The sequence below is a fragment of the uncultured Lentibacter sp. genome, from assembly GCF_937123735.1.
Classification (GTDB): Bacteria; Pseudomonadota; Alphaproteobacteria; order Rhodobacterales; family Rhodobacteraceae; genus Lentibacter.
The window spans coordinates 1-51,112 of sequence record NZ_CAKZKL010000038.1 but is presented as its reverse complement, the minus strand read 5'-3'; the positions used below and the strand labels follow the sequence as shown (position 1 = coordinate 51,112).

The window sequence follows — 51,112 nt, the reverse complement described above, 5'->3', positions numbered from 1 at the left end:
TTTCAAGAGGGTGAGCAGAGAGTCGTTCATGTGACGCGCGCAGCCCCCTCTGACAGGGCTTCCAGTTTGGCATAGGCAATCGCAGGATCGACCGCGCCAAAGCCGGCAAAGGTTCCAAAGCCGCAGTCAGAGCCGGCAATAACCCGCTCCTGACCGACGATATCGACAAAGCGGCGGATGCGCTCGGCCACAAGTTCGGGGTGTTCGACAAAGTTTGTGGTGGTATCGACCACACCGGGGACAAGCACCTTATCGTCAGGGATATCGGCCTTGCGGTCGCGGAAGACCGCCCATTCGTGGCCATGGCGCGGGTTGGAGGTTTCAAACAGCACATAGCGCGCATCGGTGCTCATGAGCGTGTCAAACATCTTGCTCATGGGGATGTCGCAGCAGTGCGGGCCTTCGTAGTTGCCCCAGCAGATGTGCACGCGCACCTTCTCGGCAGGCACATTTTGCAACGCATGATTCAGGGCCTCGACATGGCTAGCGGCAACCTTGATGAACTCTTCATCCGTCAGCTCGGTGAAAAGCATATGGCGGCTGAGCGCCAGATCGGGGCAGTCGAGCTGCAAGTCGAGGCCAGCGGCGACGATGGTTTCGTATTCATCCTTCATCGCATCGGCCAGCGCGGCGAGATAGGCCTCGCGGGATTTATAGTGATCGTTCTGCAAAAAGAGCGAGATCACACCCGGCGAGGCGGCATTCATGAAGCCGCCTGCGATACCGTGATGGGCCATTGCGCCTTTGAGATTGGCGATGTCCTTTTCCAGCTCGCCTTGCCCCTTTGACTTTACCTCGCCCACACACATGGGGCGCGCGTATTGTGGCGTGCCGCCATCGTTGGCGAGGCGCTCAAGGAAGCTTGGAAACATCTTCAAATCCGCAGGCGCGTTGCGCGGGCTGTCGCCGTCAAAGCCTGTGTAGCGGTCTTTGACATAGGTGGCGTAGCTGATTTTGGAGGTTTCGCCATCAGATACAATATCGACGCCTGCGGCCTTTTGCTTGGCCACGGTTTCGCGCACTGCGGCGGTCATGGCGGCGTCAAAGGCGGCTTGGTCATAGGCCTCGCCACGCTCACGCGCAAAGATGAAATCCACCACCTCCTGCGTGCGGGGCAGAGAGCCGACATGGGTTGTCTTGATCGTCATGGCCTGTCCTTTCAGTCTTTGCGCGCTGCTGTGGCGTTTAGCCCTGCCAGGTCTTGCCGGCGGGGTCGTCAGTGGCGACGATGTGATAAAGCGCGGCGTCGCCTGTCATAGAGGGCACGGCAGAGTGTGCGAGATTTTCGGGCACGGACATGGTATCGCCCGGAGCGAGAGTTGCCTGGCCGCCGTCCCACTCCACGCGCCAGTGGCCCGTGACGGGCATGAGCACCGAGGGGCGCGTGTGAGAATGCTTGGCCGCTGTGGCGCTGCCACGGGTGATGAAATCAACCTCAAAGCCGGGTCTATCGCGCAAAAGGCCCTTTTCGCCAATGACTTTGCAGGGCTGACGGTCGGCCAGCGCGACCATGTCCCAGTAGCGCGCCACATGGTTGGGCAACACCTCGGCCGTGGTCGGCTCGGGGCGTTTGGCCAGCTCTTCGGGCGACATCACGGGCATGGGTTTGACCCCTTCGGGCAGCTTTTGCTGGCGTTTGGTGTCATAGAGCTTGCCGTTTTCGCCAAGGATGAGGCCGTGGTCGGCTGCGTTCTCAATTACCTGCGGTGCCCACATGACACCGCCGCCAGCATCATCACCGCCAAGAATGGCCATGATCATACCGTAATCGTCACCGATGTTTTCAAAGCCACGGAAGATACCTGTGGGGATGTTGAAGATATCGCCCTTTTCAAGCGTCACTTCACCCGCATCTCCCCAGCGCCCCCAGAAGAAGCGCCACTTTCCAGACAACACAAAGAAAGCCTCTGCGGTGTGATGATCGTGGAGCGAGTTTGTCACCCGCGGCGGCTGGCCTGCGGCACCGATGTTGAAGCCGTGCGGGATGCTGATGTGGACATGTTGGTCGGGGCTTTCAGACACGCCGCCACCGATGATTGTGAAGTTTTCTTTCTGATCAGAGCCCGGCGTGTGGGCGTCGATGAAGGCGGTTTTGCAAGGCTGCAAGTCGCCATAGCGAACGATGCGGGCTTCCATCTCTTGGGGTGTCATTGTGGTGTCCTACTCTTTCAAAATGTCTCGTTTGGTCTGTCTGCACAAGGCTGCGCTAGGAGCCGGGCGGATGCAGATTGAGCCGGCGCGCGCGCAGGCTCGCCAGATAGCCGTGACGGCGTTTGAGAGATTTTGATTTGAGTGGCATCAGAGAGCGCCTGTTTTGAGCAGGATCTGTTTCCAGACCGAGGTTTCATCATAAAGCGTGTATTCGCGGCGCAGGCCCCAAGGGCCAAACTCTGCGTGGCTTGCGCCCATGATGTAGACCTCAGCGCCTGTCGGCTCGCCGTAGATGCCCCAGCCGTCGTGCTTGCCGTGCAGGCTCCAGCGGATGGCGGCGCGGGGCGGCATCATGGCATCATCCCGGCCGATCTGGTGCTCGATGGTGAACTTGGCGTTCGGGAAGGAGGCGCGCAGGCCCATCCAGAACTTGTCTGCCCCGTCATGGCTGAGGGCCGAGACTCCACCCGCGTATTCAAGGTTTGCACCACGGTCATATTCCTTCGGGATCACGGTGAAATCGGCGTTCATGATGCGGGTGAGAATGTCGGCGTATTTTGCGCCCCATGCGTTGTCATTGCCGCGCCCCTTGTAGGGGCCTTCAATGTCGATCGCGGGGGTGAAGGGTTGCACGCAACTCTCAGGGCCACCTTCCCGCGCGATGAGGTCGCGGGCATAGGCCTTCGGCTCCCAGCCGAGCTGACGCACGATTGCGCCTTGGTCGCGGATCAGCCATTCGTCGTTGATCTGATTGTTGATGGCGTGGCAGTCGGCGATGATGCGGTAGCTCAGGCGCTTGCCCGTGGCCTTGCCGTAGACACCATCATTGGCGTGGGTCGCTGTGGAGTGCAGGCGGTGCGACGAAAGCATCCCCTCCTCCGGTGTGCCTGACCAGATCACATCTTCGCCAAAGAGCGTGCGGTCGGGGAACTCGTGCAGGGTGGCCATTGTGGCGGCGATCACGCCTTGGTTGCCCTTCACCACAGAGGCGGGCGAGCGCACGGGGATGTCAGGCGCGTAGTATTCGTGCAGCGTGGCGATGCCACGGTCTTCCCAGATTTCCTTGGTGATGCCGATAATGTAATCGGGGAAATCGGTGAAGCGGTTTGAGAAGCCTTTCATGGGGTTTGTCCTTTGGGCAATTTGGCTGAGCCGCGCACGACAAGCGGGCCGTCAATACGGACTTGTTGGGGCGCGGCTGTGTGATCTTCGACCTGGCTGAGCAGAAGCGAAACGGTTTGCGCAACCATGCGATTGGCGGGCTGGCGCACAGTTGTGAGGCTATAGGCCGGCCAGGCGGCCATTGGCACGTCATCATAGCCGATGACCGAGACATCCTGAGGGATAGAGAGGCCCAGCTCGTAGCGCAGCGCATCCATCACGGCGAAGGCCATGTGATCATTGGCGACGAAGACAGCTTCGGGGCCATCGCTCGCAAACATCCGCAGGGTCGCCTCGCGCGCGCCCTGCATGGTGTATTGGCCCACTTCGCGGCTGTGCAGCGACAGGCCCGCTTCTGCCAGAGCCTCTGTAAAGCCAAACTCGCGGTCCCGTTGCGTGGAAGCGCCTTCCCAGCCCGCGATATAGCCGATTTTGCTATGGCCAGCGGCGAGGAGGAACTCGGCCGCCTTGCGCCCGCCAGCCACGTTGTCTGACGTGACAGCGGAGATTTCGGCGCTGTCTTGGTCGCGGTTGAAGAGCACGAGCGGCACACCGGCAGCGGCGCAGCGCGCCGTGAGATCAGAGGAGAGCGCAACAGAGGCGGCGACGATGCCATCCACCTGATAATCGAGGATTTCGGCCACCACACCGTCGATATCACCCGCAGTTTGCGAGGCCATGAAGATCAGCACATGATAGCCCTCTGCCTGCAACGCATTGGAGAGGCGCTCAAGGGCAACGGGGTAAAACTGGTTGTCAAGATAGGCCACCACCAGCCCAATGATACGGCTTTTGCCCGAGACCATGGCGCGCGCCAGAACATTGGGGCGATAGCCCAGCTCCTTGGCGGCCTTGCGCACCTTTTCTGCCGTCCGCGCGGAAGCCGAAGCGCCCGGCGTAAAGACACGGCTCACGGCAGACTGGCTGACGCCCGCCTTGGCGGCCACTTCGGCAGAGGTGACTTTGAACTGCGGCATCAGTCGGCTGTCCAACCTCCGTCCACGAGGAGCGATGTGCCCGTGACCAGCGCCGAAGCGGGCGAGGCAAGGTAAAGCACAGCGCCCATGATATCTTCGACCGCCCCGACACGGCCCAGCTTGATCTTTTCCTCGATCCACGCCACGCGGGCAGGGTCTGCGAAGGTTGGTTCGGTCAGCGGTGTGCGGATGAAGGTGGGGCAGATCGTATTGATACGGATGCGCGATTTGCCCCATTCGATGGCCATGGCCTTGACCATGCCTTCCAGCCCAAACTTGGAGGCGCAATAGACGGCGCGGTCTATCCCGCCGACATGGCCCATTTGGGAGGAGATGTGAATGATGCTGCCTTCGATACCGGCCGCTTGCATGGATTTCGCGGCCCACGCCGAAAGAAAGTATGCGCCGCGCAGGTTGATGTTCATCACGGCGTCAAAGTCGGCCGGCTCTGTCTCGGTGGCGGGGCCGTGCTTGGCGTAGCCGGCGGCGTTGACGATGATGTCAAAGGGCGCTTGGCTTTCCAGAGCAGCTTCGATAGCCCCGAGATCGGACACATCAAGCGCCAGCGCTTCGGCTGACCAGCCCTCGGCGGCCATTGCGGCCACTGTCTCATCGAGCCGCGCCACGCCGCGCGCGGAGCAGACCACATGCGCCCCCGCCTCGGCCAGCGCCACAGCACAGCCCTGACCTATGCCAGAGGATGCGCCTGTGACGAGGGCGCGCTTGCCAGCAAGGTTCATGGAGGGGGTTTTGGGAAGGGTCATTGGTTTTGTCCTGTCGGAATGTTCAGAGGGGCGATGTGGCGCACCTTATTGAATTCCCGCAGGCGCGCAAAGACATCAACGCCGAGCTGCTCATAGGCGTGCAAAAGATCAACAAGGACCCAGTTTTCGCGGATCTTGCCGTTCTCCAGCCGCCAAAAATCGAGGCTGCGCATGGTGATTTTCTTGCCCGAAGGCGCGATGCCCATCCAGCCATCATGGGTGACCGTCTGGATCATGTTTGGCCAGCCCGTTACGGCGGCATAATTGCCCTCGCCAAAGAAGTGATAGGTGATGTCTTCCACATATTGGCCACGGTCGGGCATCCCGTTGAGAAAGGGGATCTGATGCCAGTTGCGAAAGCCTGAAACGCCGCGCCCGGTGCCAATACCGGCGGGGCCATACCAGCTCATGCGCTCATGCCAGAAGCGCTCCATTTCCATGACGTCTGGGCCGCCTTGGGAAGGGTGGCGCTTCATATGCTCCAGCATGTCAATGATCAGATCTTTGGAGGCTGTGCTTTGCGCCACATCGTAGGGCGCGGTCTGGATGCCATCGTTTGTGGCGGGTGCCGGCACGTTCCACTCGCGGCCGAGCGAGGGGGCCATGGGCCAGGCGCGCGCCTGCATCATCAGCTCGGGGATATCCCAGATCGCCTGAAACTCGACAATCTTGCCGCCTTCCATGCGGTAGAACTCGTGAAAGCGCACATGCGCCATATGGCCTGTGGGCGGAATGTCGAGCCAAGGCGCGGTGAACGTGCCGCAGTAATAGCCGCCGCAGCCGACCCATTCGGCCCCGTCATCATCAGGGCCAGCCATGACGATATAGTCGCGGCGCTCAAGGTCGGGGAAAGCCGTTAGCAGCGGCGCATAGGCGCGCGCGTAGAACGCGTCTGGCCCCGTGCTGTCTCCCAGCGGGTGGCAATGGTGAAACACCGCATCAGGCGCCGCAGCCGCAGAGAGGGCCGCGCGCACAGCGCTTTCAGAAAAGTCATACATCGCGGCTCTGAGGGGCGCGATGACGGCTTTGTTTTGGGTTTGCAGATCCATCGGAAGGTTACTCCGCCGCATCGCGGTAGGGCGCGCCTTCGCCGTAAGGCACGTTGAGCCCGCCGTAGCGGCGCACGCGGATGTTGCACTGCTCGGCATGGCCCACGAAGCCTTCGAGCATACAGAGCCGCGAGCCGTATTCGCCGATCATCGTGGCCGCCTCATCTGTGAGCACGCGCTGGTAGCTGTGGGTTTTGAGGAATTTGCCAACCCAAAGACCGCCTGTGTAGCGGCCTGCCTTCTTGGTGGGCAGGGTGTGGTTTGTTCCGATGACCTTATCGCCATTGGCGACATTGGTGCGCGCGCCGAGAAAAAGCGCGCCGTAGCAGGTCATATGCTCAAGGAACCAGTCGTCGCGGTCTGTCATCACCTGCACGTGCTCAGAGGCGATATCATCGGCCACCTCAAGCATCTCTTCATAGGTGTCACAGACAATGACTTCGCCGTAGTCTTCCCAGCTTTTGCGCGCGGTGTCGGCTGTGGGCAGGATCGTGAGAATACGCTCGACTTCGGCCATGGTTTCGCGCGCGAGTTTCTCGGAGTTGGTGAGCAGAACGCAGGGGCTGTTGTAGCCGTGCTCTGCCTGCCCCAGCAGATCGGTTGCGCAGAGCTCGGCATCGGCGCCTGTTTCATCGGCAATCACCATGGTTTCGGTCGGGCCCGCGAAGAGGTCAATCCCCACACGGCCAAAGAGCTGGCGCTTGGCTTCGGCGACAAAGGCGTTGCCGGGGCCAACGAGGAGATGCACGGGGTCGATTGTCTCTGTGCCGATCGCCATCGCGCCGACAGCCTGAATGCCGCCGAGCACATAGATTTCATGTGCGCCGCCAAGGTGCATGGCCGCAATAACGGCAGGGTTTGGCACGCCGTTAAAAGGCGGGGTGCAGGCGATGATGCGCGGCACGCCCGCAACAGAGGCGGTGGCGACAGACATATGCGCGGAGGCCACCATGGGAAACTTGCCGCCCGGCACATAGCAGCCGACAGACTGCACGGGGATGTTCTTGTGCCCGAGGATCACGCCAGGGAGCGTCTCGACCTCGATGTCGAGCATGGAGTCGCGCTGCGCCTGCGCGAAGTTGCGGACCTGCTCCTGGGCGAACTTGAGATCGGCCATTTCCTGCGGCGTGACCTGCGCGATGATCTCTTCGATCTCGGCCTCTGAGAGACGGTATGTCTCGCGGTCATAGCCGTCAAACTTGTTGGCCAGCTCGCGCACCGCCGCATCGCCGCGGGCCTCGATATCTTTCAGCGTGGCGGCAACCGCATTGGCGACCTGTGCGTCGTCTTCGGCGCGGGCGGCAGCGGGTTTGCCCTGTTTGAGATAGGTGATGCTCATGGCTCTTTTCCTTGCGTCTTTTTAGTGCGGTTGGGGCGGCTTGCGCGCGCCCGTGTCAAAACTCTCCCAGCCTTCGCCAGCAAAAACATCATGGCCAAGCTGCGCGAGAACATGGGGAAAATCGACCATCACATAATTGTCGGTGATCTTGCCGTCTTGCACTTTCCAGAAGTCCATATAGCGGATCTCGATGCGCTTTCCGGTGGCGGGGATACCCATGAATTCGCCGTGGTGGGTGGCCTCCTGGCGGCCAAAGGCAGCGGCCCATTCGCCCATGAAGAGGCGGGCCTCATCAATGCAGACCTTGTCACCAAAGGCGGCTTGGAAGGGCTTTTGCCAGTTGTCCTGAAATTCACGCAGCCCGTTTTTTGTGCCGCAGCCGTAGTTGCCCATCCAGCGGAAGCTCTCGGCGAAAAACTCGCCGATGTCGCTGATGCGATGGTCATTGAGGCCGTCAACCATGCCTTCGATCACCGCTTTTGTCTCGGCGGTTTTGCCAAGGTCGGTGTCGCGGGTCAGGGTTGCTTGCTCGGGGCGTGCGCCTTTCATCTTTTTTCTCCGTTTGTGCGCGCCATGCTCTGGTGCGGCGGGGTGGGTGGGAGCCGTGCCAGAGCATGGCCCCCTCTGTTAACCTTTGACAGCGCCAGCGGTCAGCCCGCTGACGATCTGGCGTTGAAACACCATCACCAGAAGGAAAAGCGGCGCGGTGATCGAGACAGCAGCCGCCACCGCGACAACCTGATCGGTGGTGGTGGTTTCCATGTTGAACATACCGGCAATGGCCGGAACCATGGTCTGGTTCTGCGCATCCAGCAGCAGCGATGTCACCAGAAAGTCGTTGTAGCCCAGAAGGAAGCTGAACAGCCCCGTGGTGATCACCCCGGGCCACATCACCGGCATGATCACGCGGCGGAAGGCCTGAAAATGCGAGCAGCCATCGACACGGGCCGCCTCATCAAGCTCGGCGGGAATGTTCTGAAAAAACGAGCGCAGCATCCAGATTGTGAAGGGTTGGTTGATGGCCACCAGAACGGCGATGACGGTCCAAGGCTTGCCGTAAAGCGTTGGGGCGTTTTCGCCGAGGAGAGGCGCAAGCCACTCTGCCGAATTGATGACAACAGGCAAATAGCCCGCAACCAAAACCGAGGGCGGCAGCGCGCGGAAGACCAGCGCGACGATGAGAATCCAAAACGCGAGATTGGAGCCGGAGCGCGCAAGGCCATAGCCCGCCAACGTGCCCACCGTGAGCGAGATGGTGACAACCCCCGCTGTCACCAGAAGCGAGTTCTGAAAGTTGCGCGAGAAGCCGCGATCGACCCAGACGGTTGTATAATGCTCTGTCGTGAAACCGATAATATCACGGCCCAGCGGGCCGAGCGACGGGCCGAGAGAAGACGTAATCCAAGGCGCAACACCCAACATCAGCACAAGGAACATGACCGCAAGCGCCAGCACGCCAATGCCCCAGCCGATGGCCTGCGCGCCAGCGGGCGCATAGCTGCGCACAAGGTTTGGCAAGCGCTTGGTTGTGATCCAGGCGGTGAGCCAGACGATACCGATGAGCAGGAGAATATCGAGCGCTGAAACCCCCTTGCCCGTGGCCAAAGTGCTCGGCCCAAAGATCACGCTCAAGGCGCTTTCATTGAAGGCATCGACCGGTGATTTGAAGCTCATCACCAGGATCCAGAAGATCGGGAAGGCCGCAACGAGACACCAGAAGGCGAGGAAGCTGCCGGAGGCCAGCTTGAGGCCAAAGGAGGGCTGCATGGATTTGGCGCTCATGTCAGTGGCCTCCTTTGTGTTCGCGCCATGTGCGGCGCAGCGGTGCGATGAGCAGAAGCACGATGCCGATCATGGTGAGCATGGCGCTGGCCGAGGCGCGGCTGATCGAGCGGTTGCCGGCCTGATCCGGGATAAGGAAATCATAAGTCAGCCATTGCAGCGAGATAACGTGCCCCTGGCTGGAGAAGCCGACGACCTCTTCAAACACGCGGTAGCTGTCCATTAGGTGGATCATGGTCACAAAGACAATGAGCGGCATGAGATGCGGAATGACCACATAGCGCAGGCGCTGCCAGCGCGAGGCACCATCAATCACGGCGCTTTCGAGGCTGTCTTGGTTGACCGTCTGAAGCCCTGCGTAAAAGACAATCGCGGCAAAGGGCGCGACGTGCCAGACACGGTAGAGCATCATCAGGATTTCGATTGTCCAGGCCTGGGCAAACATAGCGATATCGCGGGCCAGCCACCATTCAAGCGTGGCGGTCAGAATACCGTCGCCGCGAAAGAGCCAGTTGATCGAGAGCGCGCCGATGACGGGCGTGATGATGAACGGCAACAGCGAGACAAAAATGACAGGCCCGCGCACACGCGCAGAGGCGTTGTTGATCACCAAGGCAATGAGCAGGCCAACGCCGAGCACAAGCGGCAGGGTGATCAATGTGAAGGTCAGGGTGAAGCGCAGGGCTTTCCAGAAATCGATGTTCTGAAAGGCCTGCCAGCTCCCCGTGGCCAGGGCCTCTTTGGCGCGGCCAAGCTCCAAAACATTGGCGTAGCTTTGCAAGCCGACAAACCGGCGAATTTTGATCAGCTCGCCGTTTTCATCAAGCTTGGGGACAGACTTTTCTTCAGTGATGCAGGTCTGTGTGAGAAACCCGGGGGTGCAGGTTTCAACCTCGACGATCTCGTAGACAGGTTGGGTAACATGAAAACTCTGGCTGAACACACTTGCCAGCGGGAACGCAATGAACAGGAGCATCATGAAGATTGACGGCCCCACGAAGGCGGCGAATGTCTTGAATGGCATGGATCTACCTTCCCAGATTTGCCGCCCTTTTGGCGGGGTGTCAGTGGATCAGGGCCGCACCAAAAGGCGGCGCGGCCCTAACGGTTTCTTATTTCACAAGGCCAGCTTCTTTGGCGGCTGTGGTATAGGCAGCTTCGATATCGGCCAGCGTTGTGGCGGCGTCTTTGTCACCATTGAGGTAAGCTGCGATGCCGTTGCCCAGCGCTGTGTGCATGATGCCCATAGGGCCAGAGGCCGGGTATGGGCGCGCACCAGCGGCAGCGGTTGCCGCCGCACCGGCAGCCAGCGGACCAGCTGTAAAGCCATCAACCAACCAGACGGCGGCATCATTGTTCGCCGCGATCACGTCGGGCTTGAGGCCCTCCATAGCAACTTTGAAGGCCGCTTCGGCCTCTTCATCGGTGATGTTCGCCGCGATCACGATGCCATCCCACCAGAGCGAACTGGCAGGGGCCGCAGACCCCATGGGCGCTGCCGCCATCGTGACTTTGCCAACAACCTGGCTTTCGGCCGCGTCATTCATCGCACCGGCGCGTGAGGCCCAGAGGTTGGCCATGGCGATTTTGCCTTGCTGGAACTGCTGCTGCACATAGGTGGAATCAGAGACAAGGTATTCAGGGTCCATATAGGCTGTGAGCGCTTTCATCACCTCAAGCGCGGCCATACCTTGCGCGTTGTTGATGTTGGGCATGTTGCCCTCACCAAAGAACTCGCCACCTTCCCCGAGGAAGTTGTTCACGAACTCTTCTGCAAGGTTCCAGCCGGTCTTGAATGTGCCGCCAATCGGATAATCAACCACGCCGGCTGCCTTGATCTTGTCGGCGGCGGCCATCATTTCGGCGTAGGTCGTTGGCGCGGCGATTCCGAGATCGTTGAGGATATCTTCGCGATACATCAGGTGCTGCGCATTGACCATCATGGCGATGGCGTAGGTTTTGCCATCAATCTTGATCATCTGGTTGGGCTTGATGCCGGCACCGTATTTGGCGATCAGGTCATCCAGCGGGCGGATTGTGCCTTCGTTGAGCAGCGGAATAAGCGTTGCGTTGGCCACACCACCGATGTGGTAAAGCGAGGGGTTGGCCGCGAAAGCCGCTGGCTGCTTTTCCTTGAATTCCTGATCAAGCGAGGCTTCGAAATTGCCACACTCGGCCATCGCATCGGTGACAACTTTCCACGCCTCAAAGCCCGCTGACAAAGATTTGAGCGGAACAGTGTTTTCAAACGAGCAGGCCATTGCACCTGTGCCCAACAGCGAGGCGACGCCTGCGAGAAGAAGATGTTTCAGTTTCATTGGTAACTCCCGGTTTTTTGTCTGGTCTGCCGTCGACGCGCAGACCTTGGTGATACGCCCTTTTTTAGGGGCGCTATGGTATCGAGGGGTCAACACTCAATGCGCTTGCCGCTTGCTGTATCAAACAAGTGGCAATGATCTTGTGGAATCTGGATATGCACCGTCTCGCCGATCTTGGCGCGGAAGGTCTTGTCGGCCTTAACAGAGACAAGCGCGCCGCCGATGCGCACGGCAATCATCGTTGCGTCGCCCAGAAGCTCCATTGTATAGACGGGCGCAGTGATCTGACCACCGCTCTCAACAAGGCTGGCGTCTTCGGCGCGAAAGCCGAGGGTGATGTTGCCATCAGGCGCCGTAAGGCCCGCGACTTCGGTGTGCTGCGCGGTAAATTTTCCGCCTGCAAGCGCGCCCTCAATGAGGTTCATCGCAGGGGAGCCGATGAAGCTCGCGACGAAAGTATTTGCAGGCATATCGTAGATTTCGGTCGGGCTGCCAACCTGCTGCACAATCCCTTTTTTCATCACGACAACACGGTCGGCCAATGTCATCGCTTCGATCTGGTCATGGGTGACATAGATCGTGGTGACGGCGAGTTCGTGACTGAGGTTCTTGATCTGCGCACGGGTAGACACGCGCAGCTTGGCATCAAGGTTTGAGAGCGGCTCGTCCATCAGGAACACATTGGGCTCGCGGACAATTGCACGGGCGAGAGCCACGCGTTGGCGCTGCCCGCCAGAAAGCTCGGCAGGCTTGCGGTGCAGGAAATCATCGAGCTCAACCATGGCCGAAGCGCGACGGACTTTTTCGTCATGCGTGGACGGGTCCACCCCACGCACCTTCAAGGGAAAGCGGATGTTTTCGTAAACGTTCATATTGGGGTAGAGCGCGTAGCTTTGGAACACCATGGCGACATCGCGGTCCTTGGGTTCAAGTGCATTCACCACTTTGCCGTCGATCAGAATTTCGCCTTCGGTGACATCTTCAAGACCGGCGATCATGCGCATGGTTGTGGTTTTGCCGCAGCCTGAGGGGCCAAGCAGCACGAGGAACTCGCGGTCCTGAATTGTCAGGTCAAAATTATCGACACCAACAAAATTGCCCCACCTCTTGCTGAGATTGCGAAGCTGAATTTCGGCCATGTGCCCCCCTTGCAGAGCGTGTTGCATACGCTTGCAGGAACAGTAGACAAGGCCGCTGCATTTTGGCAAGGTATTTTTGCAAGCGTATGCAAGCGCCGCAAAGAGGCAGGAGAAAAGCGTGGATTTTCAGAGCGAAAAGCAGGTTGTGCGCGACTATTACGAGGCGCTGGAGCGGGCTGATGTGGCCAGTTTGGCCGATGTTCAGACCGAATTTTATGCCGCAGAATCACTTTGGCGCGGGTTTCATCCGTTTGATGAGATCACCTCCCCCGAGGAGGTGGCCAAGCGGTTTTGGGCCCCGCTCAAGACCAGTCTGAGCTCGCTTCAGCGGCGGATGGATGTGTTTATGGCGGGGCAGAATACGCTGGGCGGCGGGGTCTGGGTCTGCTCGATGGGGCACCTCATGGGGCTGTTTGATGGGGCCTGGCTTGGCATCCGCCCAACGGGCAAACTCGCCATGCTGCGCTATTGCGAGTTTCACCGCGTTGAGGGCGGCAAAATCGCCGAGACGGCGATGTATTTTGACATTCCACATCTCATGGTGCAGGCAGGGCAAAACCCGTTTGGCCCACAAACAGCACAACATATGGTGCAGCCTGGCCCGCGCACCCACGACGGGTTGATGTTTGAACCGCAGCCCGAGGCAGAGGGCATCGCCACCATGGCCGCGATTGACCGAATGGTGAATGACCTAGGCACTTGGGGGCTTGGCCTGCCGCTGGAAGAGGAATTGCGGCGCAGCTGGCATGAGGACATGCTCTGGTGGGGCCCTGAGGGCATCGGCGCGACCTATACGATCCCGCGCTATGCCAAACAGCATTCCGGCCCGTTTCGCGCCGCTTTCGCCGAGCGCTCCAAAACACAGCATATCTGCCGCATGGCGGAGGGCAGCTATGGCGGCTTCTTCGGCTGGCCCAATTTTACGGCAGTTCATAAAGGTGGTTTCATGGGTCTTCCTGCGGGAAAAGAAAAAGGGGCGTTTCGGGTGATTGATATTTATCGGCGGGAGGGGGGTAAATTGGCTGAAAACTGGATATACATCGACATTTTACACTTCCTTAAGACGCAGGGCGTTGATGTTTTGGGCCGGCTTCAGAGCATCGGCACGGGCAGCCTAGAATGATCGATTCGCACCATCACCTCTGGGATCTTGCCGCCGTGCATTACCCCTGGCTCATGGCCAAGGGCGAGGCCCGCTTCTTTGGCGACCCTGCCCCGATCCAACGCAACTACCTGCTCCCCGAATTTCGCCATGATGCCGCCGGATTTCGCGGCTCGGTGCATATTCAGGTGGGCGCGCAAGACGCAATGGCAGAAGCCAAATGGGTGCAAAGCGTGGCCGAGGCCGCGCCCGACTGGCCGCTTGCGCAGGTTGTCTTTTGTGACCTGACCGCGCCAGACATCGACGCGCAACTCACGGCTTTCAAGGCCCTGTCCACCGTGCGCGGCGTGCGCCAAATTGTCGGACGCGCCCCCGAAGAGGACGCGGCGAGCGGCACAAACGCCTTGCTGCAAAGCGCTGATTTCAAACGCGGTTTGCGGGCTGTGGCCAAGGTGGGCCTGAGCTTTGATTTGCAACTCACGCCACCTTTGATGCAGGCCACCGCAGAGGTGCTGGCCGACATACCCGAGCTGCCCGTGGCGCTCTGCCATGCGGGCAGCCCGTTTGACAGAACGCCCGAGGGCCTTGCGCTTTGGGAAAAGCAGATCGCGCCATTGGCCGCCCTGCCCCATGTGCGCTGCAAGCTTTCCGGGCTTGGCATGTTTGACCACAGATGGAGCGTGCAAAGCATTGAGCCGATCGTAAAAACCGTGCTCAACCAGTTTGGCCCCGCGCGGGTGATGTTTGGATCAAACTTCCCTGTGGACAGCCTCTATTCGGATTACGCCACGCTGATTGCGGCCTATCAAAAGCTCATTCCTGAGCCGATGAAAGCCGCGGTTTTCAGCGAAACGGCGCGGGATTTTTACCGGCTTCGTGAACGCTGCGCACAGCAGGGTTAACAAGCGCAAAAAGGCCGATTCGGGGGGGGTGACATGCGTGCACAAGGCGTGCACCGGGCGTACACCGCCTGATGCGCCTTTTGGCCTTGAGGAAAAGGTAAAGGCAGCGCGCGCCGCAAAACACTTTGACAAAACTAGTTTTGTGGTTTTAATGGGCGCATGATGACCCAATCTTCCACTGCCCTCGCCCTGGCCGCACTTGGCCATGAAACCCGCCTCGCCATTTTCCGCTTGCTTGTGAAGGCCGGGCAAGACGGGTTGAACGTGGGCGAGATCGGCCAGCACTTGGGCATGGCCCCCTCGACATTGGCGCACCATCTGGGCGCGCTGGTGGAGGCAAAGCTGGTGACGCAAACGCGCGCGGGGCGGCAGATTCTGAACCGTGTGGATTTTGCCATGATGCACCAGACGGTTTCGTTTCTGACATCGGAGTGCTGCGTTGGCGTTTCCCTCACACAGGAGGATGCGGCTTGAAACCTGTGGCGCGTTTTTTTGGCTTTAACAGAACGACTTTTCTAAGGATATCGAGATGACAGACCACACCCTTCCCCCTCGTTCGCCGCTTGGCGCGGCGGCACATCTGCTTTGGAGCAAGGAGAAGGTCTGGCTGTTTTCGGCGGCCCTTCTGGCTGTGCTCTTTGTCTTTGTGCCGGCGCAGGGCGCAACAAGCGCTGCATTTGCCGCGCAGAACCTGCTCAATGTGGCGCCGTTTCTTGTGCTCTCCATCGGGATTGCGGCCTATGCGGGCGCGACGGGGGCAGACGGGCTGATCGCGCGGGCGTTTACCGGCTCGCCTCTCCTCATGATCGGGATTGCGGCGGCGGCAGGCGGGCTTTCGCCCTTTTGCTCTTGCGGGGTGATCCCGCTGATCGCGGCGCTTTTGGCGATGGGTGTTCCCTTGTCGGCGGTGATGGCCTTCTGGCTGGCGTCGCCGGTGATGGACCCGTCGATGTTTGTGCTCACCACGGGGGTGCTGGGCTTTGAATTTGCCGTGGCCAAGACGATGACGGCTGTGGGGCTTGGGATCTTTGGCGGGGTTGCGGTGCACCTGATTGCGCGGGCGGGCGGGCTTTCGGACCCGCTGCGCGAAGGGGTGGGCAACGGCGGCTGCGGGGCCTCAAAGGTGCGCACAGTGCAGCCTGTTGTCTGGAAATTCTGGCGCGAGCGCGAACGGGTGACAAAGTTCTGGCGGGAAGGTTTGAAAACCACCCTGTTTTTGGCGAAGTGGCTCACACTGGCGTTCTTGTTGGAAAGCCTGATGCTGGCCTGGCTGCCGGCAGAGCTTGTGGCCAGCGCATTGGGCGGCACGGGGCTTGCGCCCATCGGCATTGCCACGCTTGTGGGTGTGCCGGCCTATCTCAACGGCTATGCGGCGCTGCCGCTTGTGGGCGGGCTGATGGAGCAGGGTATGGCCCCCGGCGCGGGCCTTGCCTTTCTTGTGGCCGGGGGTGTGAGCTCTTTGCCGGCGGCTGTGGCTGTCTGGGCGCTGGTGAAGCGGCAGGTGTTTCTACTCTATCTGGCGCTGGCGCTGAGCGGCTCGTTTGTGAGCGGTTTGCTGTTTCAGGTTTGGCTGATGGTGTGAGGCATTTGAAGGTGCGCAGAGACTGCGCACCCTACGGTGGGCGGTGTGAGGCGTATAAAGCGGCTAGACCTTGGAAAAGAGCTTGAGCCAGAGTTTGCGGGGCGTGAATTTGGCCCATGTAAAGAGCCAGGCGAAGGGTTTGGGGAAGGCTGTTTCAAAGCGGTTTGAGCGCATCGCCTTGAGCACATGCTCTGCGGCCTCTTCGGGCTGCATGAGCTGGGGCATCTGGAAGGTATTTTTCGCGGTGAGGCGTGTTTTGATGAAGCCGGGGTTGATGTTTTGCACCTTCACGCCGGTGTTGTGCAGATCGGCGTAGAGCGTTTCGCCCATGTGCATGAGCGCGGCCTTGGAGGCCCCGTAGCCAATGGAACCGGGCAGGCCACGGTAGCCCGCGAGCGAGCCGATGAGCACAATATGGCCTGCATTGCGCCCGACGAAACCGGGGACGATTGCGCCCAGCACGTTAAGCGCGCCGGTGAAGTTCACGGCTGTCATCTGGGCCACGGCGCCGCTCTCCCAGTTTTGGGCTTTCATCGGGTCATAATAGCCTGCGAGATAGACGATGCCATCGAGCGGGCCAAGGCGCTCGGCGGTGTGCTGAACGGCGGCCATATCTGTCACATCCAGGGGGGCGGTGTTCACATTGGGAAGCTGAGCGGCCAGCGCTTGCAGCTTGTTTTCGGCGCGCGCCGAGACCACCACATGGGCCCCTGACAGCGCCAGCGCCTTTGCCAGCGCCGCGCCGAGGCCCTCGCTGGCTCCGATAAGCCAGTATCGCTTGCCGGAAAAGCTCATGGAGCAGGCCGCATGGTGGCGATGAGTTCGGCCACTTTGATGCCGAATTTACGCATTTCGGAGCGGTTGAGGATATTGCCGTTTTCCACGAGGTAGAGCCAATCTGTGACATCCAGCACATGGCTGCCCGCCTCTTTGGGCAGGCGGATTTTGTAGCGCATTGACACGGTGTTGCCGAGCTGGCGGCCTGTGGCCACGCCGATCACATCCTCTGCTGTGGCGGTGAAATGGCCGTTTTCGCCCATGGTGAGGAACCATTTGCGCGACTGGCGGTTGCCGGTGTCATACATGAATTCTTCGGCGAGCGTGCCGGTGGCCCCGTCCCATGCGCCTGTAAACTCGGCGGTGAAGCGCGAGGTGACGCGGCCTGTGGGGCCGTAGATCATCCCCTCCGACATGAGCGTGCCGCTGAGGGCCTCGCGGATGTCAAACGCGGGAGTGTTGCTGGCGTAATCTTCGGGCTTCTGGCTTTTGAAGGAAAACCCGGGGCGAAAAGCGATAAGCGCCAGCAGAGCGATGGCGATGAGCATGAGAAATTTCATAGGGTGTTTACCTCCTGGGGCAATCGGGTAACGAGAACAATGGCAATGATTTTGATGATGCAGGGCACGACGGCATAGGCGAGCGTGAGGATGGTGAGCGCTTGCGCCGTGTTGGTGGCGTTGGGCGTGTAACCCGCAAGCTGAAGCGCCGGCAGAGCAAGGGCCGCCGCCAGCGCCAGGGCGAGTTTGCCCGCGAAAGACCAGAGCCCAAAGGCCGCGCCCGCCGAGAGGCCCGCGCGCGCGAGCGCGGTGGAAAAGAGCACCGGCAGGATGACCATATCGGCCCCCAGGGCTGCGCCGGAGGCGAGGCAGATCAGCCCAAAGCCGAGCCCGGCCCCTGCCGGCAACAGGGCCGCGCCGATGAAGCTGACAATGGCGAGCGCCATGGCCAGCGGCAGGATGCGGCGCGCACCGTGGCGGCGCACAAGCCAGCTCCAGAGCGGAACGCTGAGCGCGGCGGCAAGAAAAAAGAGCATGAGCAAGGGGCCTGCAAGGCTCTCAAGGCCGAGCTTGTCCTGCACGAAGAAGAGAAACAGCGTCGAGGTGAGCGCGACGGGCAGGCTGTTGATCAGCGCAATCCACAGCAGCTGCACGCCGCCTGCGCTTTTGAGTGCAGCAAACTGCATCGGCGCAGTGGCAGGGCCCGCGATGCGCCAGAGCGGGCGGGTGAGCAGCCAAACAGCGCCCGCAAGCGCCACGAGGCCGAGGCCGAAGGCGGGATAGCCGCCCCCCCCTGCCCCGGCGGCCACAAAAAGCGTGGGCGCCAGTGCGGCAAGGAGCACGCCGAGAAGGCTGCCCCCCTCGCGAAAGGCAGCCAGCTTCACAAGACCCGCCGCCCCCCCGGCGATGGCGGTGGACTGGCCATAAAACAGGATGCTGCCAAGGCTATGGGCCGTAAACAGCAGCGCCAGACCGGCGATGAGCCAATAGAGCTGCCCCGCCTCTGGCAAAAGTGTAAACACCAGCGCAAACCCCAACGCGAGCCCCGCCAGCGCAAGCGCAGCGAAGAGCGCGCGCGCATTCGGAAAGCGGTCAACCATGCGGCCCAAGAGCGGATCTTGCACAAAATCAAGCACGCGCAGCCCAATGAGCAAGCCGCCCAAAGCGCCAAGGCTCATGCCCAGCTCGCCGCTCGCATAGGCGGGCAAGTGAATGTAGAGCGGCAGGCCAGCGGCCGCGAGCATCAGCGCAAAGAGGCTGACCTGAACATGGGTGCGGGACATATCAGAGCCCCTTGAGCTTGCGCGACGTGGCGGCGGAGCGGCTGTTGGGCGAAAGCCAGATGGCAAGGAAACGCGCGCCAATGTTGCGCTCTGTCAGCGTGCAGGCGGGCGCGCCGTTGAAGGCGAGTGTAAGCCGCGCGGCGCTGGGCGCGATGGCGGCGAGCCTGTCGCCCTCAGCAACCGGCTTGAGGCAGGTGGCGAGCTTGGCCTCTATGGCCGCGTGGTCAGGCTGCGGGCCTTCGAGGCGGGCCAGCTCGGCCACGGTTGAACGCACAAGGCGCGCGCGCGAGAAGCTGCGCGCATAGGTCAGCTCAAGCGCATGGGGCGCATCGGCGCGAAACGGCCTGCCAGACGGCGTTAACAAGGCTGCGGTGTAAAGGGGTATCCCCAGAAGGGTCACAGGGACATCAGAAATGGCGCGCGCATCAGGCACGCCAGCACGGCTCACATAGGGCGCCGCCCCCGCCGCGAGCGGCAGGGCCAGAAACGCTATGAGCCAGAGTTTAAGCATGGGTCAGTTCGACCTGAACCACATCGGTCTGTTTCACGCCAAAAGAGGCGGCGCAGATTTGCAAATAGAACTGCCAGCTGCGCAGGTGCGCCTCGCTATAGCCGATTTGCTTGATGCGCTTGGTGTTCTCGGCCATGCGGGCCGACCAGATGCGCAAGGTTTCGGCGTAGTCCTGCCCGAAAGCAAAGCTGGCTTGCACTTTGAGGCCCGCGCGGCGGGCTTCATCAGCGATGACCGCATCCGACAGCAGCATCCCGCCGGGGAAGGTATATTGGCGGATGAAATCGGAGCTGGACCGGTAGATGTCAAAATAGGCGTCCGGCACGGTGATGGCTTGCAGAACGGCGCGGCCCTCCTCGGCGAGGCGCGCCTTGAGCATGGCAAAGTAGCTGGGCCAGTAGCGCTCGCCCACGGCTTCGATCATCTCGATGGAGACGATGTTATCATAGGTGCCTTGGGTGTTGCGATAGTCGCAAAGCTCGATGCTGGCGCGGCCATCAAGGCGGGCGTCGGCATAGCCTTTTTGCGCCTTGGAAATGGTGATGCCTGTCACATCGCGGCCCGCCTCGGCGGCGCGCTCGGCAAAGCTGCCCCAGCCGCAGCCCACCTCGAGCACGGTTTCGCCCCCGCCAAGGCGCGAGAGAACCCGGTCAAGCTTGCGGTTTTGGGCGCGGGTCAGGTCGTTGTCACCCTTGGCGAAGAGGGCGGAGGAGTAGCTCATCCCTTCATCCAGCCAGAGCTGGTAGAACTCATTGCCGGTGTCATAGTGCGAGCGGATGTTGCGCGCAGCCCCCTTGACGGAATTGGCCCGCAAAAGGCGGTCAACCATGCGGAACTTGAGCGTGTTCCAGCGGTTGGGATAGGCATAGGGCTCAAGCGTGGCGAGGTTGGAGATGGCCACGCGGCCCAGAGCCTCGATTGAGGGGGTTGTCCAGAGGCCGGCGACATAGGTTTCGCCCAGGCCGACATCGCCGCGCGCGGCGATGGCTGTGACGGCTGACCAGTCATGGATGACCATTTCGGCCTCTGATCCGCCGCCCGGCCCGAAGTGGTGGCGGTGGCCCTCGGGCGTCACGATTTCTATGCGGCCCTCGTCGATCTGGGCACATGTTTCCAGGAAATCATGCGCAACGCGGCGTGTAATTAAGCCCATCAGCTTACTTCCTTCTGCGGTGGCAAAGGCCGACGCCGAAACGGTGCGCCTTTGATAAAGAGTTTCACGGCCTGCCAGTGAATGAGCGCCAGCGCCCTGAGCGGCCCTGTCGGGCGGCGCAGCGCAGCGCGCAGGATGGCCGTATTGGTGAGCGGGGCGCGGGGGCCAAAAAGCGTGGCGATCAGCCCTTCTGTGCCGTTTTCATGGGCAATGCGGATCGAGATGCGTTTGGCGGTGATGTCGTAGTTGAACTGATAGCTGCCCTGCACCTGCTGAAACGGCGAAACATGAAAGATTTTCTCGGCCATGATCCTGTCTTCGGGGCGGATCGGGGCGAAGCCCTCGCGCTTGCAGAGGTAGCTGTGCCTGTCGCCCATGGTGTTGGTGACTTCGGCGATCACCGCCACAAGATCGGCCCCGCGATAGGCCAGCCAGAAGCTCACCGGGTTGAAAACATAGCCCAGAAAGCTTGGCTGGGTGAGCAACAGGATACGCGAGGGGCTGGCGAGCCCCGCCTTGGCAAAGACCTGTTGCGCCCAGGGCAGCCCGCGGCCGTTTTTGGGCGCGCCACCGTGGTTTTTGTCATCCACCGCGGCAAGGTTGAAGCGGTTGCGCGAGAACAAGGCCAGCCCGGGTGCAGGGGCGGCCGGATCAATCAAAACATAATCGACACCGTAGCGAAAGGCATTGGCGATCTGCCCGCGCCGGGCGTGGGTGGTGGCCCCTGCGATATGTTCGGCCTGAAAGCTCATGCGCTGGCCCGCAGCTCCGTGGCGGGGAAGGCGGCGCGCCGGTCGAGCTCGCGCGCGACATGCACCGCGCTGGCAAAGCCGTCTTCGTGAAAGCCGTTGCGCAACCAGGCCCCGGCAAACCATGTGTTGCGCGTGCCCTGGGCGGCCTTGATCTCTTTTTGGGCCTTCAGCGCGGGGCCATCAAAAACAGGGTGGCGGAAGGTTTTCTGATCGTAGATCAACGCATCATGCACCGGCGTGTAGGGGTTGAGCGACACAAAGAGCGGGTCGCTTTCCGGGATGTTTTGCAGGCGGTTCATCCAGTAGGTCACGCCAATGGACGGGGCCTCGGCGCTGCCATCGGCCTTGTAAACCCAGCTTGACCAGCAGGCGCGGCGCTTTGGCATCTGGCCTGCGTCGCGGTGCAGGATCATCTGGTTGTCCTGATAGGCCACGGCCCCGAGCAGGCGGCTTTCCTGCGCGCTCGGATCGGCGAGCAGCTTGAGGCTGTCGTCTGAATGGGTGGCCAGGATCACATGGTCAAACTGCTCCGAAGCCCCTTTGAGCGCCTTGAGGGTCACCCCATCGCCCGCGCGCTTGATGGCTTCTATCGGCGTTTTGGGGCGCAGGCTCACCCCGGCGGCGCGCAAGTGGCGCTCCAGGCGGGTGATATATTGGATCGAGCCGCCTGACACCGTATACCACTGATGTGGCTGCGTGGCGCTCAGCAGCGCGTGGTTGGAAAAGAACCGCACCAGCGACTTGGCCGGAAACTGGCGGATATCCTGGGTCGGGCTCGACCATATCGCGCCGCAAATGGGCATGAGATAATAGCGCTGGAACCATGTCCCCAGCCCAAGCTGGGCCACCAGCTCGCCAATCGTCATCTCGTCGCTCGTGGCGGTGGCCTCGGCGCGGGCGTTAAATGTCAGAATGTCCCGCAGCATCCGCAGATAACCGGGCCGAAGCGCGTTGCGGCGCTGGCCAAAAACACTGCCCAATGTTTGCAGCCCGTATTCCACCCGGCCATTGTCGATCGTGGCCCCAAAACTCATGTTGGATTTCTCGACCGGCACATTGAGATCGTGAAACATCCGTGTCAGGTGCGGATAATTCACATAGTTGAAAACAATAAACCCCGTGTCCACCGGCTGATCTCCACGCAGCCCCGCAAGTTTGGTGCGCGCGTGCCCGCCCAGCCGTGGTGCCGCCTCAAACAACGTCACATCATGTTGCGGCGCAAGTTTATAAGCCGCGCTCATGCCGGCAATGCCACCGCCGACAATGGCGATGCGCTGGCGCTTGGGGGATGGGGCATCAAAAGACATGGTCACTCCGCTTAGATTTCAGGGGTTACGCTGTTTTTTTCCCCGCAGATCAAACTGCCCTCAAAATAGTGATCCAAACCCCTCAGGGCCCCGTAAAATGATCTATGTTGCACCTTGAAACGCCAGATCGCCTTGCACCTGCGCCTGCCCTTGCTAGGGTAGAACACGCGCACAGGTTGAACCGTTTTCAAGGCACTCAGAAATTGAAGATCCACTCTCGAGAGACAGAGCTTATGCTGGCTGTGCGCGACAAGCGCGACAAACGTGCCTTCGCAGCCCTGTTTGACCACTTTGGACCGCGCCTGAAAGGCGTCGCCATGCGCTCCGGGCTCAGCTCGGGGCAAGCCGAAGACATGGTGCAAGATGTGATGCTGTCGCTCTGGCGCAAGGCCCACCTGTTCGACCCGACCCGCGCGCAGGTGTCCAGCTGGCTCTACCAGATCGCCCGAAACCGGCAGATCGACATCCTGCGCAAGGAAAACCGGCCCATGCCCGAGGCCCTGAAAGCCGAGAGCGAAGTGACCGAAGAGAGCACCTCCGAAGCCTTGGGGCTGGAACAGGAGGTTGGCGCGCTGAAAGCGGCGCTGGCCAAGCTCAAGCCCGCGCAGCGCGAGATGGTTGAAAAAGCCTATCTCGGCGAGCTGTCACACACCGACATAGAAGCCGAAACAGGCCTGCCACTGGGGACGATCAAATCGCGCATCAGGCTCGGGCTTGAAAAGCTGCGCCATGAATTAGACGGAATACGCAAGCCATGACGAGTATCACACATCACATCCCCGACCAGCTCCTGCTGGACTACGCCAGCGGGCGCATGACAGAAGCTTTCGCCCTGGTGGTGGCCGCGCATGTGTCCCTCTGCGATGACTGCCGCGCGCGCCTGAGCGCACATGAAATGACAGGCGGGGCCGTTCTGGAAGCCCATGACAGCGCCCCGCTGTCAGACAGGCTGCGCCACAGCGTGCTGTCTCAGCTTGATGACGCCGTGGACGATGCGCCGGTCTACCAGCGGTCCAGCATTTTTCCGGCGCCGGTCATGGAAGCCCTCAAGGGGCGCCCGCCCAAATGGAAACCCCTCGGGCGGGGGGTGCGCCAATCGATTCTCAAACATGGCAAATCGGGCTCCGTGCGCCTGCTCTACATCCCGCCGGGCCTTGACATGCCCGACCACAGCCACGGCGGGCTTGAGCTCACCCTGGTGCTACAAGGCGCTTTCTCCGATGAAGGCGGGCGCTTTGGCGTGGGCGATGTGGAAGTGGCCGATCACGAAGTTGAACACAAGCCGGTGGCCGCCAAGGGCGAGGCGTGCATCTGCCTCGCCGCCACAGATGCGGCGCTGAAGTTCAACGCCTTCATCCCGAAGCTCTTCCAGCCGATCTTTCGGATATAGAACATTAGGCATTCCGCCTTTCTTATTGCTCTAAATATCCTGGGGGTCTGGGGGCAAAGCCCCCGGCCGGTCGGATTTGGCGCAGCCAAATTCGAAACCCCTAAAGCGCCACGCCTGCTTTGTTGCGCGCAAGCCTGCGCAGGAACGCCGCGATGAACACCGCTGTCTGAATGAGGATGATCGTCGGCGCAGGGGCGCTGTCGAGAAAAAAACTCGCATAGACCCCAAGTAAGGATGAGCCGAGGCAGACCAGCACCGAGACCCAGAGCATGGTGCGAAACTCGCGCACCATGAGAAAGGCAATCGCCCCCGGCGCGATGAGCAGCCCGATGGCGAGGATGAGGCCCACAGCCGAAAGCGTGGCCACGATGGTGGCCGAAAGAGCTGTCAGCAAGCCATAGTGCAGCCAGCGCACGGGCAGGCCCGAGGCCTGTGCTTGCGCAGGGTCAAAGGCGTGCAAGAGCAGATCCTTCCATTTGAGCAAGAGCCCGCCTGTGACGAGCGCAGCGATGGTTGCGGTTGTCATAAGCTCCTCAGCCGAAATGCCCAGCATATTGCCAAAGAGAATGTGATCGAGATGTGCGTTGGTTTTCACGCCCACATAGAGCACGATGCCCAGCGCAAACATGCCCGAGAAGACCACACCCATAACTGTGTCTGTCTTCACGCGGCTGTTCTCTGACAGATAGCCGGTGGCGAGCGCACAGATCATGCCGGCGGCAAAGGCCCCGAGAATGAGCGGCGCGCCGAGGATATAGGCCAGAACGATGCCGGGCAGCACAGCATGGCTCACCGCATCACCCATCAGCGCCCAGCCTTTGAGCACGAGAAAACAGCTCAACAGCGCCGTGGGCACGCAGATGAGCGCCACGATGAGAAAGGCAGTTTGCATGAACGGGAACTGGAAGGGCAAGAGCAGCTCGCTCATGGCTGCGCCTCCAGTGCTTTGGCGGCCCTGCGGCGCGCAGCCAAGCGGCCATGTTTGGGCGCAAAGACAAAGGCCGCAAGGAAGAGCAGCGTTTGCAGACACACGATGATGCCGCCTGTGGCCCCGTCAAGGAAATAGCTCGCGTATGCGCCGAGGAAGCTTGTCACCGTGCCGATAGCAACTGCCGTCATGATGAGCCGCGGGAAGCGGTCACAGAGCAGATAGGCCGTGGCCCCCGGTGTGACGACGAGCGCGATGACGAGGAAGGCGCCCACGGTTTGCATCGCCGCCACCACGGAGGCTGCGAGCAGCACGAAGAACATCGCCTTCAGCCGCGCGGGGTGCAGGCCGATCGAGCGGGCGTGGCTTTCATCAAAGAAGGTGACCATGAGGTCTTTCCACGTCACCAGCAGCACCGCGAGGGTGACACCGCCGATGAGGGCGAGCTGCAACGTGTCGGACGGGGTAATCGCAAGGATATTGCCCATGGTGATGCTCTGCAGATCAATGCTGACGGGGCTAACCGAAACGATGAAGAGGCCGAGGCCGAAGAAGCTGGTGAAGATCAGCCCGATGATGACATCGGTTTTGAGGCCCGAGCGCTCTGTGAGAAAGAGCATGGAGGCCGCTGCCAGCCCGCCGGCGAGGAATGCGCCGAGCGCAAAGGGCAGGCCGAGCATATAGGCCCCCGCCACACCGGGGACAACGGAATGCGAGAGCGCATCGCCGATGAGCGACCAGCCCTTGAGCATGAGAAAAGCCGAGAGAAAGGCGCAGACACCGCCGACGAGGGCGGAGACCCACATCGCGTTGAGCATGTAGCTGTAACCGAACGGCTCAAGCCAGTAGGCCATCACTCGCGCTCCTGCCGTTGAGTTTGCTCGCCGTATTGCACGAAAGGGCGTTCATCATCGGTGAGGATGGTCACGGCGCGTTCGTCAGAGTCTTCATGCAACGTATCACCGCCGATTGTGATATGGCGCAGCACGCCGCCGAAGGCGTCTTCAAGGTTGTCGCGGGTGAAGACCTCATCGGTGTGGCCATAGGCCAGAACAGTCCCTTTCACCAGCACGGTCCGGTCGCAAAACTCGGGCACGGAGCCGAGGTTGTGGGTGGCGACAAGCATCACGCGGCCTTCGTCGCGCAGCTCGCCGAGAAGCTGGATGATCTGGTTTTCGGTCGTCACGTCGACGCCTGTAAACGGCTCGTCCAGCAGGATCACCTGCCCCGCCTGCGCCAGCGCGCGGGCGAGAAAGACCCGTTTGCGCTGCCCGCCGGAAAGCTCGCCGATCTGGCGCTTGCGGTAGGGCAGCATGTTGACACGGGTGAGCGCCTCTTCCACGGCCGCATGATCGGCGGCTTTGGGGCGGCGCATCAGGCCCATATGGCCGTAGCGGCCCATCATCACCACGTCTTCCACCAGCACGGGGAAGGCCCAATCGACCTCCTCGGCCTGCGGGACATAGGCAACGAGGTTGGACTTGAGCGCTTCACGGATCGGCTTGCCCAGGAGCGTGATCTCGCCCGAAGAGACTGGCACGAAGCCCATGATCGCCTTGAACAGCGTGGACTTGCCCGCGCCGTTCACCCCCACCAGCGCGGTGACTGTGCCACGGGGGATTTCAAAGCTGGCGTCGCGCAGGGCGGTATGGCCGTTGCGGTAGGTGACAGTGACGCCCTTGGCGCGGATGCCCGCTTGGAGTTCGGCCATCATTTCGCCCCTGTCAGGCCGCGCACGACCGTTTCTGTGGTGACGCGCAACAGCTCAAGATAGCTGGGCACGGGGCCGTCAGCCGCGCTGAGGCTGTCCACATAGAGCACGCCGCCGTAGGCTGCGCCCGTTTCGCGCGCCACCTGTTCGGCGGGCGCGGTGCTGACCGTGCTTTCGCAGAAGACGGCGGGAATAGTGTGCTCCCGCACCCCGTCAATCACCTTGCGCACCTGCTGCGGTGTGCCGACCTGATCGGCGTTCATGGGCCAGAGGTAGAGCTCTTGCAGACCAAGATCGCGCGCAAGGTAGCTGAACGCGCCCTCACAAGTCACAAGCCAGCGGTTGTCTTCGGGGATGGCCGCGATCTCTGCCTTCAGCGGCGCAAGCGTGGCGCGCAGCTTGGCGGCATAGGCCGCAGCATTGGCCGCGTAGGTGGCGGCATTGGCGGGGTCTGCCTTGCTCAGAGCGGCCTCGATATTGGCAATGTAGATGAGCGCATTTTCAAGCCCCATCCAGGCGTGCGGGTTGGCCTTGCCCGCATAGCTGCCCGAGCCGATGGAAATGGGCGTGATGCCCTCAGACAGGGTGGCAGAAGGCACATCGCCCAGATTGGCGAGGAACTGCTCAAACCAGAGCTCAAGGTTGAGGCCGTTCCAGAGGATCAGATCGGCCCCGGAGGCGCGCACAATGTCGCGTGGGGTGGGCTGGTAGCCGTGAATTTCGGCCCCCGGCTTGGTGACCGAAACAACCTCCGCCGCCGCCCCTGCCACGTTTTGCGCCATATCGGCAAGCACTGTGAACGTGGTGACGACTTTGAGCTTGTCCTTGGCCAGCGCGGGGCTGGCGAGCAGGGCTGCAAGAAGCACGAAAGAGCGAAACATGGGGCGGCCTTTTCTGGTTGGGGAAACTGTAAATGCAAATCACTCGCAACTACAAGGGCTAGCAAAGAGATAGGTGCGCCGGATGCGCTTGCAATGGGGGTTTGGCGCATTAGGTTGGACAGATGACAGAGAGAGCATTGATCATAGGCGCGTCGGGCGGCATTGGGGCCGCGGTGGCGCAGGAGCTAGAAACCCGCGGCTGGGAGGTCACCCGCCTGTCGCGCGCGGCAGACGGGCTGAACATCACCGATCAGGCGAGTGTTGATGCGCATCTGGGCGCGCTTGAGGGGCCCTATGAGCTTGTCTTCATGGCCTCGGGCATTCTGGCTGCCCAAGGCGGCGCGCCCGAAAAGGCGCTGAGCCAGATACGGCAGGAGAGCTTTGAAGAGGTGTTCAGGGTGAACACCTTTGGCGTGGGCTATGTGCTGCGCCATGCGCCGAAGCTTTTGCCCAAAAAGGGCCGCTCTGTGCTGGCTGTTCTGACAGCGCGGGTCGGCTCGATTGGCGACAATGCGATAGGCGGCTGGCACGCCTACCGCGCCTCCAAGGCCGCGGCAAACCAGCTTGTGCGCGGCGCGGCCATCGAGCTTGGCCGCAGCCACAAGGAGGCGATTGCCGTGGCGCTGCACCCCGGAACCGTTGCGACAGACTTCACCGCCGATTACGCCGCGCGCCACAGCACGGTGACGCCCGAACAGGCGGCGGAGAACCTTGTAAACGTGATGCTGAGGCTGGAACGCGCGCAAAGCGGGCAGTTCTTTGACTATGCGCACAAACCGATTGTCTGGTAGAGCCGGGTGCCACCCTGCATATCTTGCATTTGCGCCAAATTTGTTGGCGGATGGTCACCCATTGTTGACCATGTTGCCTCAACAAGGTTAGCAAATGGTTACCCTGCCAGAGAAAAGGACATCAGATGAGCGTTCCCGCGCTTGATGCCAGCACAGTGATCGAGCCGATCCGCCAGCTTGCGCAGGCGGGCGGGGCCGGTGTTCTTTGTGTGATTTGTGGCGTTGACGGGCCGTCTTACCGCCCTCTTGGGGCCATGATGGCTGTGCTGGAAGACGGCACACGCATTGGCACGCTGTCGTCGGGCTGTGTTGAATCTGATATCGGGCTACATGCGCTGCAAGCCCTCCAGGAGGGGGCGCTGCGGTCACTGCGCTATGGCAAGGGTTCGCCTTTTGGCGATATTGTGCTGCCCTGCGGTGGCGGGCTTGACATTGTGCTCGTGCCCCGCCCCGATCCGGACGTCTTGCAGGCTTTGCTGCACGCCCACAGCGCGCGTGCTGCGGTGGCCCTTGAGATAGATCCGCGCAGCGGGGGCCTGCGCAGCCTGCCCGCACGCGACACGGGCTGGGAGGGCGATGTCTTCTGTGTTGGCATCGAGCCGGAGATCCGCTTTCTGATTTTTGGCAAAGGGCCAGAGACCGCAAGCTTTGCCGGGCTGGTGCAGGCGGCGGGCTACCCCAACCTTGTGCTGTCGCCCGACGAGGAGACACTGGCCGCGCTGCGCGCCGTGGGCTGTGCCGGGCGGCATCTGACCCATGCACATTACCCCGAGGGGTTGGCGGCAGACAGCCGCACCGCTGTTGTGTTGTTTTTTCATGACCACGACTGGGAACCGCCCATTGCCAGCGGCGCTCTGGCCACACCGGCCTTTTATGTGGGGGCCCAAGGCAGCCAGCGGGCGGCCGCCATGCGGCGGATCGCGCTTGTGGAGATGGGCGTGGCCGCCCCCGAGCTGGCGCGGCTGAAAGGCCCGATTGGGCTTGTGCCCTCAGCGCGCGACGCGCGGATGCTGGCTGTGAGCGTTTTGGCCGAAGTCTTGAGCGAGGCCTGACGGAAAAGGCCGCTCCGAAGAGCGGCCTGTAGAGCGCATCGGTTTGCCCCGTGGCAGGGGGCCTGGCGCATCGGGTCAGGCGACGAAATCGTTCCCATCGAGGCTGGTGAGCATCACGTCTTGCAGGGTCAGGCTGTTGCCGTTGTCAAAATCAAACACCGTATCAGCCCCCACCTGTGTGCCGTAAGCCGCCAGGAATTCGGCCAGGGTGGTGCCACCTTCGGCACCCAGTTCGATGTCGATGTCGATCTTGTCGGCGCCCTTGCCAAAATCGCTGATGACATCGGCACCGCCGGTGAAAACAAAGACATCCGCACCAAAGCCGCCCTTGAGCAGGTCATCGCCGGCGCCGCCGTCGAGGATGTCGTTCTTTTTGCCGCCGGAAAGCGAGTCGCTGCCGCCCTGCCCGTTCAGGCTGTCATCTCCGTTGCCGCCTTTGAGCGTGTCATTGCCAGCGCCGCCGAAGAGATCATCATCCTGTTTGTTGCCCAGCAAGACATCATCCCCGGCCCCGCCCACGAGCAGGTCATCCCCTTTGCCGCCTTTGAGGTTGTCGTTGCCCTCCTCGCCGTAGAGGTCATCGCGCCCGGCGTTGCCGCGCAGGGCGTCGTCGCCGAGGCCGCCATAGATTTCATCATTGCCCGTGTCGCCAAAAGCCACGTCATTTCCATCGCCGCCGTGGATGTCATCAGCCCCGGCGCCCCCGGCGAATTGATCGTCGGCGCTGCCGCCGATCAGCAGGTCATTGCCATCTGACGGCGTGTTAGCCGCCTGCGTGGCACCGGGCAGCGTGGCCAGGTCGATCACGTCTCCGGCTTGCAGACCGGCGGGCATGTTTGGTCCTGTCGACACGTTTGAAGCGAATGCGATAAACTCTGCCAAAGTGGCGAGCGCAGGCAAGGGATCTCCGCCAATCTGGACCAGCAGGCTTTCTTCGGTCGTGTTGTTGGGGTCCAGATCATTGAGGGACAAAAGGCTCGCGGCATTGCCATTGCCCCAGGTGAAATGGCTCACGAAGGCGTAAAGATCTTCTGGCGCTGTCGCGATCGGTGCGCCGTCGACCAGAATGGTGTTCAGACCCGGGGTTGTCAGGGTGACCTCCAGATCATCCGGCGTGGTCTGTATCACGCTGTAGGTTGTGGTGGTGTCGCTGCCCTCAAAGCCGAGGCTGACAGTGACCGGCGTAACAGCCGTCGGCACTTGGTTGTTGCCGAACGGGAAAGACACGATCCAAGCGTTTACGTTGATGACAGTCATTTTTAACCTCTTACCAGTTACCGCATTTATGCACCTCTGGGGCCCCCGGCGCCCTATTTGCCCCACAACCCTAGGTGTGCAAAAGATGAAAAACAACCTCTTTAGGGTATTTTATCTCTTAAGATGGCTCGCCCGACTGCCCCCGGGATGCCTCCAAAGCGAAAACGCCCCGCTCAGGTGCCACAATAGGTTTTGTAAGGGCCAAAGCTCTCGGGAGCCGCCATGGCATACGCCTGGGCATCGGGAGAGGGTGTAAACGGTTGTTGCAGGACGGTCAGAAGGCTTTCAAAGGGCGCCATGTTGCCGGCTTCGGCAGCTTGCAGCGCTTCTTCGACCTTGTGGTTGCGCGGAATATAGAGGGGATTGACCTGATCCATGGCATCGGCGCGGGCGTCTGGCGCCCTGTTGGCGGAAGCGGCGCGGGCAAGATAGCCCTCCAGCCAAGGCTCAAGCGCCTCGGGCCTGCGGTAGAGCGCGCGGAGCGGTGCTCTGTTGCCGCGCAGGGCTGTGGCCAGAGCGCGAAAGGCTGCGGTATAGTCCACTGACTGGTCTTGCAGGCTTTGCAGGAAACCCATGATGCAGGGCTGATCTTCGGGCGTGGCCTGTGTGAGGCCGAGCTTGGCCCGCATATGCCCAAGCCAGGCGGCTTGGTAGCGCGCAGGCACCCCGTTGATCACCTCGCGCGCACGGGCGATGGCCGCCGCATCATCGGCATCAATCAACCCGAGCAGGCATTCGGCCAGCCGCGCAAGATTCCACACGGCAATATCGGGCTGACGGGCCAGCGCATAGCGCCCCGTTGTGTCAATGGAGGAGAAGACCGCGGCGGGGTCATAGCCGTCAATGAAGGCGCAGGGGCCATAATCAATGGTTTCCCCCGAAAGCGTCATGTTATCGGTGTTCATCACACCATGGACAAAGCCCAGGCTGACCCAATGGGCCACAAGCCGGGCCTGACGCCCAGCGACCCGGTCCAGAAAATGCAGATAGCGATCCGGCTGTCCGGCCAGATCGGGATCGTGGCGGGCAATTGCATAATCGGCCAGTTTGCGCAGCATCTCCGTGTCTCCACGGGCCGCGAAGAACTGGAATGTCCCGACCCGCAGGTGCGACGCCGCGACACGCGCCAGAACGGCCCCGTCTTTTGCGCCGCTGTCGCGGTGGATCTTCTCGCCGGTGGCGACAGCCGCAAGCGCACGCGTGGTGGGCACGCCCAGCGCCGCCATGGCCTCACCCATGAGATATTCGCGCAAGACCGGGCCAAGCGCGGCCTTGCCATCGCCTCCGCGCGAAAACGGGGTGCGCCCGGAGCCTTTGAGGTGCAAGTCAACCCGTGCGCCTGCGGGGCTGATGATCTCGCCCACGAGCAGCGCCCGACCATCTCCGAGCTGCGGTGAAAACCCGCCAAACTGATGCCCCGCATAGGCCATGGCCAGCGGCGCGGCCCCGGCGGGGGTGCGCATACCGCAGAGCACCGCCGCGCCCGCCGGGCTGTCCAGCGCCTCAGGATCAAGGCCCAGCTCCTGCGCAAGCGCGGTGTTGAACCGCACAAGTCTAGGGGCGGGCACTTTTTCGCCCTGCCAAGGGGCGTAGGCCCCTGACAGTTCGCGGTGATAGCTGTTGTCAAAGGCAAAGGCGGGGGTGGCCCCGGGGTGGTCTGTCATGGATTTGTCCTGCGCTGGTGCCCTCTATAGGTAACCCGATCTGTTCCGGGATCAACCACTGAGCCGCGCAAGCGCCCGGCCCTACGCACCCGAGGCACCACTAATAAATAAATCACTTTGATTTATTTATTTGACAGGCGGAGCGAAATCTGGGACATGCAGCGCAAAGACCTGACCCCACGCTTGGACCCTTCCATGTCATTTGAGACCCGCACCAGCTTGAGTTCACAGGGCAGCGCCGGCAGCGCTGATCCTGCGGTGCGCGGCTCAAACCAAAGCGGGCTGCGGGCCTATAACGAGCGCCTCGTCCTGTCTGTCATTCGCCAGGCCGGGCAAATGCCCAAGGCCGCGGTGGCCCGGCTGACGGGGTTGTCGGCCCAGACCGTTTCGGTGATCATGCGCGCCTTGGAAGATGACGGGCTGCTGGTTCGGGGCGCGCCGGTGCGCGGCAAGGTTGGCCAGCCCTCGGTGCCGATGGGGTTGGCCGCTGAAGGGGCGTTTTTTCTCGGGTTGAAGGTGGGGCGGCGCGGCTCGGAGCTGTTGCTCTGTGACTTTCTGGGCAAGGTGCGCGCCCACCGACGCAAGACCCATGAACACCCGACGCCGGACAATGCGGTGGCCTTTGCCAATGCGGCGATCGGGGATTTTCTGGCCGAGCTGCCTGCGGCGGATGCTGCGCGGGTTGCGGGTCTGGGGATCGCGCTGCCCTTTCGGATGTGGGATTGGCAAGAGGCCACGGAGCCGGCAACTGCCGGGCTTGCCGCCTGGCGCACCCGCGATATTGCGGCCGAGATTGGCGCGTCCTGGGCGTTTCCGGTGTATCTTTGCAACGATGCCTCAGCGGCGTGCAGTGCGGAGCTCGTTTTCGGGGACCACAGCGCACACAGCCAGCCAAGAGATTTTCTGTATGTCTATATCGGCTATTTTGTCGGCGGGGGGCTTGTTTTGGATGACATGCTTTACACCGGCAAAAGCGGCAATGCGGCGGCTCTTGGCTCTGTGCCGATTGTCTCGCAGGCGGGGCAGATGTGCCAGTTGGTGGATGTTGCATCGCTTGTGACCCTGGAAGAGATGTTGCGCCGTGCCGGGCAGCAGAGCGCGCAGATCTGGGCGCGCAACGACGATTGGGCCGCGCAGCAAACGGTGCTGGACGCCTGGCTTGATCAGGCGGCGCAGGGGCTCGCGCAGGCGATTGCCGCCTCTGTCTGTCTGATTGATTTTACCACAGTTCTGATAGACGGCTCCCTACCCGAGGACGTGCGCGAAGCGCTCATTGTGCGCACCCGTGCGGCGCTGGCCAGCTTGGCCATGCCCGGTGTTGAGCGGCCTGATATCCGGCCGGGAACGGTTGGATTTGATGCCAAGGCGCTTGGCGCGGCCAGCCTGGCGCTTTCGGACCGGTTTCTGGTGGACCGGACTGCATTTTTGAAGGGGTGAGCAGATGATACTCTGTTGCGGAGAAGCTTTGATTGACATGATCCCCGCCCCGACGGAAGGCGGGGCGCAGGGCTTTGTCCCCCATTGCGGCGGCGCTGTTTACAACACGGCGATTGCCCTTGGCCGGCTGGGCGTGCAGACAGGAATGCTGAGCGGGCTGTCGCGTGACATGTTTGGCCAGCTGCTGAGCGAGGGCCTGAGAGCAAGCCAGGTTGATATGCGCCACGTCATCACCTCCGACCGCCCCACGACACTGGCCTTTGTGCGGCTTGTCGACGGCCATGCCACCTATGAATTTTATGACGAGAACTCGGCAGGGCGGATGCTGGAGCCGCAAGAAATGCCCCTGCTCACCGCAGAGGCCACCGCGCTCTACTTCGGCGGGATCAGCCTGGCCTGTGAGCCGGGCGCCTATGCCTATGCGGCGCTGCTGGCCCAGAATGCGGCCGGGCGCGCCGTGATGCTGGATCCCAACATCCGGCCCGGATTTATCCGCGATATTGCCCGCTATCGGACGCGGCTGGACCAGATGATCGCGCAGTCCGACATTGTGAAAGTGTCTGACGAAGACCTCAACTGGCTCACGCCAGAGCCACTCTCGCTGCGCGAGAAAGTCGAGGGGATTCTGGACAAGGGTGTTTCGCTTGTCATCCTCACGCGCGGGGGCGAAGGGGCCACGGGCTTTCTGGCCGGGGGCGCAGAGGTGCAGGTGCCCGCCGAGCGCGCCGACACGGTTGATACGGTCGGGGCTGGCGATACTTTCAATGCCGGCGTCATGGCCAAACTCTCTGAGCAGGGCTGCCTGCACAAGAGCGGCCTGGCAGATCTGGCCCCTGAAACCCTGCGGGCGGCCCTCGCCTATGGGGCGCGGGTCGCGGCGATTACGGTTTCACGGGTGGGCGCGAACCCGCCCTGGGCAAGCGAGCTGTAACATGAATGACCGCTCGGCCCTCTTTTCATTCAAAAATGTTAGCGCTAACCAATCTGTGGTAAGGAGACACCTATGACACTCAGGATTGCAATCAACGGGTTTGGACGTATCGGGCGCGGTGTCTTGCGCGCGCTTATCGAGCGGGGTGACGCCGATATCGAGGTGGTGGCGATCAATGATCTGGCGCCGGCGGCAACCCTTGCGCATCTGCTGAAATATGACAGTGTCCACGGGCGCTTGGCCGCCCCGGTCCGGGTTGAGGGAGCGTGTCTGTGCGTGGGCGCGCACCGCATACGCCTGAGCGCGCTGCGCAACCCTGAAGAGCTGGCCTGGGACGATGTTGACATCGCCTATGAATGCACCGGCCTCTTCACCGAGCGCTCCGCAGCGGCCCGGCATTTGCAAAACGGCTCAAAACGTGTGCTGATTTCAGCGCCGGGGAAAGATGTCGACAAAACCGTGGTCTATGGCGTCAACCATGCCACGCTGACTCAGAACGATGTGATTGTCTCCAATGCCTCTTGCACCACGAATTGCCTTGCCCCCGTGGCCATGGTCTTGGAGCGCGCATTCGGGATCAAGACCGGGTATATGACAACGATCCATGCCTTCACAGGCGATCAGCCCAGCCAGGACACCCACCACAAAGACCTATACCGCGCGCGCGCGGCCTCTGTCTCCATGGTGCCCACCTCGACAGGGGCGGCCAAGGCCATCTCGCTGGTCTTGCCCCAGCTTGCCGGCAAGCTCGAAGGCTCAGCCGTGCGGGTTCCGACGGCCAATGTCTCGATGGTGGATCTGTGCTTTATGCCCGAGAGGTCCGCAACGGCTGAAGCTGTGAATGCGGCGATGGCCGAGGCGGCGCAGGGCGCGCTCGCCGGTGTTCTGTCTTATGAGGTCGACCCGCTTGTTTCGGTTGATTTTAACCATGATCCACATTCGTCGTGCTTTGCGGCGGCGCAAACTTCGATCACCGAGGCCGGGCTGATCCGGGTGGTGAGCTGGTATGACAATGAATGGGGTTTTTCCAACCGGATGCTGGATACGGGCGCACGGATGGGCCATTTGATGCACACCACCGACATGCAGATTGCGAGCTAAGCCATGGTCTCAAGAGTTATCCCTGTTGACCCGTTTGACCTCGTTGTGTTCGGGGCCAGCGGCGACTTGGCGCAGCGCAAGATTTTGCCGGGCCTGTTTCACCGCTTTGCCGTGGGGCAGATGCCCGAGGCGGCGCGCATCATCGGGGTGGCGCGCAGCGAGATGAGCGAAGCCGATTTTCGGGCGCTGGTGGGCCAAAGCCTGACCGGTTTTTCGCCCAGTGCCGCAGACAATGCGGCGCTGGTGGCGGATTTTCTTGAAAAAATCAGCTATGTCACGGTGGATGCCACGGGCGAAAGCGGCTGGGCCGAGCTGGCCACGCGCTTGCGTGAGGGGGTTGTGCGGGCATTTTATCTTTCGGTTTCGCCCGCGCTCTTCGGGGTGATTGCGCAGAGCCTGCACAGCCACGGGATCGCCACGCCAGAGAGCCGTATTGTCGTGGAAAAGCCGTTCGGCCACGACCTCAAGACAGCCCAGGCCCTCAACGCCGATTTGCGGCGCAGCTTCGCGGAAAGCCAGATTTACCGGATTGACCATTACCTTGGCAAGGAAACGGTGCAAAACCTGATGGCGCTGCGTTTTGCCAACGCCCTTTGGGAGCCGCTCTGGAATGCGACCCATATTGACCATGTGCAAATTACCGTGGCCGAAAGCCTCGGGGTTGAGGGGCGTGGCGAGTATTATGACAAGTCGGGCGCGATGCGCGACATGGTGCAAAACCACCTGATGCAGCTATTGTGCCTCACCGCGATGGAGCCACCCTCACGGTTCAGGCCCAATGCGGTGCGCGACGAGAAGGTGAAGGTGATCGAAGCGCTCGAGCCTGTGAGCCAGGACGACATTGTGCGCGGACAATATCGCGCCCAAGGCGATGTTGGCAGCTACCGCGACCATGCTGGCAACCCCCAGAGCCGCACTGAGAGCTTTGTTGCGATGAAGGTGAACATCGGCAATTGGCGTTGGGCGGGGACCCCATTTTACCTGCGCACCGGCAAGAAGCTGCGGGCGCGCTGCTCGGAGATTGCGGTGGTGTTTCGTGATCCGCCGCATATGATCTTCCCGGACATGGCGTCGCGCCGGGGCAACGCGCTGATCATCAAGCTCCAGCCTGACGAGGGCATCACCCTGCGCAACACCATCAAGGAGCCCGGACCGGGCGGCTTCCGGCTGGCCGAGGTGACATTGGATATGACATTTGCAGACGCGCTGGAGCAGGAGGCGGATGCACAGGACGCTTATGAGCGCTTGATCATGGATGTGATCCGTGGGGATCAGACCTTGTTCATGCGCGGGGACGAAGCCGAGGCGGCCTGGGCCTGGGTCGATCCGATTGTGACAGGCTGGGAAGAGGCTGGCACCAAGCCCTCCGCATATGACCCGGGCAGCGCGGGGCCGGATGATGCGCTGATGCTGCTGCACCGCGATGGCCGCCGCTGGCGGGAACTGAATTGAAAGGCACGAAGATGACATTGAATTCAACGATCGAGCGCGTGACAGAGCGGATTATTGCGCGCAGCGAAGGCCCGCGCGGGCAATATCTTGCACAGATGGCTGCCGCGCGCGCCAAGGGCCCTGCGCGGGGCCATCTGTCGTGCAGCGGGCAGGCCCATGCCTATGCCGCCTCGGGCGATGACAAGGGCCGATTGAGCGCAGGCCAGTCTGGCAATCTGGGGATTGTCACGGCCTATAACGACATGCTCTCGGCGCATCAGCCTTTTGAGGGCTACCCCGAGATCATCAAGGCCGCCGTGCGCGAGATAGGCGGGACAGCGCAGGTTGCGGGCGGGGTGCCAGCGATGTGTGACGGGGTGACACAGGGCGAGGCTGGCATGGAGCTTTCGCTGTTTTCGCGCGATGTGATTGCGCTCTCGGCGGCGGTTGCGCTCAGCCACAACACCTTTGATGCGGCTGTCTTTCTCGGGGTCTGTGACAAAATTGTGCCGGGGCTTGTGATTGCGGCGCAGGCCTTCGGACATCTGCCTGCGGTCTTTTTGCCAGCGGGGCCGATGGAAAGCGGGCTCTCCAACGACGAGAAGGCCAAGGTGCGCCAGCAGTTTGCAGCCGGAGAAGTGGGGCGCGAGACGCTCATGGCGGCGGAAATGGCGGCCTATCACGGCCCCGGCACCTGCACCTTTTATGGCACGGCCAACACCAACCAGATGCTCATGGAGTTTATGGGGCTGCATTTGCCGGGGGCAAGCTTTGTCAGCCCGAACACGCCTTTGCGCCAGGCCCTCACGCGCTTTGGCGCGCAAAAGGCCCTGTCGCTGAGCGCTTTGGGGGCCGAGTATACGCCGACCTGCGATATTCTGGACGCGCGCGCCTTTGTGAACGGGATCGTCGGGCTGAACGCCACCGGCGGTTCGACCAACCTGCTCATTCACCTTGTCGCCATGGCCCGCGCCGGCGGGATCATTCTGGATTGGGAAGATTTCTCCGATATTTCCGATGTCACGCCGCTGATGGCGCGGGTCTATCCCAACGGGTTGGCGGATGTGAACCATTTCCACGCTGCGGGGGGGCTCGGCTATATGATCGGGGATCTGCTCAAAGAGGGTTTTTTGCACCCCGAAGTGCAGACCGTCGCGGGCCAAGGGCTTGAGCATTATACCAAAGACCCGGTTTATGCCGATGGGGAGTTGTCCTGGACACAGGGGCCTGCGGCGAGCCTGAACGACCGTATCTTGCGGCCCTCGGCAGACCCGTTTCAGCCCACAGGCGGGCTGAAGCGGATGTCGGGCTCGCTGGGCACGGCGGTTATGAAAGTCTCGGCGGTGGCACCGGAGAACCGTATTGTGGAGGCGCCCGCGCGGGTGTTTTCAGATCAGGCCTCTGTGAAGGCCGCGTTCAAGGCCGGTGAGTTGAACACAGACACCGTTGTGGTCCTGCGCTTTCAGGGGCCAAAGGCCAACGGGATGCCCGAGCTGCACAGCCTGACGCCGCTTTTGTCGATCTTGCAGGGCAAGGGCCACAAGGTGGCACTGGTGACAGACGGGCGGATGTCGGGGGCCTCGGGCAAGGTGCCCGCGGCGATCCATGTCTCGCCCGAAGCTGTGGACAGCGGGCCGATTGCACGGGTGCAGGATGGTGACATGATCCGCGTGGACGGCGCTGCGGGCACGCTGGATATTTTGGCGCCGGACGTGGAGGCGCGCGCGGATGCCAAACCCGAGCTGGCCTCTGCCCAATGGGGCACGGGGCGCGAGCTTTTTGCCATGTTCCGCAACCGAGTCAGCGCTGCCACAGACGGCGCCAGCATTTTTGGAGAGTGACCCATGACCCTATCCCCAAAAGAGGCAAGTGCGCGCACCCGCGAGATTTGTGCGATCGCGCCGATTGTGCCGGTGCTTGTTGTGCAAAACGCAGACAAGGCGCGGGCTTTGGCCGAGGCGCTCGTGGCCGGTGGGCTGCCAGCGCTTGAGGTGACATTGCGCACGCCAGCCGCGCTGGAGGCGATCGCGGCCATGGCCGCAGTGCCAGGTGGACATGTTGGCGCGGGCACGCTGATCACGCCAGAGGATGCGCGCGCGGCCAAGGCCGCCGGAGCAACATTTGGCGTTTCGCCCGGCGCGACAGACGCGCTTCTGGCCGCCTGTGAGGCCGAGGGCCTGCCGCTCTTGCCCGGCGCGGCCACGGCCAGCGAGGCCATGCGGCTTCTGGCGCGGGGCTATGATATGATGAAGTTTTTCCCCGCCGAAGCCTCAGGCGGCGCGCCAGCGCTCAAGGCCATTGGCGCACCTTTGCCCCAGATCAGCTTTTGCCCGACAGGGGGGATAAGCCCGGACAATGCGCCCAGCTATCTCAGCCTGCCCAACGTGCTCTGCGCCGGGGGCAGTTGGGTTGCCCCGCAAGACATGGTGGCCAGAAGCGACTGGGACGGCATCGAGGCGCTGGCGCAAAAAGCCGCCCGGCTTGGTGCGCCGTCATGACAGGGATTTGGGAGCAGCTTGCGGCCAACCGGGCCAACACATCGGGACGCAGGATCGCCGCGCTTCTGGAGGACCCAGCGCGCTTTGAGCAGTTCGCAGTGGACACGGATGGCTTGCTGCTGGACGCGTCCAAAACCAACATTGACCCGGCCGCGCTGGAGCTGTTGCGTGACCTGGCCGAGGCGGCAGGCGTGGTTGAAAAGCGCGCGGCGATGTTTGCGGGAGAGACGATCAACGAAACCGAAGGGCGGGCTGTTTTGCACATGGCGCTGCGCGCGGATGACACTGCGCCGCTTGTGATCGACGGCGCCGATGTGCGCCCCGCCATTGCCCAGACGCTGGCGCGTATGGAAGCCTTTGCCGAGGGTGTGCGCGAGGGCCGTATTGTGGCGCAAAATGGTGCGCGCTTCACGGATGTGATCAATATCGGGATCGGCGGTTCTGACCTTGGACCTGTGATGGCGAGCCAGGCGCTTGCGCCCTATCAGAGCGGGCCTCGCTGCCATTTTATCTCCAATGTCGACGGCGCTCATGCCGCAGATATTTTGCGCGGGCTGGACCCGCAGACGACGCTGGTGATTGTGGCCTCAAAGACCTTCACGACAATTGAAACCATGACCAATGCCGCGACCGTTCTGGACTGGCTGCGCGCGGGCGTGGGGCCAGATATCGGCGCGCATCTGGCGGCGGTCTCTAGCGCGCTTGCGCGCACCGCCGACATGGGCATTGCCCCGGAGCGGGTGTTTGGCTTTGCCGATTGGGTTGGCGGGCGTTACTCTTTGTGGGGACCTGTCGGCTTGCCGATCTTGCTGGCGGTTGGGGCAGAACCGTTTCGCGCCTTTCTGGCCGGTGCGGCGGCGATGGACCGACATTTCTTGCAGGCGCCTACGCTGCGCAATCTGCCCATGTTGCTTGCCTTTGTCGGCATTTGGCACCGCAATATTTGTGGCTATGCCACGCGCGCTGTGCTGCCTTATGATCAGCGCCTCGCGCGGCTGCCGGCCTATCTTCAGCAGCTTGACATGGAGAGCAACGGCAAAAGCGTGGGGCTAAACGGTGCCCCGCTTCCCCGGCAGAGCGGACCCGTGGTTTGGGGCGAAGCGGGCACCAACGGGCAGCACGCCTTTTACCAGCTGTTGCATCAGGGAACAGATGTTGTTCCGGCAGAGTTTCTGATTGCGGCCGAGGGCCATGAGCCTGAACTTGCGCAGCACCACGCGCTTTTGAAGGCCAATTGCCTGGCGCAATCAGAAGCGCTCATGGTGGGGCGCTCTTTTGAGGAAGCCATGCAGATCGCGGCTGCGCAGGGCTTTCAGGGGGCCGAGCAGGAGCGCCAGGCGGCGCAGAGGGTTTTTGCGGGCAACCGCCCCTCTGTGACGCTGGCCTATCACAAGCTGACCCCCTTTGTGCTTGGACAGCTGATTGCGCTTTATGAGCACCGCGTGTTTGTAGAAGGGGTTATCTGGGGGATCAACTCATTTGACCAATGGGGCGTGGAGCTGGGCAAGGAGCTGTCCAATACGCTTTTGCCCATGGTGCAGGGCGCGCCGGCTGTGGGGAAGGATGCCTCGACGCGCGGCCTTCTGGCCAAACTGGCGATCTGACATTTCGCTGCTCAAAAGCTACCGGCTGGCCCGCTCTTTGGAAGACAAGGGAGCGGGCTTGTCTTTTGTGGCAAAGTGATCATATTCAAGATAGCGTTTACTCGCGTAATGTTTTGGATAACTTTCGGGAAAGCATCTCTTGAAGAAGATAAGAAATATGGAAGAATTTGCAGCCGTGAGTGGTATTTCACGCCCCACGCTGTCGAAATATTTCAACGACCCGGAGAGCGTGCGCCAGTCGACGCGGGAAAAGGTCGAGCTGGCGCTCACGCAATATGACTATCGGCCCAATGTCTTTGCCGTGAACCAGAACCGGCGCACGACGCGCAACATTGGGGTGGTGCTGCCCAACCTATCGGATCCGTTTTTCGCCGAAATCGGGCGCAAAGTTGAGCTGGCCTGTATCTCGGCGGGGTATAGCCCCATTTTGATGAGTTCGCACGGAAGCCCCGAGCAGGAGAGCCGCAACCTTGAGGCGTTGCGCTCGCTCAAGCCTGCGGGGGTGTTGCTTGCGCCGTTTGGCCGTGTGTCAGACCGCAGGGACATCGAGAAATTTAGCCAGGATGTGCCGGTTGTCTTGTTTGATGCCAATGTCGAGGGGCTGTGCGAGGCTTTTGTGGGCACCGACAACTTTCAGAGTGTCGATCTGATTGTGGAATATCTGTGCCGCAGCGGCCAGCCGCCTTGCCTTTTTGAGATGAAATCACCGCTCAACCCCAACGCCAACAAGCGCCGTCAGGCCTATCTTGAGAGCATGGGGCAACACGGGTTTGAGGCGCATGTCTATCAGGTGGACGGCGAAGGCTGGGGCTTTGAAGAGATCGGACGCTCCGAAGGCGGGCGGCTGCTCTATGAGGGGCGCTTCAAGACAGACACGATCTTGTGTAGCAACGACAGGCTCGCCATCGGGATGCTTTCGGCGGCCTATAATCTGGGCATCCGTGTGGGCCATGGTGACGGGGCGGCCTTGCGCGTTGCCGGGCATGACGACCACCCGTTTTCACGCTTCACCTCGCCGTCGCTGACCACGATTGCACAGGATTATGCCGCCATCGCGAATCGCGCGGCGAGCACGCTTTTCAACATTCTGGACACCGGCGAGCGCCTCAAGACACGGGAAGAAACGCTTTTTGACGGTTCTCTTGTCATGCGCAACTCGGCGTAAGAGCTTGGGAAAGCGGGTGTTTGCAGATTTTCTTTACGCGCGTTAAAATAATATTGACCCCGCGTTGCAATTTAAACTACCTTCCGTCCATCATCCCGAATTGGAGGACTACGGATGTCTATCAAGACAAAACTTTTTGCAGCCACAGCGCTGTCGCTTGTCAGCGCCAGTGCCTTGACGGCTGAAACGATCACGATCGCCACGGTGAACAACGGCGACATGATCCGTATGCAAGGCTACACCGACAACTTTACGGCCAAGACAGGCCACACTGTCGAGTGGGTTACGCTTGAGGAGAATGTTCTGCGCCAGCGTGTCACGACCGACATCTCGACCAAGGGCGGGACGTTCGATATCATGACGATCGGCATGTATGAAACGCCGATCTGGGGCGCAAACGGCTGGCTTGTTGGCCTCGATGATTTGAGCGCTGACTATGACGCCGCCGACATCCTGCCAGCGATGGCCGGTGGTTTGAGCCATGACGGCACGCTCTATGCTGCCCCGTTCTATGGCGAAAGCTCGATGATCATGTATCGCGCGGACCTGATGGACGCCGCGGGCATGGAAATGCCGGCAGCGCCGACATGGGATTTCATCCGCTCGGCGGCTGCGGCCATGACCGACCGTGACAACGACATCAACGGTATCTGCCTGCGGGGCAAGGCCGGCTGGGGCGAGGGCGGGGCCTTCATCACGGCGATGTCCAACTCTTTTGGCGCGCGCTGGTTTGACATGGACTGGAACGCCCAGTTTGACACCGACGCCTGGGCCAACACGCTCAACTTCTACAAAGGCATGATGGATGAGAGCGGCCCTGCGGGCTATGCGACGAACGGGTTTAACGAAAACCTCTCGCTCTTCCAGCAAGGCAAATGCGGCATGTGGATTGATGCCACCGTTGCGGCATCCTTTGTGACCAACCCCAACGATTCAACTGTTGCAGACAAGGTCGGCTTTGCGCTTGCGCCTGACACGGGCCTTGGCAAACGCTCCAACTGGCTCTGGGCCTGGGCGCTGGCGATCCCGGCTGGCACGCAAAAAGAAGCGGCGGCCAAAGAGTTCATCGAATGGGCGACATCCAAAGACTATATCGAGCTTGTGGCGGCCAACGAAGGCTGGGCCAACGTGCCTCCCGGCGCGCGGACCTCGCTTTATGAGAACCCGGAGTATCAGAAAGTGCCCTTTGCACAGATGACCCTGGACTCGATCCTCTCGGCGGACCCGCAGAACTCGACGGTTGAGCCTTCGCCCTATGTGGGTGTGCAGTTTGCAGCGATCCCCGAGTTTGCGGGCATTGCCACAGAGGTGAGCCAGGAGTTCTCGGCGGCCTATGCTGGCCAGCAGACGGTTGCAGAGGCGCTTGCCAAGGCGCAGGCCATCACCAACGAGGCGATGGAAGCTGCCGGCTACCGCTAACGCCCCAGACCAAAGGGCGGCGCTTTGTGCCGCCCTTACACCCCCCCACCATTCAAAATATGTTATCAACGATCTGAGGCGGTCACAGCCCGCGAACAGAGGAGATATGCCCCATGGCCACTCATCACTCCCGATCAGCAGCGCGCCTTATGATGGCTCCGGCGGTGGTCTTGCTGCTTGGGTGGATGCTCGTTCCCCTGACCATGACGCTCTATTTCTCGTTCAAGAAATACCTGCCACTGCGCGGCGGTGATCTGGGCTGGGTGGGGTTTGACAACTATGTGCGCTTTGTCAGCTCCAGCGCCTTCTGGCCCTCGGTTCTGACCACGCTCACGCTTGTGGGGGGCGTGCTTCTGATCACCGTCGTGCTCGGGGTGGTGCTCGCGATTTTGCTCAACCAGCCGATGTGGGGCCAGGGAATGGTGCGCATTCTGGTGATCGCGCCCTTCTTTGTGATGCCAACGGTCTCGGCGCTGGTTTGGAAGAACATGTTTATGGACCCAAACTATGGCCTTCTGGCGCATCTTTGGGAATTTTTTGGCGCGCAACCTGTGGAATGGCTGAGCCAGGCCTCGCTTCCTTCGATTGTGATGATCGTGTCTTGGCAATGGCTGCCCTTTGCCACGCTCATTCTGCTCACGGCGATCCAGTCATTGGACAGCGAACAGCTTGAGGCCGCGGAGATGGATGGCGCGCCGGCGCACAAGCGCTTTGCCTTTATCACCCTGCCGCATCTGGGGCGGGCGATCACCGTTGTGATCCTGATCCAGACGATTTTCCTGCTCTCGATCTTTGCGGAAATCTTTGTCACCACCGGCGGCGCTTTCGGGACCAAGACGCTGACCTATCTGATCTTCCAGCGGGTGCTGGAAAGCCAGAATGTCGGGCTGGGCTCGGCGGGGGGCGTCTATGCAATCATTCTGGCCAATATCATTGCCATCTTCCTGATGCGCATTGTTGGCAAGAACTTGGCCAAATAAGGAGCGGACCATGGCACGCGCAGTCACGCAGCAACGCAAGATCATCAACACAACCCTCGCCTGGGGTGTGGGCCTGCTGATTTTCTTTCCGATCCTCTGGACAATTCTCACCAGCTTCAAGACCGAGGCGCAGGCGATCGCCGATCCGCCCATCTTTCTCGGGTTTGACTGGACATTGGAGAATTATGCCGCCGTTATGGAGCGCTCCAATTACAGCCGCTTTTTGTGGAATTCGATCATTATTGCCGGTGGCTCGACCCTGCTCGGGATCCTGATTGCGGTGCCGGCGGCCTGGTCGATGGCTTTTGTGCCCTCAAAGCGCACCAAGGATATTCTGCTCTGGATGCTCTCCACCAAGATGCTCCCAGCGGTGGGGGTGCTCTATCCGATCTATCTGATCTGTATCCAGTTTGGCATTCTGGACAGCAAGATCGCCTTGGTGATCATCCTCATGTTGATCAACCTGCCGATCATTGTCTGGATGCTTTACACCTACTTCAAGGAGATCCCCGGAGAGATCCTTGAGGCGGCGCGGATGGATGGGGCCAGCCTCAAGGAAGAGGTGCTCTATGTGCTGACGCCGATGGCCATCCCCGGCATTGCCTCGACCGTTTTGCTGAATGTCATTCTGGCCTGGAACGAGGCCTTCTGGACGCTCAATCTGACGGCGGCCAAAGCCGCGCCGCTGACGGCCTTTATCGCCAGCTATTCTAGCCCGGAGGGGCTGTTTTATGCCAAGCTCAGCGCCGCTTCGACCATGGCCATTGCTCCAATTCTCATCCTCGGCTGGTTCAGCCAGAAACAACTTGTCAGCGGCCTCACCTTTGGCGCTGTGAAATAAGGAAGGACCAGACCAATGGGACATATCAAACTCAGCCAAGTGTCAAAGCGTTTTGGCGAAGTGGAGGTTATTCCGCCCCTTGACCTGACAATTGCAGACGGCGAATTCACCGTGTTTGTCGGCCCCTCGGGCTGTGGCAAGTCAACGCTGCTGCGCCTGATTGCGGGGCTGGAAGATGTCAGCGCCGGACATATCGAGATCGACGGGGCGGACACCACCCATGTGCCCCCCGCCAAGCGCGGCCTGGCCATGGTGTTTCAGTCCTATGCGCTTTATCCGCATATGTCGGTGAAGAAGAACATCGCCTTTCCGATGCGCATGGCCGGGGTGCCGCTTGAGGAGCAGGAGCGCCGTATTTCGGCGGCGGCCGAAGCGCTGAACCTCACCGATTACCTCGATCGCCGCCCCGGGCAGCTCTCGGGCGGGCAGCGCCAGCGCGTGGCGATTGGCCGGGCCATTGTGCGCGAGCCACAGGCCTTTTTGTTTGACGAGCCCTTGTCAAACCTTGATGCCGCTCTGCGGGTCGGGATGCGGATGGAAATTGCCGAACTGCACAAGAAGCTGAAAACCACGATGATCTATGTGACCCATGATCAGGTGGAAGCCATGACCATGGCCGACAAGATCGTGGTGCTGCGCGCCGGTGTGATCGAGCAGGTGGGCAGCCCGCTGGAGCTTTACCATGCGCCCTGCAACGAATTTGTCGCCGGGTTTATCGGCTCGCCCAAGATGAACCTGATCAAGGGTGCCGAGGCGCAAAAGCACGGGGCAGCCACCATAGGAATCCGCCCAGAGCATGTGGATGTCTCCGCGAGCGAAGGGCTCTGGAAAGCCACTGTCGGCGTGGCCGAGCACCTTGGCTCTGACACCTTCCTGCACATTCACGGGGTGCCCGGGTGTGATCCGCTCACCGTGCGTGTGGATGGCGAGCTGCCCGTGAAGCATGGCGACGAAATATTCCTGACACCACAGCTGGAGAAACTGCACAGGTTTGATGCACAGGGGCTGCGGGTGGCGTGACGGCGTGGCTTTTGGGCGGTGATCAGTTGGGCCGTTTTCTGGCCCTCTCTGCGGGCGCTTTGAGGCGCGCAAAAACCTGATTCTTGGACGGTGACGAATGACTGAGCTGATCAAACTCTCCAATGCAACGCTTGGCAGGCTGCCGGTGGCGCATCCGCGCTATGACCGCGCGGCGTTGACACCCGGCATTGTGCATATCGGGGTGGGGAACTTTCACCGCGCCCATCAGGCCTGGTATCTTCACCGCCTGATGCAGGAGGGGCTTGCCCAAGATTGGGCGATCATTGGCGCAGGTGTGCGCCCCTATGACACGGCCATGCGCGAAAAGCTTCTGGCACAAGACTGCCTGACCACCCTCATCCAGCTCGATCCGGCGGAAGTTTCAGCCGAGGTTGTGGGCGCGATGATTGATTACCTGCCCATCGAGGAGGGCAACGCCGCGCTGATTGCGCAGATGGCAGATCGGGCCATTCGCATTGTTGCGCTGACGGTGACGGAAAGTGGCTATTTCATCGACCCACTCACAAAGGGCTTTGATGCGGGCCATGCGGATATCCGGCATGATGCAGCCAACCCTTTGACACCACGCACAGCCTTTGGCGCGATGGTGGCTGCGCTCAAGCGCCGGCGCGACGCCGGATACGGGCCTTTCACCGCCCTGAGCTGTGACAACCTGCAAGGCAATGGCGACATCCTGCGTCAAACGGTGGTTTCGCTGGCGCGCCTGTCTGATCCTGCCTTGGCCGACTGGATTGAAGCCCAGGTAAGCTTTCCCAACTCTATGGTAGACTGTATTGCCCCCGCCACAGGGGCAGGCGAAATGGCCCTGGCACAGGGGTTTGGAATTGCCGATGCCGCCCCCGTGACACACGAGGCCTACCGCCAATGGGTGATGGAAGATGATTTCTGCGCTGGCCGGCCAGAGTGGGACAAAACCGGCGCAACATTCTCAAGCGATGTTCATGCTTACGAGGCCATGAAAATCAGGATTTTGAACGCAGGCCATCAGGTTTTGGCCAATGTCGGCGAAACGCTGGGCCTCAAGACCATTTCAGATTGTATGGCCCACCCGCTGATTGCCGGCATGTTCCGCAAGGTGCAAACCGATGAGATCACGCAGACGGTTGCGCCGGTTCCGGGCATGGCCCCTGCGGCCTATCTTGAGCTGATCGAAACACGCTTTGCCAACCCGCGCATTGTAGACACCACGCGGCGGGTGGCCTTTGACGGCTCGGCCCGTCATCCGGGGTTTGTCTTGCCCATTCTGCGTGATCAGCTCGCGCGGGGGGGCTCTGTTGATGGGCTCGCGCTGGTGGAGGCGCTCTGGGCGCGGATGTGCGCTGGCACGCGCGAAGACGGGAGCCAGATTGCGCCCAATGATCCGCATTGGAGCGCACTTACGCAAGTTGCTCAAAACGCGCGCACCGCGCCAAAGCTCTGGTTGGCCCAGGAAAGCCTTTATGGCAGTCTGGCCGGGGCTGCGCCCTTTGCAAACGCGTTTGAGCATTGGCTGCGGCATCTTTGGGAGGACGGCTGTGAAGCCACATTGCGCAGCTATATGGCCCAAACACCCCTGGCCCAGACACTGGCTCACAACCCGTAAAGCCACGCAAAGGACAACATGGACATAACAAAGCTTCTGGAGCTGATCACCACCCGCGCCAAAGGAAGAATGCGCTGTCTGGTGGCGATTGCCGGGCCACCGGCGAGCGGCAAGACAACCCTTGCCAGCGCGCTTGCCGCCAGGCTGGGGCCCGTGGCGTCTGTTTTGCCCATGGACGGGTTTCACCTTGACAACACCGAGCTGCGCGCGCGGGGGCTGCTGGAGCGCAAAGGCGCGCCGGAAACCTTTGATGCGCAAGGGTTTGCAGAGCTGTTGGCACGGGTGCGCACCGAGCCAGAGCTTCAGTTTCCGACGTTTGACAGGCAAGCCGATTGCACCCGCCCCGATGCGGGCCAACTCAGCGCGCACACCCGCATTGTGCTGGTGGAAGGTAACTACCTGCTCCTGCGCAGCCCCCCTTGGGACAGCCTTGAAACGCTGTTTGACATGACGGTGGCCCTTGAGGTGGCGCGCGACACGCTTGAGCGCCGCCTGCTGGCGCGGTGGCTGCAACACGGGCTATCGCCACAGGATGCCCGGGCCCGCGTCTTGAACAACGATATGAAAAACGCCGATTTTGTCACCCAAAACGCGCGCCCAGCCGAGATCGTTCTGCCACCAAAGCACTGAGCCACCAACCGCGACACCGCAAAAAACCACAGGCCAAAAACCTTTCCGGCAGGATGATGTAACGGGCGCAGGCCAGCACAATTCTTATGCAGACTTCATCATGGCAAAATATCTCTATAAAATTAATTTTATTATAATATGAAATATTCTGCTTGAAGTTTCAATTTGGGACATAATAATGATTCGCCAATACCCATAAGAGGCGAGCAAATCATGTGGACAGCATCAAAACTTAAAAACATTCAGGTCCCGAACGGTAAGAAAAAACTTACCCTGACCGACCCTCAAACCAGAGGACTGGTCTTTGAAGTGAGGCCTGCGGGGCGGTCGTTCTATCTGCGTTATACCTTTGAGGGACGGCAACGAACACTCCCGCTTGGCCCCTTCCCCGCGCTCAGCATCGGCGACGCCCGCAAGCGTGCCGAAGCGTTCAAACGCCAGATTTTCCTGGGAAATGACCCGCTGGAAGAAAAACACGACAAAATGCAAAGCCCCACGATCAAAGCGTTTTTTGACACGGTCTATATGCCCTATAGCCAAAACGAGCACCGGGACATTTACGGCAACAAGAGCCTGTTCCAGCATCATATCGCACCACGGTTTGGCGCCAAGCGGATGAATGCCATCAGCCGTCTGATGGTCCAAAACTGGAGCGGCAGCCTGTTGGCGCGCGGCTATGCGCCAGCGTTCATCAACCGGATCCTGATCTTATTTGGCAACCTGTATACGCTTGCCAACGAGCTTGAGCTGGAAGGCGTTCCCGCACGGGCCGATTTGAGAATTAAGCTGCTGAAGGTTGTGCAAAAGCACACAACCCATCTTTCGTCGGCAGAGGTGCAGCGCCTTGCCGAGGCTCTTGAAGACAGCCGCAACCTGTTTTTGAAGTATATTATCAGCTTCATGCTGATGACCGGCGCACGGCGCTCTGAAGCGCTCAACGCCAAGTGGGCCCATATCAACCACAGCAGCAAGACATGGCTGGTGCCCTTAGCCAAGTCAGGGCAGCCTCGGCATATCTACCTGTCAGACTCAGCCCTTGCTGTGCTTGCACGGCTGAAAAGCGAGCCCTTCTTTGACAGGCAGACCCCCTATCTCTTTGCCAACCCCAAGACAGGTCTGCCCTATCGCTGTGTGTTCAACGCCTGGAACAACGTGCGCACCGCAGCTGGCCTGCCAAATCTGCGCCTGCATGATTTGCGGCATTCCTATGCCTCGACATTGGTCAACAACGGGGTCTCTTTGTATGACGTGCAAAAGCTGCTTGGGCACAGCAGTATCAAAACAACCCAACGCTATGCGCATCTTTCATCAGAACGCCTGTTCCAAAGCGCCGCCGTGGCCGACGACACCTACGGCAAAGCCCTTGGTTTGAAAACGCCAAATACCCCCCCGCGCGTGACGAGGTGAGCAGAGCGCAATAGAATACGGTAATACCCGGAGCTACGCAGGAGCGATATTATAAAAGGTTCGGGTTCTTATAATGCGTCAGGTGTTTTATCTCTGGACGGGTTCGCGATTATATCGACGCCCCAAAACGCGCTGCATTTAACCGCCGCTTTGCCACCTCAAAAACCCCGTTCCGCAACTATACCGCAAGCCCAAACCGCTCGATCCACCAGTAAAGGGCAGCACTGCTGGCCCAATACCCAATAAACACTGGCCACTTCGCCACAAACCACCAAAGCCACCCCCCACAAACTGACCGCAAAAAGCCCCCCAAGTTTCCTTGGGGGGCTTAGCTAGCTCTCTGGAAAAGAGGGCCTATGCTTAGATCACAAAGCTGTCTGCTGAGAATGCAGCTGCTAGATCAGTTACATTTGTAATTGACGTTAGATTAAACAATACGGCCGCTTCTGTAAGGCCGCCATCGACACCCATATCGTTGTCCGTTGCAGCATCGCGGGCTACAAGAGATGCATCACAACTTGATGAATATTGGTATCATCTGAGGATCAAGGACAGTGAGCTACCGGCCCAGCACATTTCCTCGCCAGCCGGCGTGATCCGGCCCTCGAACGGCACACCAGCCATCTTCTTTTGAAGACGCAAGTGTTCTGCAATGCAGCGAAACAGCAGCCACGATAAAACGCCTGACGCAATCGCAGCCACTGCTGTAACGATACCGACCGAGGTAAAGCTAAGTATCTGAAAGGTGGCAACCACGCCTGCAAAGATGAGGAGATAGATTGCGGCAATGTCCGCCTTCGTTTCGAGAGGCATACCAATTCG

General features: G+C 61.0%; 49 protein-coding genes. 23 read left to right on the top strand and 26 right to left on the bottom strand.

Going from position 1 to position 51,112, the window contains the following annotated elements:
- Positions 1-26: 26 nt before the first annotated feature.
- The 12 genes from Q0478_RS12245 to ugpC form a co-directional block, all read right to left on the bottom strand.
- Positions 27-1,148 (bottom strand): cobalamin-independent methionine synthase II family protein, encoded by a 1,122-nt coding sequence (locus Q0478_RS12245; RefSeq protein WP_298679667.1) that lies wholly within the window; start codon positions 1,146-1,148, stop codon positions 27-29.
- 37 nt (positions 1,149-1,185) lie between these two features.
- A complete protein-coding gene (locus tag Q0478_RS12240; RefSeq protein ID WP_298679665.1) occupies positions 1,186-2,151 on the bottom strand; it encodes a cupin domain-containing protein in 966 nt (321 codons plus the stop codon).
- Positions 2,152-2,298: 147 nt separating this feature from the next.
- Positions 2,299-3,273 (bottom strand): ester cyclase, encoded by a 975-nt coding sequence (locus Q0478_RS12235; protein ID WP_298679664.1) that lies wholly within the window; start codon positions 3,271-3,273, stop codon positions 2,299-2,301.
- Positions 3,270-4,289, bottom strand: a complete 1,020-nt coding sequence (locus Q0478_RS12230) for a LacI family DNA-binding transcriptional regulator (RefSeq protein ID WP_298679662.1) — start codon at positions 4,287-4,289, stop codon at positions 3,270-3,272. The genes Q0478_RS12235 and Q0478_RS12230 overlap by 4 nt, the downstream gene beginning before the upstream one ends.
- The gene (locus Q0478_RS12225) at positions 4,289-5,053 is read right to left on the bottom strand and encodes an SDR family oxidoreductase (protein WP_298679660.1); all 765 of its coding nucleotides are present in this window, start codon (positions 5,051-5,053) and stop codon (positions 4,289-4,291) included. Before Q0478_RS12225 ends, Q0478_RS12230 begins: the two co-directional genes overlap by 1 nt.
- Positions 5,050-6,123, bottom strand: coding sequence for an ester cyclase (locus tag Q0478_RS12220; protein WP_298679658.1), 1,074 nt, complete (start codon positions 6,121-6,123; stop codon positions 5,050-5,052). Before Q0478_RS12220 ends, Q0478_RS12225 begins: the two co-directional genes overlap by 4 nt.
- Positions 6,110-7,441 carry a histidinol dehydrogenase gene (gene hisD, locus Q0478_RS12215; protein ID WP_298679656.1) on the bottom strand — a complete coding sequence of 444 codons (1,332 nt, stop codon included), beginning with the start codon at positions 7,439-7,441 and terminating at the stop codon, positions 6,110-6,112. Before hisD ends, Q0478_RS12220 begins: the two co-directional genes overlap by 14 nt.
- Before the next feature lie 21 nt (positions 7,442-7,462).
- Positions 7,463-7,990, bottom strand: a complete 528-nt coding sequence (locus Q0478_RS12210) for an ester cyclase (protein ID WP_298679654.1) — start codon at positions 7,988-7,990, stop codon at positions 7,463-7,465.
- 78 nt (positions 7,991-8,068) lie between these two features.
- Positions 8,069-9,223, bottom strand: coding sequence for a carbohydrate ABC transporter permease (locus tag Q0478_RS12205; protein WP_298679652.1), 1,155 nt, complete (start codon positions 9,221-9,223; stop codon positions 8,069-8,071).
- Between the two features lies 1 nt (position 9,224).
- A complete protein-coding gene (locus Q0478_RS12200; protein WP_298679651.1) occupies positions 9,225-10,247 on the bottom strand; it encodes a carbohydrate ABC transporter permease in 1,023 nt (340 codons plus the stop codon).
- A gap of 88 nt (positions 10,248-10,335) precedes the next feature.
- On the bottom strand, positions 10,336-11,541 hold the full coding sequence (locus tag Q0478_RS12195; protein ID WP_298679649.1) for an extracellular solute-binding protein: 1,206 nt from the start codon (positions 11,539-11,541) through the stop codon (positions 10,336-10,338).
- Positions 11,542-11,630: 89 nt separating this feature from the next.
- Positions 11,631-12,680: an ABC transporter ATP-binding protein gene (ugpC, locus tag Q0478_RS12190; RefSeq protein ID WP_298679647.1), complete on the bottom strand. Its 1,050-nt coding sequence runs from the start codon at positions 12,678-12,680 to the stop codon at positions 11,631-11,633.
- 118 nt (positions 12,681-12,798) lie between these two features.
- Here ugpC and Q0478_RS12185 point away from each other — a divergent pair, with 118 nt between their 5' ends.
- From Q0478_RS12185 to Q0478_RS12170, 4 genes are all read left to right on the top strand, one after another.
- A complete protein-coding gene (locus Q0478_RS12185) occupies positions 12,799-13,803 on the top strand; it encodes an ester cyclase (protein WP_298679645.1) in 1,005 nt (334 codons plus the stop codon).
- On the top strand, positions 13,800-14,684 hold the full coding sequence (locus tag Q0478_RS12180) for an amidohydrolase (RefSeq protein ID WP_298679643.1): 885 nt from the start codon (positions 13,800-13,802) through the stop codon (positions 14,682-14,684). Before Q0478_RS12185 ends, Q0478_RS12180 begins: the two co-directional genes overlap by 4 nt.
- A gap of 159 nt (positions 14,685-14,843) precedes the next feature.
- The gene (locus Q0478_RS12175; protein WP_298679642.1) at positions 14,844-15,158 is read left to right on the top strand and encodes a helix-turn-helix transcriptional regulator; all 315 of its coding nucleotides are present in this window, start codon (positions 14,844-14,846) and stop codon (positions 15,156-15,158) included.
- 55 nt (positions 15,159-15,213) lie between these two features.
- Positions 15,214-16,266 (top strand): permease, encoded by a 1,053-nt coding sequence (locus tag Q0478_RS12170; RefSeq protein ID WP_298679639.1) that lies wholly within the window; start codon positions 15,214-15,216, stop codon positions 16,264-16,266.
- A 63-nt stretch (positions 16,267-16,329) separates the two neighbouring features.
- Here Q0478_RS12170 and Q0478_RS12165 read toward each other — a convergent pair whose 3' ends face one another.
- Genes Q0478_RS12165 through Q0478_RS12135 form a run of 7 tightly spaced genes read right to left on the bottom strand, consistent with a single transcriptional unit; the run spans position 16,330 to position 22,549 of the window.
- Positions 16,330-17,061 (bottom strand): SDR family oxidoreductase, encoded by a 732-nt coding sequence (locus tag Q0478_RS12165; protein ID WP_298679637.1) that lies wholly within the window; start codon positions 17,059-17,061, stop codon positions 16,330-16,332.
- Positions 17,058-17,603, bottom strand: a complete 546-nt coding sequence (locus Q0478_RS12160) for a DUF3833 domain-containing protein (protein WP_298679635.1) — start codon at positions 17,601-17,603, stop codon at positions 17,058-17,060. Before Q0478_RS12160 ends, Q0478_RS12165 begins: the two co-directional genes overlap by 4 nt.
- The gene (locus tag Q0478_RS12155) at positions 17,600-18,826 is read right to left on the bottom strand and encodes an MFS transporter (RefSeq protein WP_298679633.1); all 1,227 of its coding nucleotides are present in this window, start codon (positions 18,824-18,826) and stop codon (positions 17,600-17,602) included. Before Q0478_RS12155 ends, Q0478_RS12160 begins: the two co-directional genes overlap by 4 nt.
- A gap of 1 nt (position 18,827) precedes the next feature.
- Positions 18,828-19,337: a hypothetical protein gene (locus Q0478_RS12150; protein ID WP_298679631.1), complete on the bottom strand. Its 510-nt coding sequence runs from the start codon at positions 19,335-19,337 to the stop codon at positions 18,828-18,830.
- Positions 19,330-20,490: a cyclopropane-fatty-acyl-phospholipid synthase family protein gene (locus Q0478_RS12145; RefSeq protein ID WP_298679629.1), complete on the bottom strand. Its 1,161-nt coding sequence runs from the start codon at positions 20,488-20,490 to the stop codon at positions 19,330-19,332. Before Q0478_RS12145 ends, Q0478_RS12150 begins: the two co-directional genes overlap by 8 nt.
- On the bottom strand, positions 20,490-21,242 hold the full coding sequence (locus tag Q0478_RS12140; RefSeq protein ID WP_298679627.1) for a DUF1365 domain-containing protein: 753 nt from the start codon (positions 21,240-21,242) through the stop codon (positions 20,490-20,492). The genes Q0478_RS12145 and Q0478_RS12140 overlap by 1 nt, the downstream gene beginning before the upstream one ends.
- Positions 21,239-22,549, bottom strand: coding sequence for an NAD(P)/FAD-dependent oxidoreductase (locus Q0478_RS12135; RefSeq protein WP_298679625.1), 1,311 nt, complete (start codon positions 22,547-22,549; stop codon positions 21,239-21,241). Before Q0478_RS12135 ends, Q0478_RS12140 begins: the two co-directional genes overlap by 4 nt.
- 233 nt (positions 22,550-22,782) lie before the next feature.
- Here Q0478_RS12135 and Q0478_RS12130 point away from each other — a divergent pair, with 233 nt between their 5' ends.
- Positions 22,783-23,307 (top strand): sigma-70 family RNA polymerase sigma factor, encoded by a 525-nt coding sequence (locus Q0478_RS12130; protein ID WP_298679669.1) that lies wholly within the window; start codon positions 22,783-22,785, stop codon positions 23,305-23,307.
- Positions 23,304-23,939 carry a ChrR family anti-sigma-E factor gene (locus tag Q0478_RS12125; protein ID WP_298679623.1) on the top strand — a complete coding sequence of 212 codons (636 nt, stop codon included), beginning with the start codon at positions 23,304-23,306 and terminating at the stop codon, positions 23,937-23,939. The genes Q0478_RS12130 and Q0478_RS12125 overlap by 4 nt, the downstream gene beginning before the upstream one ends.
- 100 nt (positions 23,940-24,039) lie before the next feature.
- Here Q0478_RS12125 and Q0478_RS12120 read toward each other — a convergent pair whose 3' ends face one another.
- Genes Q0478_RS12120 through Q0478_RS12105 form a run of 4 tightly spaced genes read right to left on the bottom strand, consistent with a single transcriptional unit; the run spans position 24,040 to position 27,459 of the window.
- On the bottom strand, positions 24,040-24,867 hold the full coding sequence (locus Q0478_RS12120) for a metal ABC transporter permease (RefSeq protein ID WP_298679621.1): 828 nt from the start codon (positions 24,865-24,867) through the stop codon (positions 24,040-24,042).
- A complete protein-coding gene (locus Q0478_RS12115) occupies positions 24,864-25,721 on the bottom strand; it encodes a metal ABC transporter permease (RefSeq protein WP_298679619.1) in 858 nt (285 codons plus the stop codon). Before Q0478_RS12115 ends, Q0478_RS12120 begins: the two co-directional genes overlap by 4 nt.
- Positions 25,721-26,578, bottom strand: coding sequence for a manganese/iron ABC transporter ATP-binding protein (locus Q0478_RS12110; RefSeq protein WP_298679617.1), 858 nt, complete (start codon positions 26,576-26,578; stop codon positions 25,721-25,723). The genes Q0478_RS12115 and Q0478_RS12110 overlap by 1 nt, the downstream gene beginning before the upstream one ends.
- Positions 26,578-27,459: a metal ABC transporter substrate-binding protein gene (locus Q0478_RS12105; protein WP_298679616.1), complete on the bottom strand. Its 882-nt coding sequence runs from the start codon at positions 27,457-27,459 to the stop codon at positions 26,578-26,580. The genes Q0478_RS12110 and Q0478_RS12105 overlap by 1 nt, the downstream gene beginning before the upstream one ends.
- A gap of 122 nt (positions 27,460-27,581) precedes the next feature.
- On the opposite strand from Q0478_RS12105, the gene Q0478_RS12100 reads away from it, so the two are divergent.
- Positions 27,582-28,250, top strand: coding sequence for an SDR family NAD(P)-dependent oxidoreductase (locus Q0478_RS12100; RefSeq protein ID WP_298679614.1), 669 nt, complete (start codon positions 27,582-27,584; stop codon positions 28,248-28,250).
- Between the two features lie 125 nt (positions 28,251-28,375).
- Positions 28,376-29,302 carry an XdhC family protein gene (locus Q0478_RS12095; RefSeq protein ID WP_298679612.1) on the top strand — a complete coding sequence of 309 codons (927 nt, stop codon included), beginning with the start codon at positions 28,376-28,378 and terminating at the stop codon, positions 29,300-29,302.
- Between the two features lie 75 nt (positions 29,303-29,377).
- Here Q0478_RS12095 and Q0478_RS12090 read toward each other — a convergent pair whose 3' ends face one another.
- The gene (locus Q0478_RS12090) at positions 29,378-30,559 is read right to left on the bottom strand and encodes a calcium-binding protein (protein ID WP_298679611.1); all 1,182 of its coding nucleotides are present in this window, start codon (positions 30,557-30,559) and stop codon (positions 29,378-29,380) included.
- A 173-nt stretch (positions 30,560-30,732) separates the two neighbouring features.
- Positions 30,733-32,223: a YdiU family protein gene (locus Q0478_RS12085; RefSeq protein ID WP_298679609.1), complete on the bottom strand. Its 1,491-nt coding sequence runs from the start codon at positions 32,221-32,223 to the stop codon at positions 30,733-30,735.
- Positions 32,224-32,418: 195 nt separating this feature from the next.
- Between Q0478_RS12085 and Q0478_RS12080 the strand changes: the two genes are divergently transcribed.
- The 15 genes from Q0478_RS12080 (at position 32,419) to Q0478_RS12010 (ending at position 50,290) form a co-directional block, all read left to right on the top strand.
- Positions 32,419-33,660, top strand: coding sequence for an ROK family transcriptional regulator (locus Q0478_RS12080; RefSeq protein ID WP_298679607.1), 1,242 nt, complete (start codon positions 32,419-32,421; stop codon positions 33,658-33,660).
- A gap of 4 nt (positions 33,661-33,664) precedes the next feature.
- A complete protein-coding gene (locus tag Q0478_RS12075) occupies positions 33,665-34,591 on the top strand; it encodes a carbohydrate kinase (RefSeq protein WP_298679605.1) in 927 nt (308 codons plus the stop codon).
- Positions 34,592-34,663: 72 nt separating this feature from the next.
- Entirely contained in the window at positions 34,664-35,692 is a 1,029-nt protein-coding gene (gene gap / locus Q0478_RS12070; protein ID WP_298679603.1) for a type I glyceraldehyde-3-phosphate dehydrogenase, read from the top strand.
- Between the two features lie 3 nt (positions 35,693-35,695).
- Positions 35,696-37,144 carry a glucose-6-phosphate dehydrogenase gene (gene zwf, locus Q0478_RS12065; protein WP_298679602.1) on the top strand — a complete coding sequence of 483 codons (1,449 nt, stop codon included), beginning with the start codon at positions 35,696-35,698 and terminating at the stop codon, positions 37,142-37,144.
- An 11-nt stretch (positions 37,145-37,155) separates the two neighbouring features.
- Positions 37,156-38,964, top strand: coding sequence for a phosphogluconate dehydratase (gene edd / locus Q0478_RS12060; protein ID WP_298679600.1), 1,809 nt, complete (start codon positions 37,156-37,158; stop codon positions 38,962-38,964).
- Positions 38,965-38,967: 3 nt separating this feature from the next.
- A complete protein-coding gene (eda, locus tag Q0478_RS12055) occupies positions 38,968-39,621 on the top strand; it encodes a bifunctional 4-hydroxy-2-oxoglutarate aldolase/2-dehydro-3-deoxy-phosphogluconate aldolase (RefSeq protein WP_298679598.1) in 654 nt (217 codons plus the stop codon).
- The gene (pgi, locus tag Q0478_RS12050) at positions 39,618-41,225 is read left to right on the top strand and encodes a glucose-6-phosphate isomerase (protein ID WP_298679596.1); all 1,608 of its coding nucleotides are present in this window, start codon (positions 39,618-39,620) and stop codon (positions 41,223-41,225) included. Before eda ends, pgi begins: the two co-directional genes overlap by 4 nt.
- Positions 41,226-41,382: 157 nt before the next feature.
- Positions 41,383-42,390: a LacI family DNA-binding transcriptional regulator gene (locus tag Q0478_RS12045; RefSeq protein ID WP_298679594.1), complete on the top strand. Its 1,008-nt coding sequence runs from the start codon at positions 41,383-41,385 to the stop codon at positions 42,388-42,390.
- A gap of 114 nt (positions 42,391-42,504) precedes the next feature.
- Positions 42,505-43,809 carry a sugar ABC transporter substrate-binding protein gene (locus tag Q0478_RS12040; protein ID WP_298679592.1) on the top strand — a complete coding sequence of 435 codons (1,305 nt, stop codon included), beginning with the start codon at positions 42,505-42,507 and terminating at the stop codon, positions 43,807-43,809.
- Positions 43,810-43,922: 113 nt separating this feature from the next.
- Positions 43,923-44,789, top strand: coding sequence for a carbohydrate ABC transporter permease (locus Q0478_RS12035; protein ID WP_298679590.1), 867 nt, complete (start codon positions 43,923-43,925; stop codon positions 44,787-44,789).
- A 10-nt stretch (positions 44,790-44,799) separates the two neighbouring features.
- Complete coding sequence (locus Q0478_RS12030; RefSeq protein WP_298679589.1) at positions 44,800-45,630, top strand: carbohydrate ABC transporter permease; 831 nt, start codon at positions 44,800-44,802, stop codon at positions 45,628-45,630.
- Between the two features lie 15 nt (positions 45,631-45,645).
- Positions 45,646-46,650, top strand: coding sequence for an ABC transporter ATP-binding protein (locus Q0478_RS12025; RefSeq protein ID WP_298679588.1), 1,005 nt, complete (start codon positions 45,646-45,648; stop codon positions 46,648-46,650).
- A 97-nt stretch (positions 46,651-46,747) separates the two neighbouring features.
- Positions 46,748-48,253: a mannitol dehydrogenase family protein gene (locus tag Q0478_RS12020; protein WP_298679587.1), complete on the top strand. Its 1,506-nt coding sequence runs from the start codon at positions 46,748-46,750 to the stop codon at positions 48,251-48,253.
- 18 nt (positions 48,254-48,271) lie between these two features.
- The gene (locus Q0478_RS12015) at positions 48,272-48,883 is read left to right on the top strand and encodes a phosphoribulokinase (RefSeq protein WP_298679586.1); all 612 of its coding nucleotides are present in this window, start codon (positions 48,272-48,274) and stop codon (positions 48,881-48,883) included.
- A 213-nt stretch (positions 48,884-49,096) separates the two neighbouring features.
- The gene (locus Q0478_RS12010; RefSeq protein ID WP_298679585.1) at positions 49,097-50,290 is read left to right on the top strand and encodes a site-specific integrase; all 1,194 of its coding nucleotides are present in this window, start codon (positions 49,097-49,099) and stop codon (positions 50,288-50,290) included.
- 534 nt (positions 50,291-50,824) lie between these two features.
- Here Q0478_RS12010 and Q0478_RS12005 read toward each other — a convergent pair.
- On the bottom strand, positions 50,825-51,112 hold a 288-nt coding region (locus tag Q0478_RS12005), incomplete at its 5' end, for a hypothetical protein (protein ID WP_298679584.1).

What these genes read in the sequence shown, in the direction of transcription:
- Q0478_RS12115 (WP_298679619.1), bottom strand. Translation starts at nt 25,721, where the DNA reads ATGGCCTACTGGCTTGAGCCGTTCGGTTACAGCTACATGCTCAACGCG.
- Q0478_RS12125 (WP_298679623.1), top strand. Translation starts at nt 23,304, where the DNA reads ATGACGAGTATCACACATCACATCCCCGACCAGCTCCTGCTGGACTAC.
- Q0478_RS12010 (WP_298679585.1), top strand. Translation starts at nt 49,097, where the DNA reads ATGTGGACAGCATCAAAACTTAAAAACATTCAGGTCCCGAACGGTAAG.
- Q0478_RS12210 (WP_298679654.1), bottom strand. Translation starts at nt 7,990, where the DNA reads ATGAAAGGCGCACGCCCCGAGCAAGCAACCCTGACCCGCGACACCGAC.
- Q0478_RS12195 (WP_298679649.1), bottom strand. Translation starts at nt 11,541, where the DNA reads ATGAAACTGAAACATCTTCTTCTCGCAGGCGTCGCCTCGCTGTTGGGC.
- Q0478_RS12085 (WP_298679609.1), bottom strand. Translation starts at nt 32,223, where the DNA reads ATGACAGACCACCCCGGGGCCACCCCCGCCTTTGCCTTTGACAACAGC.
- Q0478_RS12205 (WP_298679652.1), bottom strand. Translation starts at nt 9,223, where the DNA reads ATGAGCGCCAAATCCATGCAGCCCTCCTTTGGCCTCAAGCTGGCCTCC.
- Q0478_RS12105 (WP_298679616.1), bottom strand. Translation starts at nt 27,459, where the DNA reads ATGTTTCGCTCTTTCGTGCTTCTTGCAGCCCTGCTCGCCAGCCCCGCG.
- Q0478_RS12180 (WP_298679643.1), top strand. Translation starts at nt 13,800, where the DNA reads ATGATCGATTCGCACCATCACCTCTGGGATCTTGCCGCCGTGCATTAC.
- Q0478_RS12030 (WP_298679589.1), top strand. Translation starts at nt 44,800, where the DNA reads ATGGCACGCGCAGTCACGCAGCAACGCAAGATCATCAACACAACCCTC.
- hisD (WP_298679656.1), bottom strand. Translation starts at nt 7,441, where the DNA reads ATGAGCATCACCTATCTCAAACAGGGCAAACCCGCTGCCGCCCGCGCC.
- Q0478_RS12080 (WP_298679607.1), top strand. Translation starts at nt 32,419, where the DNA reads ATGTCATTTGAGACCCGCACCAGCTTGAGTTCACAGGGCAGCGCCGGC.
- Q0478_RS12120 (WP_298679621.1), bottom strand. Translation starts at nt 24,867, where the DNA reads ATGAGCGAGCTGCTCTTGCCCTTCCAGTTCCCGTTCATGCAAACTGCC.
- Q0478_RS12225 (WP_298679660.1), bottom strand. Translation starts at nt 5,053, where the DNA reads ATGACCCTTCCCAAAACCCCCTCCATGAACCTTGCTGGCAAGCGCGCC.
- Q0478_RS12090 (WP_298679611.1), bottom strand. Translation starts at nt 30,559, where the DNA reads ATGACTGTCATCAACGTAAACGCTTGGATCGTGTCTTTCCCGTTCGGC.
- Q0478_RS12175 (WP_298679642.1), top strand. Translation starts at nt 14,844, where the DNA reads ATGATGACCCAATCTTCCACTGCCCTCGCCCTGGCCGCACTTGGCCAT.
- Q0478_RS12130 (WP_298679669.1), top strand. Translation starts at nt 22,783, where the DNA reads ATGCTGGCTGTGCGCGACAAGCGCGACAAACGTGCCTTCGCAGCCCTG.
- Q0478_RS12025 (WP_298679588.1), top strand. Translation starts at nt 45,646, where the DNA reads ATGGGACATATCAAACTCAGCCAAGTGTCAAAGCGTTTTGGCGAAGTG.
- Q0478_RS12015 (WP_298679586.1), top strand. Translation starts at nt 48,272, where the DNA reads ATGGACATAACAAAGCTTCTGGAGCTGATCACCACCCGCGCCAAAGGA.
- Q0478_RS12155 (WP_298679633.1), bottom strand. Translation starts at nt 18,826, where the DNA reads ATGTCCCGCACCCATGTTCAGGTCAGCCTCTTTGCGCTGATGCTCGCG.
- eda (WP_298679598.1), top strand. Translation starts at nt 38,968, where the DNA reads ATGACCCTATCCCCAAAAGAGGCAAGTGCGCGCACCCGCGAGATTTGT.
- pgi (WP_298679596.1), top strand. Translation starts at nt 39,618, where the DNA reads ATGACAGGGATTTGGGAGCAGCTTGCGGCCAACCGGGCCAACACATCG.
- Q0478_RS12095 (WP_298679612.1), top strand. Translation starts at nt 28,376, where the DNA reads ATGAGCGTTCCCGCGCTTGATGCCAGCACAGTGATCGAGCCGATCCGC.
- Q0478_RS12110 (WP_298679617.1), bottom strand. Translation starts at nt 26,578, where the DNA reads ATGGCCGAACTCCAAGCGGGCATCCGCGCCAAGGGCGTCACTGTCACC.
- Q0478_RS12200 (WP_298679651.1), bottom strand. Translation starts at nt 10,247, where the DNA reads ATGCCATTCAAGACATTCGCCGCCTTCGTGGGGCCGTCAATCTTCATG.
- Q0478_RS12040 (WP_298679592.1), top strand. Translation starts at nt 42,505, where the DNA reads ATGTCTATCAAGACAAAACTTTTTGCAGCCACAGCGCTGTCGCTTGTC.
- Q0478_RS12170 (WP_298679639.1), top strand. Translation starts at nt 15,214, where the DNA reads ATGACAGACCACACCCTTCCCCCTCGTTCGCCGCTTGGCGCGGCGGCA.
- Q0478_RS12140 (WP_298679627.1), bottom strand. Translation starts at nt 21,242, where the DNA reads ATGAGCTTTCAGGCCGAACATATCGCAGGGGCCACCACCCACGCCCGG.
- Q0478_RS12100 (WP_298679614.1), top strand. Translation starts at nt 27,582, where the DNA reads ATGACAGAGAGAGCATTGATCATAGGCGCGTCGGGCGGCATTGGGGCC.
- Q0478_RS12075 (WP_298679605.1), top strand. Translation starts at nt 33,665, where the DNA reads ATGATACTCTGTTGCGGAGAAGCTTTGATTGACATGATCCCCGCCCCG.
- Q0478_RS12035 (WP_298679590.1), top strand. Translation starts at nt 43,923, where the DNA reads ATGGCCACTCATCACTCCCGATCAGCAGCGCGCCTTATGATGGCTCCG.
- ugpC (WP_298679647.1), bottom strand. Translation starts at nt 12,680, where the DNA reads ATGGCCGAAATTCAGCTTCGCAATCTCAGCAAGAGGTGGGGCAATTTT.
- edd (WP_298679600.1), top strand. Translation starts at nt 37,156, where the DNA reads ATGACATTGAATTCAACGATCGAGCGCGTGACAGAGCGGATTATTGCG.
- gap (WP_298679603.1), top strand. Translation starts at nt 34,664, where the DNA reads ATGACACTCAGGATTGCAATCAACGGGTTTGGACGTATCGGGCGCGGT.
- Q0478_RS12245 (WP_298679667.1), bottom strand. Translation starts at nt 1,148, where the DNA reads ATGACGATCAAGACAACCCATGTCGGCTCTCTGCCCCGCACGCAGGAG.
- Q0478_RS12145 (WP_298679629.1), bottom strand. Translation starts at nt 20,490, where the DNA reads ATGGGCTTAATTACACGCCGCGTTGCGCATGATTTCCTGGAAACATGT.
- Q0478_RS12150 (WP_298679631.1), bottom strand. Translation starts at nt 19,337, where the DNA reads ATGCTTAAACTCTGGCTCATAGCGTTTCTGGCCCTGCCGCTCGCGGCG.
- Q0478_RS12235 (WP_298679664.1), bottom strand. Translation starts at nt 3,273, where the DNA reads ATGAAAGGCTTCTCAAACCGCTTCACCGATTTCCCCGATTACATTATC.
- Q0478_RS12135 (WP_298679625.1), bottom strand. Translation starts at nt 22,549, where the DNA reads ATGTCTTTTGATGCCCCATCCCCCAAGCGCCAGCGCATCGCCATTGTC.
- Q0478_RS12020 (WP_298679587.1), top strand. Translation starts at nt 46,748, where the DNA reads ATGACTGAGCTGATCAAACTCTCCAATGCAACGCTTGGCAGGCTGCCG.
- zwf (WP_298679602.1), top strand. Translation starts at nt 35,696, where the DNA reads ATGGTCTCAAGAGTTATCCCTGTTGACCCGTTTGACCTCGTTGTGTTC.
- Q0478_RS12240 (WP_298679665.1), bottom strand. Translation starts at nt 2,151, where the DNA reads ATGACACCCCAAGAGATGGAAGCCCGCATCGTTCGCTATGGCGACTTG.
- Q0478_RS12045 (WP_298679594.1), top strand. Translation starts at nt 41,383, where the DNA reads ATGGAAGAATTTGCAGCCGTGAGTGGTATTTCACGCCCCACGCTGTCG.
- Q0478_RS12230 (WP_298679662.1), bottom strand. Translation starts at nt 4,289, where the DNA reads ATGCCGCAGTTCAAAGTCACCTCTGCCGAAGTGGCCGCCAAGGCGGGC.
- Q0478_RS12160 (WP_298679635.1), bottom strand. Translation starts at nt 17,603, where the DNA reads ATGAAATTTCTCATGCTCATCGCCATCGCTCTGCTGGCGCTTATCGCT.
- Q0478_RS12220 (WP_298679658.1), bottom strand. Translation starts at nt 6,123, where the DNA reads ATGCGGCGGAGTAACCTTCCGATGGATCTGCAAACCCAAAACAAAGCC.
- Q0478_RS12165 (WP_298679637.1), bottom strand. Translation starts at nt 17,061, where the DNA reads ATGAGCTTTTCCGGCAAGCGATACTGGCTTATCGGAGCCAGCGAGGGC.